Genomic DNA, 57,671 nt, shown 5'->3' on the forward strand with positions numbered 1-57,671 from the left:
TAATCCAAGAAAATCCTTGAATTTCTCTTCTACCCATAAATCAGAGTTCATAATTTTCTCCTTTCAAATCCAAACGTCGGGGTTGTCTAACTTCATTTTGTGGTTTTAAGTAATTGGCAAAATTAACTTTATATCCGTTGTCCAAATCAGACTCTACTCGGTCCTTTAAGATATAGTGCTTTGGTAAAAACTTTTCAGTAGAGGCTGCAAATTTCATTTCATTAAATGTCACTATATCAAATGATACCGGATTTAGAATTTGCAAAATAGTTGGCGCTAATTCGATCAAGTTCAAGCTCGATTCGAAGCTCACATAACTTGAGTGTGCTTGAGGGGTAACATGAATGGTTAAATAGTCATCATCTTTAATTGCATTTAAAGAATATCCAAAAGGTTCAAATGCAAAGTCATCAAGCTCGAATCCTTGTAACCACTTATCAAACTGAAAATATTCGCGGATTTCAGCGACATCTAATCCTTCCCGGGTTAAATGCTCTGACGCATCTTCACTGATCTGATACGCCAATAGCTCATAAGTAATATCGTCCTTAGCGGCTTGATAAGGATGCAGCGAGTGAAACAAATAATTATGGTGGGAATACATTTCGCCAAAACGATAAGCTTTGCCATCGGTGTAGCGTTTCAGTTGCTTAACGTCATCTATAAAATTAGTGGGTTGGGCATAAGCAAAGTATTCATTTTTCCTTTGATAGATCACCTGCAAAATAGCAGCCGCAGGAACCTGCTTTACAAAATATTCAACCGCATTGACTAACCGTGTATTGCCACAAGTCAGTATTACCAGCCTATCCTGCCAAACAAATAAGCTGGACTCGGATAGCAAAAAAGCGCGACACGATTGATTCACAACAGAAGACAATATTTTTGCCTGGCACTGCTCTACCATTTTTGACCAGAAGTCATCATTGAAATCTTGCAGCAGTGATAATTGCTGTGCATCTATGATAATTTCAGCTTTCTTTTCTGAGCCTTCAAAAAACAATAGGGTGTCCTCTTCGTTAAGCCCAAGTATCCTAATTTATAGTTACAATTAGATTGTATAAGTCGCGCTATTTTACTACCGAATAATAATGTCGCCAATTCATTTTTGCTGGCTTAGGACAACTTATTGAGCGATAATTATGCCACTTAATCTTGCTGTGTTGCTTAAATGAATAGTCAACTATCTCCACTTAAAACTATTGATATTAAGTTAGCTTCTCCGGAAGTGTCTTTTTATTGCTCACGCTCAACCAAGCAAATCCATGCTGGCGGGATATACCTTATTGGATTTGAGTTCGATGGCACTGCCTGCTTTAGAAAAGGCACCAGACTTGGTCCAAATGCACTACGTGCTGTTTCCGATGGTATTGAGTCTTACTCGCCCTATTTGAATGAGGATTTAGCGGACTTTAGATTCTACGATCTTGGCAATCTCAATATCACAGATTATCCCATTACCACTGAGGCTAATCCTACCGAGCAAAAGCTTATTGAAGCTCAATGGCAAAGTGCGACAAACGATTTTGAAACGCTTTTTCAAGATATTAATCTAGGCAGGGATCAGGTAAAAGTCATGACCTTAGGCGGCGAGCACTCCATCTCTTTTGCCCCTATTAGTAAATACCTATCGGACTTTGAAGATTTAGTGGTGATTCATCTGGATGCTCATGCGGATTTGCGTGATGGATACCTTGGCCACCATTACTCTCATGCTTCAATTATTAGACGAGTTCTTGAGCGGTTTTCTAGTCAACATGAATTAATTCAATACGGTATTCGCTCAGGAACAAAAGCCGAGTACGAGTGGATGAAAAATCATGATACGTTAGTGGCAAGTCGTCAGCAGTTTTTGCAAAAGATAGAAAGCATTGCAGCTGAACGTCCGATTTATCTGACTTTAGATTTAGACTTTTTTGATCCCAGCTTTTTCCCAGGCACTGGTACCCCTGAGCCTGGAGGTGAAGACTTTCACTCTTTTGTCAGTTTATGCAAAATTTTGATGAATAAAAATTTGGTCGGCTGTGATGTTGTTGAGTTATCGCCGGAGCTAGATAGCTCTGGTAACAGCAGTGTTTTTGCCGCCAAAGTTGTTAGAGAATTGTTGATGTGTCTTAAAGGTAAAATACATGAGTAACTGGACTACACAAGACTCAGAAAACCTATACAAGGTTCAACGTTGGGGAAATGGTTATTTTAAAATTGGAGATGATGGTAATTTAAAAGTCACGCCTAAATTAGATGAGCCCAATCTACAAATTGATCTCCCTGAAGTTCTGAAAGAAATGCACGCCGACGGAATCCAATTTCCAGCAGTTATCCGCTTTCATGACATACTTCGCTCACAAGTAAAAACCCTCAACGAAACTTTTCGACGCGTCATTACTGAAGCAGGCTATGAAAATAGCTACATGGGGGTTTATCCCATCAAAGTGAACCAAATGCGTGAGGTGATTGAAGAAATAGTGGATGCTGGCCGCCCTTACCATTATGGATTAGAAGCCGGTTCAAAAGCCGAATTAATGGCAGCATTGGCCTACAATACCAATAGGCGCTCATTAACCATTTTAAATGGCTACAAGGACGATGAATACCTGCGTTTAGCTTTGCTTGGACGCAAAATGAATCGCAAAATCGTCGTTGTCATTGAAAAGTTCAGCGAGTTAATTCGACTCATCAAGTTGTCAAAAGAGCTTGGGGTAGAACCCATCATTGGGCTTAGAGTTAAAATGATGGTTAAAGGCCGCGGTAAGTGGGAGCATTCTTCAGGAGAGCGAGCAAAATTTGGCTTAAGCATAGCAGAAATCTTAAAGGCGGTAGACCTATTACAACAAGAAGATATGTTGCATCTGACGGAGCTACTGCACTTCCATATCGGTAGTCAATTAACCGATATACGATCGGTAAAAGAAGCTGTGCAAGAAGCGTCTTTAATTTATAGCAAACTGTATCAAAATGGCGTTCCTTTACAATACATTGATGTTGGTGGTGGCCTTGCTATCGACTATGACGGCTCTCAATCTACCAATGACTCATCTCGTAATTATTCTTTAGATGAATATGTTTCTGACATTGTTTACGGCTTTAAACAAACCTGTGAATTACAAAATGTTCCTCATCCGATTATCGTCAGCGAATCAGGAAGAGCCATTACCGCTCACCACTCTTGCGTTTTAACCAAGGTCATAGGTGAAATTAAACGCACAGGGGTAGATTACAATACAGATCCTTTGCCTGATGAGCATATCCTTGTCACTAACTTACGGGATTTAAATAACCTTTTGGATGAAGACAGTGATAACTGCCAAGAAGTTTATAACGATGCTGGTCAGATAAAAGAACAAGCCATGAATGGTTTTAAACTCGGCGTTTTAACCTTAGACGAACTAGCAAAAACAGAAACCCTTTATTGGCAGCTACTCACTCGCATTGATGCAATTTCACACCAGCTAGAATTTATCCCCGAAGAGCTAAAAGAAATTTCCGAAAGCTTGTCCTCACAATATTTAAGCAACTTTTCAGTATTTCAATCGGCTGCCGACTCCTGGGCTATCGATCAAGTATTACCGATTGTTCCTATTACTCGGCTTGATGAAGAACCAACCAAGCAATGTTCATTAGTTGATATCACTTGTGATTCGGATGGTAAAATTGATAAGTTCATCGGCGACGAAAGTGAGCCTATTGCAAAGAATATAGCCTTACACTCTTTGAAAGCAGATGAGGATTATTTCTTGGGTATATTTTTAACGGGTGCCTATCAAGATGTGATGGGCGATATGCACAACTTATTTGGTCGCCTGAATGAAGTTCATATTTTTAGCTATGACGACGACCCTAAAGATTTCTACATCGAAGAAGTGGTTAAAGGCTCTTCTGCCAACCAAGTTCTTTCAACCATGCAATACAATCCAGAAATCATGGCGCAACTGGTTAAAAAACAAATCGATAAACAAATTCGTAAAGGTCGTATTGCTCCTCGTGAAGGTGTCAAACTTATCGATTTCTATGAAGAAAGCTTATCCTCATATACTTATTTAAAAAGTTAGGCTTAGATCTCGCTGTAAGTTTCGTTGGGAGAAGTATCTACGCTATTAGGTAGCAAATGCACTAAGTATAAATCTGACAATGGAGATTGTATTTATCTGACTAATAGCTCCCCAAATTAACTTAATTGCCCACTGATAAAGCCAGCTTAGCTCTAATACTTTATAAGTTCTTTACAAACTCTATCTCCATTGTGTTGTTTTCTCATTGATTAAATAAGAGCATTTCGGCCCAATTATCAACAAAAAATATAAAGTGATTACAAAAGAAGCATCATTATCATTTTTTTAAATATAACTATAATTCCAATCTCGATTGAATAGTAAATACAGGATTTGATTATGGAATACAGAGGTTATAAGACATTTAAAACTAGTAGTGACAACGGTGTACTAACGGTTACTTTTGATTTTGGCTCAGTTAACGTACAAGGCCAGGAAATGCTGGCTGATTTAAATAGCCTTGCAATGAGGTTGGAGCGAGATAGAGACACTAAGGTAGTTGTGTTCCAATCTGCCAATCCAGAAATTTGGGTGTGCCATTATGACACTGAATTACTCAAGCATATGTCAACAGAAGCTGTCTCTCGTGATGAAGCACAACTGTTAGATCTGCAATCGGTTTGTGAGCGGATCAGTAAAGTACCGCAAGCGACTATTGCTAAGTTAGAAGGTTTTGCTCGAGGCGGTGGCCATGAACTAGCCCTTGCTTTAGACATGAGATTTGCTGCTCGTGGTAAGTTTAAGTTTATGCAAATGGAAGTTGGCATGGGGATCTTGCCTTGTGGCGGCGGAGCTTCTCGCATGGCAAGACAAGCAGGTCTGGGACGCGCACTTGAAATCATTCTTAGCGCTCGTGACTTTGATGCAGACGAGGCAGAAGCTTACGGCACTATCAACAAAGCATTAGAGCCTGATGAAATCGGAGAGTATGTAGACACCTTAGCCAAACGTATTGCTCAATTCCCAGCTGAGTCTATCAATGCTTGTAAGCAAGCCGTATACGAGTCAATTGATAAACCAATTGATGAGGCTTTAAAAGCTGAAGCTTATTGGCTATATCAAGCTACTAGTAAGACTCCTGCCATAAAGCGCTTCACTATCGCCGATGAGCAAGGACTTGAACACGATATTGAGAATCAAAGAAACTGGAATGAACTAGTTATGAAGGTTCAAGAAATTAACTAAGATCTAGAATATCAATTAAACGCTGTGGGATTATTCTCACAGCGTTATTGCAGGAACTTTGAATGACAAACATGGCTATCACATCCAAGTTTCAATCTTTAAACAACGGCTATAACTCCGTGTTTAAAGCTAATGAATTGAGCGTTGGGTTAGTTGTACCAATAGAGCAATATGAATCTAACTCTGTTCCCAGCATGAAGCGTCACTTGGAAAGAGTTAAACTTGCCGAGGAGTTAGGTTTTTCTTCAGTATGGCTAAGGGATGTGCCTTTCAATGTGCCTAGTTTTGGTGATGCTGGTCAGCCTTATGATCCTTTTGTTTACCTAGGATACCTAGCCGGGCAAACCAGCAAAATAGCACTTGGGGTCGCCAGTATTGTACTACCTCTGAGACACCCAGCTCATGTCGCAAAATCAGCAGCAAGCGTGGATGAGTTATCTAGTGGTCGTTTGATCCTTGGCATAGCTTCTGGAGATCGCCCAAATGAGTACCCAGCAACCAATTTTAATTATCATAATCGTGGTGAGCGCTTTAGGGATAGCTTTGAATACATAAGGAATATGAAGGACAGCAATCCACGTTTTACGAACCAATATGGCTCCTTAAATGGCGATATCGATATGCTCCCTAAACCTGTTAGTGAACAACTCCCACTGCTTATTACAGGAGGCAGCCAGCAAAGTGTTGAGTGGATTGCCCAAAATGGGAATGGATGGATGCTTTATCCTAGACCCGCTGATTTACAGAAAAAAATCATCAGTAAATGGAGAGAGTTCATTGAAATAAAACAGGCTTATCAAAAACCAGTTATGGAACCACTCTATGTGGACATATCAAAAAATCCTGATGAAACGCCTACTCCTATTCATTTAGGCTTACGACTTGGAACCAAGCATCTAGCCAACTATTTAAGATCAAGAAGGGACATAGGTGTTAATCATGTCGCACTTAACTTAAGATTTAACAAGCAAGATTCTGAAGAAACAATGCAGCAGATAGCTTCAGAAGTTTTGCCTCAATTATCATAAAGGAAAAGCAATGAGTAAAACTATTTTAATCACTGGCGCTACAGATGGAATTGGCTTTGAAACTGCTAAGAAATTAGTAAAGCTTGGCCATACTATATTGTTACACGGTCGGAGCTCAGAAAAGTTAGCTACTGTAGAAGCAGAGTTATCCTCTTTGGGTAAAGTAGAAACTTACATAGCTGATCTTTCTGACTTAGCAGAGGTTACCAATTTGTCTGAAGCAATTAAAGCCAATCATAAGTCACTTGATGTAGTTTTAAATAATGCAGGGGTTTTAAATTCACCAAAAGCTACGGCCAAAAACGGGTTTGATATTCGTTTCGTGGTGAATACTCTGTCACCTTACCTATTAACAAAAAATTTAATGCCACTGCTAAATGCTGAGTCTCGTATTATTAATCTATCTTCTGCAGCTCAGTCTCCCGTTGATTTACCAGCACTGAAAGGAGAAAAAGGCGTTAACGATAACATGAGTGCTTATGCACAAAGCAAGCTAGCCATAACGATGTGGTCAAATGCTTTAGCCAATGTATTGGGCCCATTTGGGCCACAGGTTGTTTCGGTTAATCCAGGTTCATTACTTGCAAGTAAAATGGTTAAAGAGGGTTTTGGAATAGAAGGCAAAGACTTAAGTATCGGTGCTGATGTCTTAGTTCGCGCGGCTGTATCTTTAGAGTTTGAAAATGCTTCAGGAAAATACTTCGATAACGATTTAGGTAGATTTGGAGAGCCTCATCCGGACGCGTTAGATAGTGAGAAGTGCCTTAACTTAGTAAAACAATTAGATTCGATATTAGAGTTCAATTAACTTACCTGAGACTCCCAATAGGGAGTCTCACCAAAAAACTCAACCATATAATCGATAAAGCTTCTAACCTTAGGGGCCAATAGTCTTGAACTAGGATAAAGCATCCAAACATCCACTTCCGACACTAAAGGATAGTCTTTTAATAGCTGTACTAACTCACCCTTGTTCAACTGCTCATATGCACACCAAATAGAGCAAATGGTTATTCCAACGCCTTCGAGACAAGCATCCCTAATGGACTCACCATTATCAACCACTAAAGAAGGTTTGGTCTTAATTTTAATTTGCTCACCCATCGGATCTTCAAACGACCAAGTATCTATGGAAGTAAGGTTTATACAGTGATGCTCCAATAAATCTTCAGGCTTTTCTGGTGATCCATACTTTTCGATATACTCAGGGGAAGCACAGATCACTCGCTTATCATTGGCAATTTTACGAGCTATAAATGAAGAGTCATTTAACTTCGCATTTCTTATCGCGATATCAAAGCCACCCTCAACCATATCTACCACTCGATCACTTAAGCTTAAATCCACTTTTAAGTCGGGATATTTTTCTAGAAAGCCTTTTAGAGCTGGAATGATATGCATTCGACCAAAGGAAGCTGAGGCAGCTACTCTTAACGTTCCTCTTGGCAGAATACTTCCTGAGCCTACCGCCGCTTTAGCTGCATCAATGCTGGCGATAACTTCTTCAGCATGGGGCAACAAAGCTAAGCCCTCTTCCGTTAATGACACTTTTCGAGTTGTTCGGTGCAGTAACTTAACTCCAACCTCATTCTCGAGCTTATTGATATAGGAGCTGGATACCGCGGCCGACAAGCCTAATTCTTTACCTGCTTGGCTTATGTTATGAGTAGCAGCAATTCGAACAAACAATTTTAAATGCTCAATATTCATTATCAATAAAATCTATATTTTAAATATAGTTATCAGCATATTATCAATGATGACATTGGTAAATATAATTTAATACATTAATTCGAACCCATAAATACGCAAAGGGGTATTTAATATGAAAGCCATGGTCATTAATGCATTTGGAGATAGCTCTCAATTTACAGCAGCTGAAGTATCAAAGCCTAAAGTAGAATCGGGACACCTTGTTATCAAAGTAGCAGCAACCAGTGTTAACACGGTCGATACGATGATCAGACAAATGGGGACTAACTTACCTTTCGCTCCAGAACTACCAGCGATATTAGGAATGGATTTTGCAGGAACCGTAGTTGAAGTTGGTGAAGGTGTTAATGAGTTCAATATTGGTGATGAAGTTTATGGCTGTGCAGGTGGTTTAGCTGATCTTAAAGGCACTTTAGCTGAATACATGCTAGCTGATGCTAAGCTAGTCGCCCACAAGCCCAAGACGTTATCCATGAAAGAAGCAGCAGCACTACCCCTAGTTGGAATTACGGCTTACGAAGGTTTGATCCGCGCAGGAGTTGGTGAAGGTCAAAAAGTGCTTGTCCATGGTGGCTCTGGAGGCGTAGGGCACATAGCGCTGCAATTGGCGAATTACTTCGGCTCAGATGTGTATTCAACTGGTGGCGGTGCTGAACAAATTTCTGTAATTGAAAAGCTTGGTGCTACAGGAATTAATTATAGAGAAGAATCTGTTCCCGAATACGTTAACAAACATACCAATGGAAATGGCTTTGACTTAGTTTATGACTCAGTTGGCGGGCCAAATATCGCAAATTCTTTTGAAGCAGCTGCTTTGAATGGTCAAGTAGCTACAACAGTTTCTTTAGTTGAAATGGATTTGTCTGTAGCTCATTTCAAAGGCTTGTCGTTACATGTAGTATTTATGTTGATCCCTATGCTGCATAACTATAAAAGAGAAGAACATCAACGCATCCTAACTGAATTAGCCAGAATTGCTGATGAAGGCAAGTTAAAGCCTATAGTGGACAAGGCTGATTTTATGCTTGAAGATATTGGTAAAGCTCAGGATCACTTATCAAGTGGCAAAGCCATTGGTAAAGTGGTGGTATCGGTTATTTGACGTGAGATTATAATGTAGAACGCTATGTGCATTTGCTACCTAATAGCGAGTATCTAAAATAAAGCCCTCAATCGAGGGCTTAGTCTTTTATGAAAGATACTTATCCAGCTGGATAAATATAGCTAGCCTGAATACCTAAAGGAATTCCTAAGCCCCAATAGGCTAATAAGAACAAAGTCCAACCAACCAAAAATACAATTGAGAAAGGTAGCATTAATGAAATCAAGGTGCCAATACCGGTGCCTTTAACATACTTTTGGCAGTAGACCACAACCAATGGGAAGTAAGGCATTAACGGCGTAATAATGTTAGAGCTAGAATCGCCGATACGATAGGCTGCTTGTGTTAAATCTGGAGAGATACCTAATTGCATCAACATAGGAACGAAAATAGGTGCTAATAAAGCCCATTTGCCCGATGCCGAACCTACAAACAAGTTTACAAACGCTGTTAAGAATACAATCCCGACGATAGTCACGGCACTTGGCAATGCTAAAGCTTTCAATGCTTGCGCGCCTTCAATAGCCATTAATGCGCCCAGGTTTGATTTAGCAAAAGCGGCAACGAATAATGCACAGAAGAAAATCATAACCATATAATAAGCCATGCCACCCATAGCTTTACTCATGGCATCAATCATATCTTTAGTTTTCTTAAAGGTACCCACCGTAAAACCGTAAATCATGCCAGGTATCCAGAACAGTAAGAAAATCAGTGGCACAATCGATTGCATTATAGGCGCGCCAAAATCCGCTAATTTGCCATTAGCGCTATTTCTGAAGGGCGAGTCATCTGGATAGAGGACTAAAACCAACAGTGCCAAACCTAGTAGCATGACAAAAGAGGCTAGGTAGAAAGACTTTTTCTCTTTAGAAGTAATCTCATCAAACTTTGGTAAATCATCCGTATCGCCATCCACTGCTGTTTTCTGAAGCCGCGGCTCGATAATTTTATCAGTGATATACCAACCCACTAAAATAATGAAAATACTCGAAATTGAAGTAAAGAAGTAATTATTTAGCGGGTTAACTTCCATTGCCGGCTGAATAATTTGGGCTCCGGTCTGAGTGAAGCCTTGCAACAAAGGATCAATACCTGAGGGAATAAAGTTAGCACTAAAACCACCACTCACACCGGCAAACGCCGCAGCAATGCCTGCTAGTGGATGACGCCCCATGGTATAGAAAATCACACCCGCTAGCGGGATCACCAAAACATAACCCGCATCGGTTGCGGTATGACTGACAATACCCACCAAAATCACTACAGGTGTTAACAGCGCTTTTGGCGTACGTTTAAGCATTAGTTTAATGCCCGTATTGATATAACCCGAGTGCTCAGCTACCCCCACACCCAACATCGCCACTAAAACTACCCCAAGTGGCGCAAAGCCAGTAAAGGTTGTGACCATCGTTGAGAGAAAATTAGCTAAGGCATCGCCCGATAACATATTATTAATTTGGATGGCTTCACCTGTTCTAGGATCAATCGCACTAAAGCTCATGCCCGATAATGCCCAAGATAAAATCCAAATCGATACCAGCGCAAATAAGAAAATAATGGCTGGGTCCGGTAATTTATTGCCGACCCGTTCAATAAAATTTAGGAAGCGAGCGATAGCGCCCTGCTTTTCGGTTGTTGTTGTCATATTCTCTCCTATGAAAAGTCTCCAGCAAAGAGTCTTCTAAAAGCTACATTGTTTATACTGAATTAAGCTCTTTGATACAAGGACAAGAGTGCTAAGTTGTTGAAAAAGAATGAAAAGTATTAAATATTATCGGTTGCAGTCTGTTTTTTAACCATATCGGTAAAATTAACCAGCATCTTTATTAGCACTAATAAAATAATTACCGCTAATTCAAAACCAAATTTGACTACAAATATAGCACCAAGCAATAAAACTACATGTGCAATGATAATGCGTGAATAAGGCTCGACCATTTGTTTAGACGGCTGTTTATTACTCGACTCATGTAAGTAAAATTGAATAGTATCAAAAAGCCAATAAGCCACCATGGCTAACACTGCTAACCACAAGGTTCCATCGATAGATTGCAACCAACTCCATGTCCAATGCCAAATATCCCAAGGCTCTCCATCAAAACTTTTACTAAATATTTCTAGGATAATCATGGCATGGGCGCTAGTAAAAAATCCGTAATGAAAAACAAAAAATACTGCTAAACCTATATTAGAACGCCAGCTTTTTGGCGTAACGCTGAGTTGATCCCCCCCCTTTGACGCTAATATTTTTAGACAATTAAATGCCCCTATCACCGCATTCTCTAACCAAAATAACCAAATAACGATAAAAATATCCCATTGCCACAAGATTACTCCAATCAAAGGTATCAGGTTCAGTGCTAATAATAGTATCAATCGATGGTAATTCACTTTACTCTTCTCTCATTGGTTGCAAGCTTGTATTTCTTTTCTTGAAATATAAATCTTTAGCCCAATCATCTTTTATCATGATACCGATTTTATAACGATAATATGGTTTATTTCTCCGTCTTAGCTATTGCCGCCATCGCCATCTACTGGATTGCCTCCAGTGGTAAACGTAAAGCTAAAAAGCGTCAAACTATTGCTAGCATTCCATTTCCCACTGAATGGCGCAAAATTCTGCGTAAGAATTTACCTTTCTTTTATAAAATACCAGCGGATTTACAATTACAGTTAAAAGATAAGATGCAAATATTCTTATCGGAAAAACAGTTTGTTGGACGCAAAGGCCAAGACATCACTGATGAAGTGCGCGTTACTATAGCTGCCCAAGCTTGTTTATTATTGCTTAATCGAAATACCGATTTTTATCCTTTTTTAAAAACTATTGTGGTTTACCCGGCAGCTTTTATAACTCGCCATGCTCAATTTGACCATAATGGTGTTAAAACACAAGATGCCCGAGTTTTGCTTGGTGAGTCTTGGACCCGTGGGCAAGTCGTATTATCTTGGCGTGATTCAGCAGCAGGTGGTTCAGATTTTGAAGATGGGCATAACCTTGTTATTCACGAATTCGCCCATCAACTCGATGGTGAGTCAGGCGTCACCAATGGCGCACCTCCTCTCAATAAAGAGCAGAATTATCAAGAGTGGTCAAACATACTGTCTGAAGAATTTAAAACTTTACAGTCGCAAGCTCGTAAAAGACAAGACAGTTTTCTTGATAAGTATGGAGCAACTAATCCTGCTGAATTTTTTGCAGTATGCTCTGAAGTGTTTTTTGAAAAGCCTACAGAATTGAAAAAACTGCATCGAGAATTATTCGAGCAACTCAAAAGTTATTACCAAGTCGACCCCTCTCAATGGTAACGCAAACTGTAAGTCTATATTGATAACCTTAAATGCAGCTGAATATCTTTTATTAAAGCACTTGGTACATCATTTTCCCTTGCCAACGGTTGCCACTGAGATACGGCTTGAATCACTTCATCAATGATCTTGTTTATTTTCCGGCGCGTAAACAACGAGCTTATTTTTTCAAATTGATAAAAATCTTCTCGACTAAAATGATCTCTTTTACCATTCAATAACATCCAATGACTATTGACCCACTTGCTTCCAGGCTTATAACTGTAGGCGACATCATAAGCTGGCGCTAACTTCCATTTATGTTTTCCTGCGGTTTGATCTTGCAACATAAAAGAAAAGTTTTTGCTGTGATCGTCATGATTGCGCGCAACGATATTAAACACCATTCTTTTAAATAACTGCATAGCTTCGGTTGCTGATAAATTCAGTTCCCTGGCTACTGAAAATAACTCTTCATAAGAGTAAACACCGGCCTGTTTATAACTGACATGCGCAATACCATTCAAAGTTTGGGTATGTATTCTGTGGTTACCTACTCGATCAAAGCGTTGGGTAATAAAGTGACGACGCTTGCCCTCTTCCAATAACCGACTCGGCATCATCTCGATACCACAACTTTGTGCCATTAAATAATACACATATTCCATGGCACCATAACCTAGCGGATCGCCAAAAGTTTCCTTATTCGATTGGTATTGATTGACCCCATCAAACTTTAATAAGTAATGGGTAAAGCCCTCTGGCACATCGACTTGTCCTGAGCGAACGGTAGTGAAATCCTCATCAAAAGCTAATACTGCTTTAGGTCTTGCGCCACCAGCGCTCATACCCACGGACAATAAAGCGCGCATCGCTTCAGAGTCTTCTTGCCCTGCTTTTGCCAGTTCTACTTGAAACTGCTCACGCTCATCCAGCATCTCTTGCGCAACTTTGACTAATGACGCCAGTTGCAATTCCGTTGAGGCATTCAGCTTTTTTAATTTCGTTGCTGGCGAATAAGTTAAAGCGCCAATGCCACGCTTACCAGTATATTTCAATCTATCGAGTGGCGAAATATCCTTGACCGATCGTCCCTGCGCAATAATCCAACTGTTCAATACCGCATTACCAAAATCGTCTGGCAAAGAATCGGCGAGCAATCCTGGCAGTCCTTTAAAGGCTTCATAATCTAATGTTGGAAAGCTATAAATTTTATTACTCAAAGGCATGCGCAATGGGGCCAGCTCAATACCGATTTTTAAAAAACTCGAAGCATATTCAAAAGATCCAAAGCCGGTATTTTCATCGAAGCTTACCGCTCCTACTTCCTGCCCATGGTATTTAACCAATAAAACATCCATTACCATTTAGCCTTTTCATTAATCTCAGAAGAATCCGAAGAGGAAGCTCGCTTACGCTGCTTACCCTGCATTTTTAGTAACTGCATGGGTGACAAAGATTGCTCAGGAATAAATAGTGATAATTGCTCACTAAAACCTAACTGCATCACTATGATGATAAAAGTATCCAATTGCGACTTACCTTTCTCCGCATTTTTTATCGCATTAAGTGACAAGCCCGTCGCTTCGGATAGTTCTTTCTGTGTGACATTGGCATTTAAGCGAGCTCGCTTAATTCGCCTTCCCAGCTCTTCAGCCACCGCACTAGGCGACATATTTTCAAACATACTCATTCCTCACAAGAAGATCTCAATACAAGTCCTTCAAAACAACATCACAAAAAGCCTTAAGAAGGCTTTTAAATAACTTTAAAGCAATAAAAGCCTTAATTAGGATTTTTATTATACATCAAATCTAATTTTTTTAAACCCGCTAAAGCCCTATAAAGGGCTGTAGCACACCTTTGCAAAGGCTTTGGCCTTCATAAGGCCCCTTAAATGATAGCGTGATAATGTCGTTGCTTAAAATCAGAAGTGTCTATAGTCGCTAAACGTATTGTCCAGCGCAATGGCCTGAGGCCCAAGCCCATTGGAAATTAAAGCCGCCTAAATGTCCCGTGACGTCCAATACTTCGCCAATAAAATATAAGCCTTTAACTTTTGCAGTCTCGAACGTTTTGGAGGAAACTTCATCGGTATCAAGCCCGCCCATGGTCACTTCCGCTGTACGATAACCTTCTGTGCCAGTGGGTTTTAATTGCCATGCTTGCAACGCCGTTGCGACTTGTTGCAGATCGGCATGCGCAATATCAGCAATAGGTTTATGCGCCAATTCTGAAAACCATAGCTGGCTAAGGCGCTCGGCCAAGTTTTTGGTTAATTGATCAGACAATAAATTAACTAGATGGCTTTTAGGTTTATCACTTTGCCATTGCTTGAGCTGCTCAAATAAATCTGTGTCTGGAAATAAATTGATTTCGACCGTATCGCCCGGTTGCCAGAAGGATGAAATCTGTAAAACCGCTGGGCCAGATAAACCGCGGTGAGTGAATAAAATATTCTCTCGAAAAGACTGCCCATTGCAACTAACCAATGAGTCCGCAGAGACACCAGATAGGCCCGTGAACTCTTCTAACATTTTTGGATTAAGAGTAAAAGGCACCAGCGCCGCCCAAGTAGGATATAAACTTAAATCGAATTGTTTAGCTATATCATAACCAAAACCCGTCGCGCCCATGGTCGGGATCGATAAACCGCCAGTGGCAATGACTAATGACTCACAGTGCCACTTACCGTGACTGGTGGTAACTACAAACCCATCCTCGACTTTCTTAACCGACTCTACGGAACGTTTAATTCGAACTTTAGCGCCTTTTTCTTCACACTCAGCCAATAACATATTCACTATGTCTTTAGCTTTATTGTCACAAAACAACTGTCCAAGTTTTTTCTCATGAAAAGGAATCCCATGCTTTTCGACTAACGCAATAAAATCCCATTGAGTATAACGACTTAAAGCTGACTTACAGAAGTGCTCATTGTTGGAAAGGTAATTACTAGGCTCCGCATAATAATTGGTGAAATTACAACGACCACCACCCGACATTAGGATCTTTTTCCCTACCTTATTGGCATGATCAATCACCATTGTCTGACGGCCACGACTAGCAGCGCTAATCCCACACATTAAACCCGCCGCACCAGCGCCAATAATTAATACATCAATGGATTGCAAAAAAGAACCTTATAAATCGTAAAAGTATGAGAATTATAATGGTTAGGGTAACTAACACCAACTAATCATTCACTAACGATATCCCCATGTATGCTATTATTAATTTCGATTTGTACATACTCATCGGCGATACGCTAAGCAATAGATAGGGACTAAATGTTAGATTTTATTAAAGACCTGCTAAAAATAGGCCTTATTACCTTCTTTAAGTTAATAATTGCTTTCATTATTGGAACCGGTGCAGCCGCTATTGTTTGCTGGTATTACAGTATTCCTTTAGCCTTTTCAATCGTCGGAGGTTTCATTGTATTGGGCGTTTGGCTAGCATTAATGTCTGACTCCATTTTTGATTAAGCTATGCAAATTCATTATTTAGAAATTGTAACCTCCAAAGTTGATGAGCTTTGCGCATACTATTCTAAAGTTCACGCTACCTATTTCAATGAGCCAGAAGCAAAACTTGGTTATGCTCGCGTAGCTAGTTTAGAGAATGGCGGAATGATCGGGGTTAGAGCTCAAATGCATGAATCCGAGGAACCTATAGTTAGGCCTTATTTACTAGTAGATGATATTGAAGTGGCTATCGCACAAGCCATCGATGCTGGCGCCCAAATAGCACATCCACCGTTAGAGATTTCTGGCTATGGGCATTTTGCAATATACATTCTTGGTGGTGTTCAACATGGTTTGTGGCAACTCTAATCTATTGTAATAGCTTTAGATCCTTCCAAAGTCTCAACAAAATTAGCACCCATTATTTGAGATGGTGTTGTTGAGCCCGCGTCTACTGGATTTTGCATAAAGTGTTCGACGATGCCTACTGCGCCATAAACCGTTAAGTCATAACCGCTAGCAGTTTCGACTCTTGCCGTGACTTTTTTACCATCAGCATTTACCGCTTCACCCCAAACATAAGTTCTAAGCTGATCACGTTTTTCTTTATTAGGCCCGCGGACTTTTTTATCAATTTGTTTCTTAAGAAAATTTTGTACAAAACCTAAACCCAACAATGGCCTAACATAGTTTAATCGCTTCATTCGCTTTACTAATCGTGGTGAGGCAGGAATATAAGTTTCAATATTAGGGATGCCGGTGCTGTGATAGGCAGTTGAAACATCCCCCCAAGGTATGGTCATAGCCAACTTTTCACCATCGCCAAAATTTATCTTTTGCACGCCATGAGCAAAGCCCACTTTTGTAATAATGCCATCTTTGCGCACGCGACCGCCCTCTTTTAAACCTTCCACTGAAGTTTTTGCGGTTCCCGGACTCAAACCTGAGCGCGAATCAAAACCCAATTGCAGCGAAACAGCATCAGGCAATTCTTGTTTTAAGGTAGCAGCGATACAGTCTGTTGGAATAACATCAAAACCAACACCTGAACATAAAGTAACCCCAGAGTTTTTAGCGGCTTGATTTAATTCATGGCAATCTTCAAACACGCTAATCTCGCCGGTAATATCTAAATAGTGAGTTTGACCTTGCAGGCAAGCTTGCATCATAGGCTTAGCTGTTTGCGAAAATGGTCCTGCGCAGTGTAAAACCAGATCCACATTAGCGACTTCAGAGTTTGTAACTTTAGTATCATTTAAATCAAAAACACAGGACTCTAAATGATATTTATCTGCGATGGCAGTGACTTTTTTAATATCGCGACCTGCAACGATAGGCTTTAGACCTTTTTTTACAGCTTCTTCAACCATTAGCTGACCAGTATAGCCAGTCGCACCATATATCATCCACTTTTGAACCATCGAGAACCTCTATAATATTATGTGTTACTTATCGAAACTGTTAATCGACATTTCTAACCAACATTAGCTAGTCAACCAAGTATCGAGTCATCTTCTTTATTTTGTTGAAGAAAAATTCTGGAAACCAGCGTTTAATTCTATCATGCATTGTTGAGTCTTTATGCGGTATCACTTTAAATCGATTATCCATGACCGATTGGTAAATAATTTTGGCAATATCGTCAGCATTAAGTGGCGACTTGTCCATTAACTTACTAGCGACCTTTTTAACTTTATCTTCATTTGAGCGAAGGTCCTTAAGTAAGTTAGTCCTAAAAAATGAAGGACAAACGACTGAAACACCTACGGGGCTATAAGCCAGCTCTCCTCGAATGGTCTCACTAAAAGAAACCACTGCCGCTTTACTGGCATTATAGGCGCCGGAAGCTGGAGGATTAGCAATCGCGGCAAAAGAAGCAATATTGACCACGTGAGCCCGAGAACATTGCTTTAGATCTTGCGCAAAAGCCTGATAGCCATTAACCACACCAAAGAAGTTAATGTTGAACGCCCAATCTAGAGTAGCTCTATCAACGGTATCAAACTCACCGCCAGCACTAACCCCAGCATTATTTATTAACACGTCGATCCCTTTAAATGACTCAAAAGCTTGTTGACGAAGGGTTGCAAGCTCATCGGTATTAGTGACATCGGCTTTTGCAGCAATCGCTGTTGCCCCCTGTCCTTTAACCTCAGCTAAGGTTTCGTTAACCGACTCTAAGTTGCTATCGGATAACACTAATTGCCAGCCTTGCGTTGCGAACTGGTGAGCTAATGCTTTACCTAAGCCACTGCCAGCACCCGTTATCACCACAGTTTTAAACTCAAACGGCCTGCTTTCTAGTTTACTCAAATTAGCCATCCATCATTAATTTTAGATTTATCATACACAGTATTGGCAATAATGTGAACGATCGTTCATAATATAAATATTAGCCAATCCTATTGAGCGATAAATCAGCTTAAGCATGAAAAGAATTTTTTTGGTTCGACATGGACAAGCCTCTTTTGGTCATGATCATTACGATCAACTTTCAACTAATGGCGAACAACAAGCCAAGCTGCTGGCTCAATCATGGCAACAGATTAAACTACAACCCTGTGCTTGGCTTAGCGGAACTTTACAGCGTCAGAAACATACCTTGGATATTATCCAACGAGATATTGGTGCTAATTCGAACAGCATCCAAATGAACTGCTTCGATGAATTTCCAGCTGAAGCTATAACAGAGCATTACCTTCCGCTGGTTGTGGCTAAGAAAAATGATCCTAGTCTTACCCGCGAAAAAATATTTTCTGATAATTTAATTTTTCAAAAATTATTCGGCGAAGTATTGAAACTTTGGATAACCGAATCTACTCCAGAAAATTTTGATTTTGAATCCTTTGCAGGTTTTTCCGAACGGGTTAATCAAGCAATGACGCAACTAAAAAGCCATGAATTTAAAGATTCATTGGCAGTCTTTACCTCTGCTGGATGTATCGCAGCGATTTGCTATCAGATCATCAACAATAACCGCCAGCTCGATATGCAAATGTTCAAAATAGCTTGGAACATTATTAACAGCTCAGTCACCGAATTACGGCTCAATAAAGGGCAGCTGTATTTGCACAGCTTAAATCAATACGCCCACCTTAATTTAAACCCAAATCTGATTACCTATCGATAGGATCAATTATGGACTTTTCAGTATCACCCAAAATACACCAAGACTTGAAGTTAATGCGCTCTTTTGTCAAAGAGGAACTCTATCCAATTGAATCTAAACGGCTCCATGAGTCATGGCCAACACTAGAATCCACTTTGCAACCTTTGCGCGATACGGTTAAATCTAATGGTTGGTGGGCACCCTATTTCCATGGCAATAAACAGGGCAAGAGCTACTCCTTAGTTGAGTTGGGCTTGATCTCTGAGGTCATGGGGGCATCGCCACTTGGCCATTACGTATTCGGTAGCCAAGCACCCGATGCGGGCAATGCTGAATTGTTGGAAGCCTTTGGCAGCGAGGAACAAAAGGAACAATACCTCAAGCCGTTAGTAGATGGCAAAATTCGTAGCTGCTTTGCTATGACCGAACCTGCTGTAGCCGGCTCTAATCCGACTTTGCTCGAAGCCACAGCAGAAAAAGATGGCGATGATTATATTATTAATGCACATAAATGGTTCACCTCTTCTGCCGACGGTGCAAATTTTGCCATTATTATGGCGGTAACCAACCCCGAAGCTGATATCTATCAACGCTCTAGCATGTTGATTGTCGATTGTGATAATCCAGGATTCGAATTAGTTCGAAATATTTCCATTATGGGCGAACAAGGCGCCGGCTACTTCAGCCATGCCGAAACTAAATTTACCAATTGTCGTGTACCGAAAACGGCGTTAATTGGTGCAGAAGGCGAAGGCTTTAAACTGGCACAAACACGCCTAGGACCAGGCCGCATTCATCATTGCATGCGTTGGTTAGGGATTGCTGATCGCGCCCTAAAAATGCATTGCGATTATGCGAAAACGCGAATGATAGGTCACAAGCGTTCATTGGCAGATTCAGATATAACCAAACAGCGAATCGCTGAAAATGCTGCCAATATTGCAGCAGCAAAGGCGCTCGTTTTACAAACCGCATGGCAAATTGAGCATCAAGGCTTTAAAGCGGCTCGCTTTAATATCAGCATGATTAAATACTTTACCGCTAATGTGTTGCAAAAATCTTTAGACGACGCCATTCAAGCTATGGGCGGTTTAGGCATGACCGATGATACGATACTGGCCTACTTCTTTAGGCACGAGCGAGCGGCGAGAATTTATGATGGGCCAGATGAAGTACATCAAGTATCTGTTGCCAAGCAACTGCTTAAATAAGTATTAAATAGTTGATGAGCCACTTTTGAATATTCAATCACTCGATAACTTAACCGACTTTAAACGCGATCTTGAAGTGCTTGAAGAAAAACAATTTTTGCTATTGGTTGAAACTAATCAAGACATCATCAAGGTTTCTACCAAGACTGCACTGAAGAACTTACCGAAAATATTCGATGAAGCAATAAAGATTGGTAACACTAAAGGTTTTAATGCGACATCTCTTAGAGATCTAAGTCAAGCTACGGATATGAGCCTTGGCAAAATTTATACTTATATCAGCGCTAAAGATGACTTACTACTAATGCTGCATTCGCATTACATTAAAGTGATAGAAGATACCTTTAATCAAATCGGTTTGCCGCATAAGAACCCGATGGATAATTTATTATTGGCAGTTAAGGCGCATTTATACTTGAGCCAAGTATTTCGCCCATGGTTTTATTTTGCATTTACTGAATCGAAACATTTGAATAAAAAAATCATTGCCCTGGCCAAAGAGTCAGAGTTAAAAAGCGATTTATATTTTCGCAATATAATTCAATCTGGCATACAGGCAAAACGCTTTGCTGCTGTTGATAGGAACTTTACTTCTTCAATGATAAAAGCGTTATTACAAGACTGGTATTTAAAGCCTTGGAAGTATGCCGAAAGAAACATTGATGTCGATAGCTATTTTAAGGAAATAGCGAATTTATTAACCATTTACTTAACGCCTAAAGATTAGACTTTAAATACGATTATGAATGATATGGACTATACCGATAAACCAACCCAAGTTCGTGAAGATGAAACCTTAGATGAAGCATCGCTGTTAGCTTATCTAAATCAGCAATTAGACCTTAATGCTTCCAGTTTAGAAGTTCTGCAATTTCCCGGTGGAAACTCTAACCTGACTTATCAAATCACCATCAATCAGCAAAATTATATATTACGTCGCCCACCAATAGGCACTAAGGCTAAATCTGCGCACGATATGGGTCGAGAATTTACCGTACTCAATGAGCTAAAGCCTTATTTTGATAAAGCGCCTGAAGCTATTTTGTTTTGCGACGACCTGTCGGTTATTGGTTCAGAGTTTTATTTAATGAAGGCTCTGGAAGGTATTATCTTTAGAAAAAACCCACCCAAAGGCATGCGCATTTCAGCTAGCCAAGCCAAGCAGCTTTGTCATGATATGGTGAAAACGCTAGTGGATCTGCATTCGATAGAAATAGGCAAAACTCCTTTAGCAGAATTAGGCCGGATGGATGGTTATGTTGAGCGACAAGTAGAAGGTTGGGCCAAGCGTTATCGCAACGCTAAGACCGATGATGTACCTAATGGCGAAAATGTTATCGAATGGTTACAGGCTCATATGCCAGAGGACTATCATAAGCCGACGCTTATTCATAATGATTATAAATTTGATAATTTAGTTTTGGCTGAACATGACGATTCGCTCGATATTATTGGCGTTTTAGACTGGGAAATGACCACCTTAGGTCATCCTCTAATGGATCTAGGTTCTTCCTTAGCCTACTGGGTAGAAGCGACCGATGCACCACAAATGCATGCTTTAAGAACTATGCCGACGCAAATCGATGGCATGATGAAACGCGATGAAATCGTAAAGCTCTACTCTGAACTTTCTGGTGTAGATATTGAAGACTTTACTTATTACTATGTGTTCGGCCTGTTTCGTTTGGCGGGAATCGTGCAGCAAATTTATTATCGTTTTTATCATGGACAAACCAAGGACAAACGCTTTGCACAATTTGGCCAAGTCTGCGGGATCTTATTAGCCAAGGCACAAGAAGAAATTAATAACTATCAAAGAAAGCATCAAACTCAAGAATCAGGAGCAAACCCAATGTTAAATTTTAAAGACAAGGTCGCCTTAATTTCAGGCGCTAGCCGTGGCATTGGCGAAGCAACCGCAAAGCTCATTGCACAAAATGGCGCTCATGTGATTCTGACCAGCCGCAGTAAAGACTCGTTAGAAAAAGTGGCACAAGATATTAGTGATGCTGGCGGCAAAGTATCGGTAATGCCCTGTCATATTGGTGAACCAGCAGCGATTGATAAGCTTTTTAGTGATATTCAAGCACAGTTCGGTAAGTTAGATATACTAATTAACAATGCTGCCACCAACCCTTATTTTGGCCATGTCTTAGACATGCCCGTTGATGCGTTTGATAAGACCATTGACGTAAATATCAAAGGATATTTTTTAATGAGTCAGAAAGCAGGACAGCTCATGAAAAACAATGGTGGCGGCGCTATGGTGAATATTGCTTCCGTCAATGGTAAAACCCCTGCGCCCATGCAAGCGGTCTACTCCATGACTAAGTCTGCGGTCATCTCAATGACTCAAGCCTTTGCAAAAGAATGTGCTGCCTTTAATATTCGAGTGAATGCAGTCCTACCGGGTTTAACCGATACTAAGTTTGCCTCAGCACTGACACAAAATGAACAAATGCTTAAAATGATCTTGCCATTGATCCCAATGGGCCGAATGGCACAACCAGAAGAAATAGCGCCCAGCATTGCATTCTTAGTGTCAGATGCAGCAAGTTATGTTACCGGAACTTGCTTAAGTGTGGACGGCGGCTATTTGAGTTAAACCATCCATTAATAACTACTTATGATTTACGCACACTAACTCACTAAATTACAATTTATGAACGGTAGTAAAAACACAAAACACTGGAAAGCAGTAGAAGAACTCCTTAAAGTTTTAAATATGGCTAAAAATGATCAAGCTTTTTAACTCCACCCTGTTTCTCTACATCTTCACCGTACTAGTATGGGGTAGTACTTGGTTTACCATTGAGTACCAGCTTGGTGTAGTTCCGCATGAATATTCAAGTTTCTATCGCTTTATTTCTGCTAGCCTAATATTGTTTGCGTATTGTTTTTATAGAAAGCTTAATCTCAAGTTTTCTCTTAAGCATCACTTTTGGATGCTGTTGCTTGGGTTAACACTTTTTAGCTTTAACTATATTATGGTTTATGAAGCACAAGAGCATCTAACTTCAGCCATGGCCTCGGTAATTTTCTCGGCAATTCTAATCGTCAATATTTTCAATTCTTGGCTATTCTTTAGAACCCCTATCAGTAAAGAGGTCATTATTGGCGCTATCATTGGCCTTACTGGAATCGTGCTTATCTTTTGGAAAGACATTGGCGACTTTAGTTTTGAGAATAAAGCTCTGTATGGCCTAGTTATATCCTTACTTGGTGTGCTTGCTGCCTCCATTGGCAATATGGTCTCGGTGCAAACCCAGAAGTATCAGCTACCCGTAATGCAAATGAATGCCTACGCTATGGGCTATGGTGCTTTATTAAGTTTGTTAATTGGCTTAGTTCAAGGTAAAGCGCTAATTTACGACACAGCTACTTCTTACAGTATTAGCATGATCTATTTATCACTGTTTGGCTCTGTATTAGCCTTTGGGGCTTATTTGACGCTACTAAGACGAATAGGTATTCACAAGGCAACCTATGTTGTCGTCATGTTTCCAGCTGTGGCACTACTAATTTCAACTTTCTTTGAAGACTTTGTTTGGACTTGGCCAATCGCCATTGGCATCATCTTAATAGGCATTGGGAACTTATTTGTGGTGAATCGAAAAGATTTATCGAAAAAAGAGTCTTAGACAGATAGAACAAGAGCGGCTTGCCCACTCAGAAACTTTAAGTCTTGTTTCTTGTTTGCTCGCCGCCCTTTTCGCTTTTTTAGATTTTTCGTGGACTCCGCCTCGATTTTGATGGAGATTCCGCGCCACAGGATTTCTCCGCTTAATTTTTTTTGTTTGCATAATTACCTCTTTGCTTAATAAAAAGAGCTAGCTTACGCTAGCCCTTAATACAGACCACTTGCTTTAAAGTGTGCACGACTTCAACCAAGTCATGCTGGTTTTCCATAACCGTGTCAATATCCTTATAAGCCGCAGGGATTTCGTCAATGACTTGACTGTCTTTGCGGCACTCAACGCCTTTAGTTTGCATCTCTAAGTCAGAACGCTTAAACAACTTCTTAGCAGCGGTACGACTTAATGTTCGACCAGCGCCATGCGAACATGAGCAGAATGATTGCGGGTTACCTTTTCCTCGAACAATAAATGACTTAGCACCCATTGAGCCAGGAATAATCCCTAAATCACCTTCTCTTGCGCGGATAGCGCCTTTACGCGTTAAGTAAACGTTTTCTCCAAAGTGATTTTCCATCTCGACATAATTGTGATGACAGTTAATCGCTTCTTTAGTCACGCTAAATTCTGGCAACTGTTGTTTTAAAACATCCAACACTAAAGCCATCATTTTTTGACGATTTTTGTAGGCATAATCTTGCCCCCACTTAACCGCAAACCAGTAATCGTCAAAAGATTCAGTACCTTCGCTTAAATAAGCTAAATCTTTATCTGGCAAATTAATATGATGCGTTTGCATCTCTTTCTTCGCCAATTGAATAAAGTACTGGCCAATTTGATTACCTATACCGCGCGAACCTGAATGCAACATCACCCAAACATCGTTATTCTCATCTAGGCATAATTCAATAAAATGGTTTCCTCCACCTAAGGTTCCCATTTGAATGATCGGTGTTTTATGTGGCGCCTTCATTCGCTTAATAATCGCCGGATGCTTGGCGATAATTTTATCTAAACCATCCATTAATGGTCTTGAATACTTATCGTCAAACCCCGTCCATTTATGAGCCGCAAAGCCCACAGGAACTTTATCCTCAATTGCCATACGAATTGGCTTTAAGTTATCCGGTAATTGATAAGCTTTTAGCGATAAACGCACCGCATTCATCCCACAACCGATATCCACTCCAACTGCTGCCGGGATAATCGCTTTTTTAGTTGGGATCACTGATCCAACTGTTGCCCCTTTACCCAAATGCACATCTGGCATTGCTGCGATATGCGAATGAATAAAAGGTAAGTGCGACATATTTTCCAACTGCTGAATAGCTTCTGGTGCTATATCTTCGGTATATACTTTTACCGGCACTTTGCCTTTTTTAAATACTCTTTGAATAGGCATATTCTTTACCTTTCCTTTATTTTCATATTGTCAGTATCACTACTGTCTAAAACTAATTATAAAAATTAGCTGTCCTTTTTTATCCCATGCCATATGATCACCTAAACCTATAGCGCAACGAATAAACTATAAATACAGGCATAAAAAAACCCTTAGACTCTTTCGAGGCCAAGGGTTTTAGGATTCTTGGCTCGAGATAATAATTACCTCGAGCTTTCAATAAGGTGCCCGAGGTTTAGCTTTGTTCTAAACTCCAATCATAATTAAACTGTTTCATCGGGAACCTCCAAATCGATTCTTTAAAACGTTTGCACCATTGCAAACTTGGCTGAAGATTATAGTGATTAATTATTAAACTGCAAATTTTTTATCAAATGATTACTAAAACTATACTTAAGATATCTTTCAGCACAATACTTCAGTGTCATAATAAGTATAAAGATGATTGGGGTGAATTTATGAGTACTATTTTATTTGTTTGTTTAGGCAATATTTGCCGCTCACCACTAGCGGAAGGTATATTCAGAGAAAAGTTAAAACAGCATTCATTAGACGGTGACTTCCATCTGGATTCCGCTGCAATAAAAGGATATCACGTAGGCAAAAGTCCAGATAAAAGAGCCATGATGATGGCTAAAATCAATGAATATGACATAAGCAATTTGAGAGCCAGAGAAATCACTGTATCAGATTTCGAAAAATTTGATTTAATCATTGGCATGGATAAAAAAAACATCGAATCTCTAAAGGATATATCTCCTCTTATTTATCATTACAAAATAAAGCTTATGTTAGATGATTACGCACCTAGCTTAGGCTTATCCGAATTAGCGGATCCATACAAAGGTAATTTAAATGACTTTCAAACTACAATAGACCATCTAGAAATAGCGTGCGAAAATTTATTGAAGGAATTCCTAGAACTCTAGAAGCGATAATTAAACCCCATACTTACTTGCTTCAAATTTAGCTGTTTACTATTAGCCACAGAAGCATTCAATGACAGTCTATTAGTTATTCTCCTGCGATAATTGATAAAGTATGTTTGCTGTGTACCTATCACATCATTACGGCTGACACTCAACCCGGTATCTACAGAGTTATCCCCATACCTTTTATTAGCTGCAAATAAAAGCCCATGGGTTTTATTGTTGTTAAAATCTTTGCTAATGAATACCTTACCTCGCAAATTAAAATCATCGCTAATTTTACTTAAATAACTTACTCCAAGTAGCTTGGCACTGCTTGATTTCTGCTGACTGTACTGAATATCCACACCAATCTGATGTTCATTATTAAACTTAAAGTGCTTTTCTCCTCCGATTACCCAATTACTTCCTCTGCTTTTATCTTTGTTAATAGCGACTGATAGTGAATGAGAAGTATTATAATAAAACTGGTTCCAATTAACTGATAGTTTTTCGGATCCCGCTACCTCGATCGGAACACCCAGTTGATTAAATTCAAATTCATTGATAACAGAGCTTCTACTTTCAAGCCTTAAGTTCACAAATGTAATTGCTGAGTACTGATAACTCAGCCCCATGTTGTAGCTATTAATAGCCGATGAAACATTATTTGACTCTCTTACACTATTCACTGTGATGCTATATCGCTCATGATTTTTAATCTTATTTAACAAAATCAAATAATTTTCTTGCTTGGGTTTTATAGTCAATGCTTTTTTTATACTTTCAACTGCACTACTGAGATCCATTTTTAGAAAGTATATATCTGCCATCTGATAGTGGTATTCTGAAATTTCCAACTCTGGGGATACTTGATTCAAGTAATGAAAGGCCTGTTCCCATTCCCCCATCCACTTAGATACGCGGCTTAAACCTAACAATGAAGCTTTGTGATAAGGATTTAATTTCAAGGCATTTGCATGGCTATTCAAAGCTTCATCCAACTTGTTACTCCACTCTAATGCAATAGACTTCTCATGAATTAAATTTACATTCTCGGGCTGTAACTCCAGTCCTTTATTAAATGCTATAATAGCTTCCATTAAGCATTTATCAGTTCTCAAATTCACACCTAACTCTAAATAGTAGGATGCTTTTCTTTCCGTTTCCAATGTGTAAGGCTGCAGTATATCGCAGCTGGCAAAAGCTGCTTTTGAACATGATAACAATACGCATGCAATCAAGTATTTTTTTGTATTCATATTAAAACCTCTCTTATTACCACTAACGCAATAATTATTGCCATGATCCTTACTTCCTTCATAAACAATTTTTTTTCAAACTCTTTATCATCTGCTGCGAGCTTATGGTTAACACCTAGTAAGTTAATCTCATTCACCTAATATTTTTACGTTGCCTTTTTTTTCTGTTTTATCCCATTTCAGCTCTTTTTTTTGAAGCTCTGAAATATAAGAGTTAAGCGTAATCATGCACAAAAAAGGACCAAATCCAGCTAGCAACAATTGAAATTTAACAAGCAGTTCTGGCACGCCTTTTTTTTCTGTTATCATCGTTAGGTAGGCTGCCAACATCCCCAAGGACAGCCATGCGTACATAAATAAAATCACGCAAGCTTGCCATGAAAAGCCACTAGGCCTAGCAACTTTATCCACAAACAAAAGACCTTCTAACCAAATTGGATTGATAGAGAAGCACATAATCACCATTGAAATAATCCCAGGGAATAAAAAGCCTTCAAACCATGCCCGCTTTGCAGTTGACGGATCAATTTCAAAAGAAAAGAGCGTAATAAAAAGATATATGATTATGTTAATAATCCAAACTAGCTGAAACAACTTCCAAGATAGTGGAAAGTCCAAGAAATATAGAGAGATTAAGCCAACACTTCCAAATATTAAAAAGAACGGCATTAGCATTATCGGAAACCATAAAAATGCAAAAGACACGCTACCCAAGGCAGCACTTATGCTTCTATTAAACCAAAGGTGCTTAAAGGCTTTTGTTACTTGAATATTACCTCTAGCCCACCTTAATCTCTGCTTCCACACAGCATCTAAAGTATCTGGTTCCTCTGCCCAAACAATGGCATTTGGCTCAAAAACCGCTTTTCGTCCGGAAATTTGAGTCTTAAATGTTGTAAAGGTATCCTCTGCTAAGGAGCTGGTATCAATCGCTCCTCCAATAGCTTTTAAGTTCTCTGCAGTATGCAACTGAGCACCACCAGCTAAGCAAGCTAAATGCTGCAATAAATTTTGAGCCCTCCTAGAAGCAGCTTGAGCAGTAATGTACTCGAATGCTATAAATCGAGTAATAAGATTCCCGGGGAAACTACCTTCTTTTATATAAGCAGTCACCGAGCCTACTGACTTATCGTTTAAATGCCTTGTCATCCTTATTAAACTGTATTTTTCAAACAACACATCAGCATCAATAATCATTAATGCTTCAAACCACCCTTGTTTCAGTAGCTTCTTAATCCCGTAATTCAATGTATGCGCTTTTCCCTGACCTCCATTCTCTCTTCTCATATGGTAAACATTTTCTGGATATAAGTTATGTTTACGTTTTGCAATTTCCGGGGTATCATCCGTTGATGCATCATCAATGATATAAATTTTTAATTTACTCTTTGGATAGTGCAATTTCATTAAAGACTCAACCGTATTTCCAATGACTCCTTCTTCGTTCCAAGCAGGAATAATAATTGCAAGACGAGGGAAGTTATTTTTATGAGGAATCGGCTTTCGTCCATGAAAACCGATGAGGACAAATTGGAATAAAGAAGCTAACAATGGACTTACTCCGACTAAAACCATTGATGTCAAAATCCACTCGAACATATTAAGCTCTGACAAACTCATCCATAGTTACGAATTTTTCAGCCCAATATCTAACTACTGCAATTTCTTCATAGTCTATTTTTATATTTTCCAGTTTATTATTTAATTCTCTTAGACATAATTCTGGCATATTAACCCCAGCGCCTACTGTAAGAGGCATCGTCCCTGGGAAGCGAGGATTGATTTCTAGTAGCTTTGGAGAACCATTTAAATCTCTTTTAAATTGAATGTTAGATACGTATCTTAAATTTAAATTTCTTGCTATCTCGCTAGCGGCACTTTCCAATTCTTTATCTTTTATTGTGCAACTTGCTACAGCCACTCCTGAATCTGTCTTAAGTCTAGCTCTGATAACAGCCGAAACAACAAATCCTGACTGGTTCATATAGGTGTCAACAGAGTACTCTTCACCTGGCAGAAATTCTTGGATTAAATAACTACCGTCCGATGGGATTGAATCAAGTTCACTTTCGTGATTGATATACTTAATTCCTCTTCCACCGCTGCCCGTTCTTGGTTTTGCAATAACTGGATAAATCCAATCTTTTTTTAATGGCAGGCCTTTATATAATTCAAATTTTGCAAGAGGAGCTATTCCTGTTAAGCATTGCATCAGCGCGTATTTATCTAAACAAGTTGCAAGCGTATTTTCTGTCGAGATTGGAACTTTTATATTATTTGCTCTAAATTTGTGCATATTTTGAGCAATAGGTACTAATTCACAATCTACCGTGGGTATTAAGACATCAATTTTTTCTTTAACACATACTTCTAAAAGACAATTGACAAAGTTCAAATCAGAACCTTTCTTCACAATGTGCCTTTTGTGTTCAGGCACTAAATAAAGGCCAACTGCTAATGGATCTATGTCGGCCATATGAATATTCAAATCTAGATAAGATACTGATTTGAAAAAAGACACTGCAGCTGCACCGCCGGCACCAGATACTAAAACTCTCATGATATACTCCTTAACTTACTCTAATTACTTCAAGAGGCTCTACAAATTGGTAATTTGTATAACGGCCCCAATACTCGGCAGAAGACTTAATCAAGCTTTCCTTTAGGTAATTACACTTTTCTTTCTGACTACGATACAAGCCAATGACGCTCTTCTTTTCATCGATGAAGTTACTTATGTTGTTGAATTTAGTTGGCTCAAAGCTAATAGTAGAAGATGGACTTTGATAGCAAAAAACACTTCTAACTTGTCTGCAAGCAACGATAGAAGCTGAGTGAACACAACGATGATCCTGATGGTTATCGTGAATAGAATGGGTATAGACAATGTCTGGCTGCACTTCTGCAACCACTTTTTCAATTTCACTTATTAAATTAGAAGACTCATGAATTTTAGTATCTGCAAAATCCTTTAGAATTAATGTTGCAGATATTGCATCTGCTGCATCTAACGCCTCTTCTGTTCTGGTGCTTGCACTTCCTCCTGCTGCACCTTTGCTCAGTGTCAAAATATATACAAGATCACCATTTTTTGTATGCTTAATTAAGCTACCTCCGCAACCTATCTCAACATCATCAGGGTGAGCTCCAATTGCTAAAATAACCTTAGGTTCTACGCTTTTTCTGCTCTGTGAAAGCAACCTTACCACTTCATTTTCTAGAGCTTTGTTATCAAAAGGTTTTTGCAAAAAAGCATCCACATGCAGCTCCATTGCTTCTAGGGTAACATCTAGGCTTGCATGACCGGTCATTAACAGAATAGGAACATGTGGCTTAATACTACGGCAATGTTTAACTATATCTAAGCCATGGATGCAGGGTAACTTATAATCTGTGATAATTAGATCCCAATCTTGGCAATATATTTTCTCTAAAGCTGACTTTCCGTCTTGTGAATAATCAACTTCAGCCTTTAAACTCCTACTCAAAACTCTTTCAATAATGAAACAGAATTCATTGTCATCATCTATTACAAGTATTTTTGATTTTTTCATTAACTATTCCTCCGTTACAACTACCTTAGCCTTTTTGATAACAATTACTATTCACTAAAAGTCTAATCCTCAGGCTATTAAGATATTAAGAATATCTTTCGGAGGTTTTTTATATCTTTTGATACCTACACTTATTTTTTCAACTAGTTTAAGATAGCCCTTAAAATGGAGGCTTTATGAAAGGCATAGTATTTAACTCATTTGTTAGTTTTATAGAAGAAAATTACGGATTAGACTTTCTTAACTATTTAGAAGAAAAAACTGGGCCTGAATCAGAATTTGCTTACACCACTATTGGCAACTATTCGAGTTCAGAAATTGTTAATTGTCTTATTGTAATGTCGGAAGAATCAGGTCGCTCAGTCAATGACATAACTATCAATTTCGGACAATATTTATTTCAATCTCTAGCAAAAGCTCATAACAAATTTATTGAAAAATATGATAATGCGATCCCTTGCTTGTATGCCCTTGAAAATGAAATCCATAAACAAGTACGAAAAATGTATCAAAATACTTCATTACCTAGCTTTGACGTTCATTTAAATGATGAAGGTGATGAACTATCCATGTTATATTTGTCAAAAAGGCCTATGGCAGACCTTGCAGAAGGCTTAATCGCTGGATGTATTGAACATTACGGTAACAGTTGCAAAGTAGTTAGAGAAGATAAAGAGCCTTTTAATGGTACCCATGCTTTATTCACTATTACAAACATATAAATGAATGATATAGCTAGCTTAGAAAAAAAAATAGCGCGCGAAATAAAAGCAAGGCAAGAAGCTGAGAGTATACTCGAGTCTTTATCCGAAGAACTCTATGAATCATCTTTATTAATAGAAAAAACTGAAATCAAGTTGAAATATGCACTTGATAATATTCTTGATGGCATAGTGGTTATAGATAGTTATTTTACGGTATCTTTGATAAACAACCAATTCAACTCAATTTATTTTAATAGCACTCTGGATCTTGCTCAGGGCGATAATGTTGAAGAGCACCTAAAAGATATTGTTAATAATCCATCATTTCCCAAACAAAGCAATGTAAGCGAGCAAGCTACATTTGAAATTCAACTTGATGCCAGCAGATGGATACTGTGTAAAATTAATAAAACCCCTGATGATTTATGGATCATTCTAGTCAATGACATTACATGGAGAAAAAATGCTGAACTAGAGAAGTCGAAGCTTTCAAAGAAACTGTATCAATCACAAAAACAGGAAGCGATAGGTCGAATGGCCAGCGTGATCGCTCATGACTTTAACAATATTCTAGGCGCTATTAATGGTTTTGCAAATTTCCTAAAAGAAGATTTAGAGACTAACTCCGAACTTCAATCATTTTCTCTAAAAATTCTAAGCGCAGTGGACAGAGGAAAAAAAATCATACAAAACCTCTCCGAATTTAATTATCAAAAGATTTCTGAGCAATCTTCAATTTTAATTTTAGAGGTCATAGAAGAGTCTATTGAGATCGTACAAAATACTATTAATCAAAAAATACAATTTAATAGTCCTGATTACTTAGGGAAAATCCTTATCGATGGAAATAAAACACAATTGATTAGACTTTTCACTAACCTATTAACTAACTCTAGAGATGCTTGTCACGATAAAAATGCTCAAATAATCATAAACCTTGATGCCCATAAGGAATATACTCCCGATGTAAACTTGCTCTCAAAAAAAGTATTCAAAAACGCTAAGAATATTAGTGCTACTAGTGCTGGGGTTTCAAAGCTGCCGGCTGGTTGCATTACTATTTCGATACAGGACAATGGTTGCGGAATGTCTCAAGAAACTTTAGATAAAGCATTCGAGCCTTATTTTACTACTAAAGATAAAGGCAGTGGCACAGGGCTTGGTATGTACAGTGTATTTGAAACTGTTTCACAGCATGAAAGTAATATTACTATACTATCGACACCCAACCTGGGAACCTACTGCGAGGTTTCATTTCCTATTATAGCGTCTGAGGTCAAGTACCTGCCTACAGAGAAGACTAGTAACACTCCACCTCACTCCAATGAAATATTATTAGTTGATGATGATCAGAATCATTTGGAGTACTTATCAACACTAGTTATGAGAATGGGGTTTAAACCTATTGCTCACTCCTCTTCGTATGAGGGCTTAAAAGCTCTTATGAAGAGCCCTAATACATGGAAATGCATTATCAGTGACTATATGATGCCAGGAATTAAAGGAACTGACATACTAGATTACCTGAGAAAGGGAAATACAACTATTCCTTTTATCCTTTGCACAGGATATATTACAAGTGAAAAAGTTAAAGCTCTTGCTGATGTAGAAAATGTTCACCTACTAGAAAAGCCTATTGACACAAATAGACTGCGAGAATTATTAGAATCCATAAACTAAATATAAAATGAATATCTTACTTGCTGACGATCATGATTTATTCAGAGATGCCATAGAGCTTTTACTGAAAAGAGATTTAAAAGCTTCTAACATAGACCATGCAGATTCTTATGCATCAGTGCGCGATAATTTAGAACAAAACAAGCAAGATCTAGTGCTTTTAGATTATCAAATGCCTGGAATGAAAGGTATTGACTCTATTCGCGATCTAATCCAAATTCAAGAAACTCCGTTTATTATTCTTTCAGGCTTTGTTGATAAGCCGTTAATTCAAAAATTATTCGAAAGCGATGTTAATGGTGTAATACCCAAAACAATTGCAGGAGAAACACTGGGAAGTGCTATAGAGTTAGTGCTAAAAGGTGGCAAGTATATTCCTGATATACTTCTGAATGAGGATCAACATGACGATTTTAAACGTAACAACTCACCTAAACTAACTCAAAGGGAGTCTGATGTTCTGCATATGCTTGTAGAGGGGATGTCAAATAAAGAAATTGCACGCGGCTTAAATCTAGAAGAGTCGACTGTGAAACTCCATATTAGAGCTTTATGCTCTAAACTCGATTCAAAAAATCGCACCGGAGTTGTTGTTTCAGCGTTCAAATTGGGCTTGATAAGTATTAACTCCTAATAGTGGGGAGGCAATTCGTCAGCCGGGTTGAAACCTTTACTTGGCATTTGACTTTCCATATCTTGGATTTTCTCACCGATCAATAAAAAACGCTCTTCCATCTTACGGATAATCGAGTCTTGCTTTGTAATAATTTTGTTTAATTGCTCAATCCCATCATCTTGAAAAGAAACCTTCATTTCTAACTCTTCAACTCTCTTTATAAGAGTATTTATATCGCTCATATTGTAGAATCTTTGGTTACATTTGTAGTTAGCCATTATAAAACTAATCTGGCAATATATGCATGCTTAATATTTTTAGACATATTTAATGACTATCCTTAAAACTTCAGATCTTATTATTGATACCAAGCAACGGACTGTTTCTTACGGGAAGCAAGCCTTAGAGCTTCCGAGTTTGAGCTTTGACCTTTTGCTGTTTTTAGTAAAAAACTCTTCTCGTATTAACTCAATTGATAACATTATTAACTCTGTATGGAAAAATAATGTTAGTGATGAGACGGTGACTCAAAGAGTTGCTTTAATACGCAAAGAGCTCAAGCAAGCCGGAATAGAGAGCAAGCTTATCGAATCAGTTAGAGGTCAAGGTTATCGCTGGCTTCCAAGCGTTAAGCAAACAGAACTAACATTAGAAAAGCCCTCATCGAGTATCAAAATCTTAGCCTTATTCTTCATCCCGATTACTTCAATAGCATTAGCGTACTTCTCTTTAAAACCAAAAGAGCTTGTAAAGGTCGCCACAATAAATGAGCAATCCAGGGAATACATTAAACAAGGGCAGTTTTACCTTGGTAAATTTGATGCTGATAGTAACGACATTGCCATTGACTTATTTGATAAAGCCTTACAGGAAGAACCAAGAGCCATTGAAGCTCTGATAGGACAAAGCGTAGCCTATTCACATGAACTAACCAAATATAATGGTCCTGAGTCGCTCGGGGTAAAAGCCATCCAATTAGCAAGTTTAGCTTCCCAGTTAGCACCAAGAAATGCCGCATCCTGGTCTAGCTTAGGCTATGCCTATGATGCAGCTGGCGACATCAACTCAGCCATTGCTTATTATCAAAAAAGTTTGTCTTTAGATGCTAACAATACTGGAATTCAAGCCTCACTGGCCTACTTACTGATGATTAAAGGGCACTTGTTTGAATCTTTAAAGCTTAATATGAAAGCCATAGATGGCAAACACCATTATCGATTTTTACAAGTCGCGCAAACCCTAGAACTTTTGGGCTTTCACCAAGCTTCAGATTCCTGGTATCAAAAGTCCTTACAATACGCTCCTGACAATGTTGTTTCTATTTCGACCTATGCAAAATACTTATTTTCCCACCAAAGAACAGATGAAGCCTTGTCGATTATTAACGAGTCTATAAATAAAAATTATCATTCAGCAGATATTTACGTCATTAAAAGCCTAATTCATTTTGAAAAACAACAGAATCAACAAGCTGTGATAGCTATTCAAAAAGCAGTATCTATTAATGACAAATTTCAGAATCTAACATGGCAGGCATTGATAAGTTCTAGCATAAAAAACCAATCAATAAGTAACCTATCTTTTTTGAGCGCCTCGATTGATAAACATCAAAACAGTGTTAGTTGGCCTGAAACATTTATCTTATTTTCCATTGTTAAGAGTTTAATGGGCGAAATGGAGTTAGCTATGATTACGATAAATAGAGCTATCGAACTTGGCTATCGCAACAAAGCTTTCCTTTCTAAAGTCGGGACACTTCTCAACTGGCATGCTGATAGCCAGTTCAAAGAGCATCTTGATAGAATTGAAACGCTTGTTGAACAAGAAAAAAATAACATTGTTCAACAAGCATGGCTGCCCAAAGACTTAATCAAGTAAGCTCTTTAACACAACTTTCTCAAAAATTTCCTGCGTCTGCTGGTGCATATAAGAAGTGTTGTAAGCTGTGCTCGTAACCAAAGATACCAACTCTAATTCAGGAACAACCCACAAATAATTACCTCCATTTCCTGCCGCTGCATACGCTCTAATCTGTTTGCCCTGATGTTCAAAAGGAAATATCCACCAAAGATATCCGTATTCAATTCCTCTATCAGGCATAGCAAGCGAGCGCGCTTTTAACATCTTATTTATCCAGCTAGCATTTATGATTGATTGGCCTTTGTAGACTCCCTTGTCTAATATGAGTTGTCCTAATTTTAAATAATCTCTACTGCTTAGTCTTAGACCTCCGCCACCCTGAGCAATGCCCATTGGGGAATATGGCCATACAGATTTATTAATTTCCATTGGAGAAAATAAATATTTCTCGGCAAAGTCATCCAAGCCCATTTTTGCTTTACGTGATATAGCCGAGCCAGTTAAAAACACCCCGCCAGTACAATAACTGTAAGCCACGCCGTAAGGTCTGTCTTCAACAGACGGCTCCCATGGTGGCGTACCTCTATTCGGTAAATCTAAAACAAATCGCTCCCAATCTTCCAATAAATACATGCGTTCTTCATTACCTTGAGACATATTATTCCAATCGTTGCACTCCATCGGAGGATTCATCATTAAGAGGTCTTGGAAGGTCATATTTGCCTTCTTAGGTGTTAAGTTAGCTATGGGCTGCTTATCTGCAAATACTGGAATAACTTTATCTTGTTCGGAATTGAAAAGTCCATTTTCAATCGCTTGACCAAATAGTAATGCCGTAATGGACTTACTTGCTGAGCGAACGTCGTTTAAATGGCTTTTACTTCCTTCATTGAAATATTTTTCATACACCAAACTTCCTTTTTTGTTAACTAAAACACTCGTGATTTTTTTATAGTCTTTATTAACAATTTTATTTTCCATTTCATCAAATGGATCCAAATTTATAGCTGTTTCACTCGCTTGTGTAGATAGGGAGCATAAGCTAATAGCAATGGCGATTAAAATTTTTGAACTGCTCTTCATGATTTTTCCTCATTAATAAATATGAGGTTTCATGGTAGATATTCTGGAATGAATAAGTCTGAAGTATGGCTAAAGAAATCTAAAGAAAAATAAAGTTACTTATATAACAACAGCTTATATCAATAAGTGACATTTCTTGGCTTTTAAGCCACTTTGACAAGGACATTGATCATTTCGCGCGATCTTTTCAACAGTCTTGGGTTGATACTCGCCATCAGTATAAAACCATTGATTAGCTTCTAATACAAAGTTGGAAATTTCATGCATACAATGAAGCTTATCTTTTTCAAAAAAATAAGCTTTGAAATTTACTTTATCATTACTCTCTAACTGCTCAGATTCTAAAACTTCTAGACGGCACCAGTTAGTGGATTGAGCGCTAGCAGTATAATCTTCGACCGTTCCATTTCTAAAGTCCGCATGGTGGGTATCAAAAATGTATTTCCCTAAGCCTAAGAAAAAAGCACTATAGCGGCTACGCATTAACTCTTCTGCCGATTGGGCTTTTGTTAAGCCCTTATGCTTTGATTCGCAACAATCTTCATACAGTCTTGCATTTGTAGCGCTTTTATCTTGGCAGGGACATATCATGACTTATTTAAAAAGGTTAATCTGAAGGTAATTCAGGCAGTTCGCAATAACCAAACATACACTTATCTTTAATTTCGTCGCGAATAGCTTCCGGCAACTGCTTCTCCCAGTCACCTTGTCCTAAAGGAATTTCTTTAGCGATATTATGCGCCGAAATATGTAGATTTTCATCATTCCAAGTTTCTGTTGCTACTAATAGCTTATTGTCTTTCAAGTGCTGTAACAAATAATGAGTGTTTTCAGAAACCTTTACATTATCTAAGGTAATCAAGCCGCCATTCACGCGAGTAGGATAAACATAAACGTTGGTGTTGCCAGAGAAGAGTTTTCCCATGGCTTCTAAAATACCGCCTTCTAAACCTTCGTAATACTCTTCATTAAACAGCTGATCGAAATCTAAGATACTGAGTACAATACCAATTCGATTCTGAGTATAGCGGCGCATCCAAGAGCGCAAGCGGAAGAAACGCAAATAATCTGAAATTAATACGTTATAGCCCAGCTTATTCAGCAAATCTACACGCGCTAAGAAACTAGCATCGGTTTCATCATCGTCTGAAGCCAGCTCAGCCATGGTGATTTCAGCAACGGTACAAACCTTTTCAGGGTTAATACCATCTTCTTTTAAAAACTGCTGCATGGCAGCTTCGGTCATATCCAAATGCACTTTTGTCGGCGGCTTGAACGAACCACGAATGACCATCACATCCTTTTTGCGTAGCAAACTTCCAGGAACCTCTGACTGACCTTCTGCATCGAACATAACTGCGCGGCAGCACCAAGAACGAACCAAATGCAAATTCATCAAACGGTTTTCAATAGTTTTAAATTGACTGCCCGAGAAGTGAATAAGATCGACTTCTATTCGCTTCTGACCAAAGCCATCCACCAAATTATCTAATAAAGATTCAATAAAGACTTTTGGCTGATCTTTATAGTGAAAAGCACCATAAACCACATTTACACCAAAAATGCCTAGCGCTTCAGATTGCTCACGATTAGTATCGTCCAGCATGCGAACATGCATAATGATTTCGCTAGCTTCTGCATCAGCTTCTGGCTGAAATTTAATCCCGATCCAGCCATGACATTCATTTTTCTGGGAATAACTTTTTGCGGTTACCGTTGCGGCATAACTGAAATATTGAGTTTCTTGTGGGCGAACTTCACCTAATCGTTTATGCAATAATTCATACTCATGACTGAGCATTTGCTCCAGTCGCTCACGACTTACATAGCGTCCAGCTTTACCGTAGATATCATCACTGACCTGCATATCATAAGCAGACATGGTTTTTGCGACTGTACCGGCGGCTGCACCAGCAGAGAAGAACTGGCGAGCGACCTCTTGACCTGCACCAATTTCAACAAAAGTACCATACTGATTATTATCAAGATTAATGGATAATGCTTTTTGCTCGGTGCTTAAAGTCTTATCATGTTTTTGGTCATATTTCTTGTCGTGATTTGTTTCGTTCACAATAATTCCTAGTGATTTTCCGTTTTAATGTTCTACTTTAACTTTAAACAGCCGCTTCAACTCAGCAATAAATCCAGCCAATGTTTGCGTCATTAAAACAAAGTCAGCATCGAATTGCGCATACTGCTCCGATTTATCTATATTATCATTTTCTGCAACTAACTCATCGCTGTATTTAATGCTCTTTATTAGCAAGTCACTTTGAATCACTGCTTTAAATGTATCTTGATAGTTTATGCCTAACTTTTGTAACCAATAACCATCTTCTATCAATTCATGGATCAAGCTATTATTCGCTTCATTATCTTTGAATTTAGCCACTCGCTCATCTTTTGGATCTTTAAGTTCATATTGGCCAGTCAAAGACCAAGCATCTGGCATATTATCCAATAGCCACTGATTCATAATTTGACTTGGGTTTTCTTCACCGATCAGTTTAACAGCACCTAAAGTTCCCAGCGAATCAATCAGAAGCTGAACAAAGGTATCGGCAACTCCATTAGAACCTGCATTCACAACTAGTAGTTGATTCCTAAAATCAAAATAACCAAACGTATGACTCGATTTCGTCAAAGCCTTAGGCTTCAGCAAACTTAGAATATCGTCTTTTAAAGCGCTCTTTTCTTTGCCATAGACTTTGCGCCCTTCATTATTTTCAATAGCCTGCACTCGGTCTTCTAAGCGTTCTTTGAGCATACTCGCAGGGATCACTTTTTGTTCTTTGCGTAAACATACCAAATGGCAGCCATTAGCAGAGTGTACTAATGTCTCCAGATTTCGATTTAAAGGGGAAATCCAGCCCACCCTTTCAGCTTCTTGTCTGCCTACTTCAGAAAATCGATGTGATTCAAGTTTTTCTGTTAATGACTCTGCCGAAAGCTCGGTTTCTTTGCTAAGTAAATAGATGTAGCAGTTTTTAAACCACATATTGATATTCGTATTATTAAGGATTAGCCGCATTATCGCTAAATTCTTCACGGAACACACTAGCGATGGCAGATTTTTAACAGTATTTTTCCGTTTGAGCCAAAAATCGAGTTTGCCCCTTTAATAATCTTAAGATGCCCCAAGATACTAGCCTATCAATCCTTTTATTCACTCTTTATTTAAAGAATTCATAACCAAGAGATTACTATGTCTGATTTTAAAACTACTGAAGCTAGAGCTTCTTATGGCATTGGCATGCAAATGGGCCAACAAGCACATGGCGCATTCAAAGGCGTCGAATTAACCGCGCTAGTCGCAGGCTTACAAGATGCTTTCAATGGTCAAGCTCCACAAGTTGATCCTAATGATATCAATGCTGCTTTCCAAGAAATCCAACAGCAACTTCAAGTGCAACAAGCAGAAGATGCGGAAAAATTTGCCGCTGAAGGTGAAGCTTTCTTGGCGGAAAACGCTAAGCGCGAAGAAGTGACTGTTTTAGAATCTGGCTTACAATATGAAGTTATAGAAACTGGTACTGGTGAAACCCCAACCGCAGCTTCAACAGTAAAAACTCACTACGCAGGCACCTTAATCGATGGTAAAGAATTCGATAGTTCATACCGTCGTGGGCAACCAGCTGAATTCCCAGTGGGTGGCGTTATTAAAGGTTGGACAGAAGCACTTCAGCTAATGCCAGTGGGTTCTAAGTGGAAACTTTATATTCCTTATGACTTAGCCTATGGCGCGCAAGGTGCTGGTGGCGACATTGGTCCATATCAAGCATTAGTCTTCGATATTGAACTATTAGATATCGTTGCTTAGTTTCTAAGCTACAAGAAATTAAAAAGCCCAGCATCAGCTGGGCTTTTTTCTTATTTACAAACTATTGATTATCTATAATAGTTTCTTCGATCTCATCCTCAACTGACTCAATAACTTCACTTTCAATTTCGATCACATCGATATCTTCCAGCTCTTCTAGAGCTTCGATGGCATTTTGTTGCGTCTCATATTGACGATAAGCTTGTAACTCAGCTCGCTTTACATAATCTTGGTAGGCCGGAATAGCTACCGCAGCTAAAATACCGGTAACTGCCACAGCCTGCATAGTGCCCGCTGCATGAAAAATATCCAAAGGACCTTGCTCAAAGGTAATTTCTACAGCGAACTGGTTTTCTGTAGAATCCACTTGCATCCCCATGGTGCCTTGCTCTGCAAATGCTAGCTTTTCTGCACTAGGAATAGCCATAACATCAATATCTGCATTAACTAATTCAGAAGCAAACAAAAGCAACTCCACATAGGTATGATAAGCACTTCTCGATAAGCCATCAAAAGTACCGCTAGCTGCAAATAAGGCATTCTCGATATTTTGACCTTGATTTATCGCAACCCAAGTCGCTAAATCGATATCAGCTCCCTTTTCGATACGCTCCATTAAAGGCTGCGGTATTGAAGCAAGCAATAAATGTCCATCTTCTTCGATCCAAAACATATGACTGCTAAGCTGACTTAACATCCCTAAAACTTCACCAGCAGATGGACTGCTTAAAGCCGATAAACCTGTAGCGCCAGCTACTTGAAAGGTTAGATGGTGAATATCAGTTCCTTTAAAAGAGCGAGTCTTATAATCACCATGACCAGACTGCTTTAATTTTTCAATCAGCAGATTCAATCCAGCTTTATCATTCAACCGAACTGCAAAGAAGCTACCCACTGTATCTTTAAAAATAGTCATTTCAGGACCAAGAACAGATGCTAATTGTTTGAAATCGATACCTAAAGCTTCTTGAGTCTCTTTATTAATGTCTTCCAAAGCTTTTTCAGCTTCATTTGGCTCTATACGACGAATAATTTGCTCTAACTGCTCATACGTTGGCAATGACAACAAAGCAAATGCTGAGGGTTCACCTACAGTTTTTAGTTGAAGCTTATTTTCAACTTTTGGCAAAAACTGTCTTACGCCAACATGCGGCATATCTACAGCAAAACGCATTCTTGCTTTGCTGTTAGCTGTACCGTAACCAAGCGCCACAGCGTTTACTTCACCCAAGCCTAACTCTTGCAGTTGAGCCATTTCATAAGGAGGCATCATCATTTCTGCCATTGGCATCACGTCTTTACCATTGACCCAAGCAAATAAGCCTTGACCACTTGTATCAACTTGATTTTGAAGTTCTTGCATTGCCTTAGGCTGGCCTGGTTTAAGCTGATCAGCAACCGCCTTTAAAGTTGTCATATCAAACATGCCAAACATCAATCTAAACTGACCATTAGCCTGATTAAATTGATAATGAGCACTACCGCCCTGAATAGACAGCTCGCCTTCACCTTGCTGATTAATTGGCGCAAGCTCCTGAATCATTGGCAAGCCCTGCAATACTTGCTGGAATTGTTTAGCAAAAGCATCCGTTGATTCAAAGTCAAACTTAGAAGCTATCATTAATACTGGCATCACTTGACCGGGCCTTTCTTGTAAAACAGCGATCTCTAACGGCGAGGTCTGGTGCTTTAAAAATAACTCTAATGCCGCTTTATTTGGAATTTGTGCTGAGTCGATAAAAGTGCGAAACAAGCCATTTCTAACAGCAGCAACCTGTAGGTTGTGGCCTTTGTTGGACTGAGCATATTCAAAACCATTTGCTTGTCCTGAAAAGAAAAACCATGGATTTGGAATGCGAATATAACCTAAAGCATTTTCTGGTAAGTTATTTTGCAACCAACCGGCAGTAACTAATGTCTCTTTACTAACCTTTGCTGAAGGCTTAGCATCGTCTTTTGAGCAAGATATAAGAATCAAACTCAGCAAGCATGTGAAGGTGATTTTTTTGAACATAGATATTCTTGAATTGGGATTTGTGAAAGGATTGTAACCAAGATTGACGTTAAATTGAACTTCATTGCATAAGATGTAACTAACTTAATAATAAAGTTCACAGAAAATACATATGAAACCTATTCGAATTGCTTTTTTACTAGTCAGCATTATGTTGCTTCAATCTTGCGGCCTGAAATTTTGGTACAACAGACTGGATTGGGTGGTCAGCTGGCAAGCTGATGATTATGTTGAATTAAGCAGTGAACAAGAGGATCGACTCGAAGCCTTAGTAAGAGAAAAGTTGCAATGGCACCGGACTACCCAGCTGCCGAGATATGTCACTTTAATCAAGCAGCTAGAATCAGAAATCGGTACAGAAAAAATAGCCGAAAACTATGACTATTATCAATCCACTTTAATAGACTTCTATCGAACCGCCGCCAAAGAGTTAGTTCCTGAAGTAGTCGCTCAAATGTCTGACTTAGATGATGAGCAAGTTCAAGAGCTCATGCAAAATATCAATGATACCGCAAATAAGCGCCTACAAAAATATAAAAAAACAAAGCCAGCAAAACGTACAAAGAACAGCCGAGAGAGCGTTACCGACGGCGTTGAAGAATGGACAGGTCGTTTATCCAAAAACCAAAAAGCACTAATTAAGCAGTGGATCACTGAAATGCAGTCCACCAGTGAATTACGTTTTAATTACGGTAACCAATGGCGGGTCGCTATGGATTATGCTTTAGCTGAGCGTAAGACTTCGGAAGGCCAAAAAAAAATGATACAGCTAATGTTAAACCCAGGTGAGTTGCAAAGCCCAGAATTGCAAAGTCGATATGCATACAACAAAGAATTAGAGAAAAGCTATATTTTACAACTGCATCAAAGCATGACCAAAAAGCAAAAAAAGAAGCTATTAAGAAAATTAAAAAGCTATCGTGAAGATTTTCAGGATTTAATCGAAGATGATTAATAGAGCTTTAGCAGCCTTGTGCTAAGCATTCTTATATTAAGCGACCTTTATAGGAATTCTAGAGTCACTAAACCGCTCTATGTATTGACAGCGTTGGCATAGCTTCTCAACCAACTCCTTATTCTTAAAGCCCCTTAATATTGCCTGCGCTCGACTGGAAGCCAATATCTCTTTTATGGGCTGCTGAGTAGCATTACCAATTGGAATGGCGGCCTCTTTATCAAGGCAACATGGAACGACCGTACCATCTGCCAATATGCCAAAATGGGAAGAGAGACCATAACAAGTACCTTTAGTTCCTAACATAGGCAAATCCAAACTAGGCCAAATAAACTCCGTGTCAAAATGAAGATAAAGCCTGTCTTGAATCTTAATACTTTTTTTCTTACGAACGTCTATTTCTGATGGTGGTTCAAAATTAAATTGCTCGCAAATTTGAGCTAGCATTTGAGTATTCTGAGTTTGACTACCCATAGGATCATTAAGGTTCCATAGACGATAGTTCAAATATAGTTCAGGGCGTTTTTCTAACGCCAATCTTGTGAAGTTAAAAATCCGAGTCAAATACTTCTCTGGATTCTTATCGGGAAAGTTGTCAAAAAAACTGTGCAATGAAAAATTTATTTGATAAAAACGCGGATGTAACAAAAGCTCAAACTTTTCAGGTTTAAGTAATACACCATTAGTCACTAAGAAGATGTTTAAATCATATTCGTCACAAATATCAATCATTTCCTTGAGTTTAGGGTGCACCAGAGGATCGCCCATTAAGTGCAGGCAAACCAGCTCGGTCATTGGTGCAATTTGCTTCACTAGATCTCGAAACAAATCGAGCGACATCATTTTATTATCACGTTCAACAGGCGGACAGAAACTGCATTGCAGGTTGCAAATGTTGCTTATTTCAATATGAATTTTATGGAAACGCTTTCGCTGCTTTCTAGTCAAAAGATTGTCTCTAGCAGTTTTGCTAAATTATGATAATTAGATGGCATTAATAACACATTTTAACTCGCCATAACTGTATTGCCCATTAAATTCCTCAAATAATGGTTTTAATGAGGAATCTGAGCCGATATCTAAGAAATTTGCGGTTTGAATAATTTCCTCAATATCCTCCGAGCTTATAGTCAAAACTTGCTCATACTCTAATAATCCAGCGGCGATAGCTTGTGCAAAGTGGCTATATATTGAAGACTTGGTTAAGCCTCGCTTTTCTGCGATTTCATCAGCATTTAATTCTTGAAGCAACAACTCTAAAGTATCATTAACGGTATCCGATAATTGGTTATTTAAAATACCTGGCCTAGGATGTTCATTGATTACCGATAGAAAGACTCCTCCATAGCGCTTAAGCTTGCTCTCACCTACTCCAGAAATAAATTGAAACTCCTTTGTAGTTGAAGGTCTATCAGCAATCATTTGCTCTAACGTTGAATCATGAAAAATCATATAAGGGGGTATTTCTTGCTCCTCTGCTAACTGCTTACGTAATAGCTTCAATGCTTCAAATAATGGTTCGTCACTGCTTCTGATTTTTTTATTTATTTTATTTTTACTGGCTGCTTTAGTAGGAGCAATATACTTTCGCGCAAAAAACACTTCCAAGCCTTTTAGTAACGGTCGAGATTTTTCTGTCAATTCCAAAGCTCCGAAGCGCTCAACATTGGTGTAGAGATAATTTTGAGCAATTAGCTGCCGATAAATGCTACGCCACTCTGCGCTGGTTAAGTTAGCACCAATTCCCCAGGTACTAACTTTGTCATGCTGGTTTTTCTCTATTCGGTCGTCAATTTTACCAAGCAACACCTTGCTTAAATAGTCCACACCAAAACTTTGGCCTGTTCTATACACTGTGGATAGTGCTTTTTGTGCATCAACCGTAGCATCCCAAGTTTCAGGTGGATTGAGACAATTGTCACAATGACCGCAAGGTTCCGCTAATTCTTCAGCAAAATATTTCAACAAAGTTTGACGACGGCAAGTCACCAACTCACATAGACCTAACATGGCGTTCAATTTGTGTTGTGTGATGCGCTTATAATCTTCATTACCACTACTTTGTTGCATCATTTGACTCAAGGTAATGACGTCTTGCAGTCCATAATTCATCCAGGCGTTTGAGGGCCGACCATCTCTTCCTGCACGGCCTGTTTCTTGATAATAAGATTCTATATTTTTGGGTAAATTCAAATGCGCAACAAACCGAACATCAGGTTTATCAATCCCCATACCAAAAGCAATGGTCGCCACTATAATAACTCCACTTTCTTGTAAAAATCGCTTTTGATTATGCTGCCGAAGCTGATGACTTAAACCTGCATGATAGGGCAATGCCTTAAACCCTTGATCAGACAAGTGCTCCGCCACCGACTCTACTTTCTTACGCGATAGGCAATAGACTATTCCTGAATCTTTAGCATGATTGGCTTTTATAAAATTGACTAACCGGGCACGATCATTGGTGGCTTCCTCGATGGTATAGTGGATATTCTTTCGATCAAAACTATCAATATATACTTTTGAATCTTCTAACCCTAATAACGAAACCATTTCGTCGCGTGTACGTTGATCGGCTGTTGCCGTTAATGCAATCCTAGGTACAGTATCAAAGCGCTCCGATAAGATTGAAAGTTTTTGATACTCTGGTCTGAAATCATGCCCCCATTGCGAAACGCAGTGAGCTTCATCAATCGCAAATAAAGATATATTGGCTTGAGATAATAGCTGAAGCGTGCTTTCGTTCAACAATCGTTCCGGTGCGATGTATAAAAGCTCAATATCATTATTGAGTAACTGCTGTTCAACTAGTCTCTGCTCATCATGGTTCATGCTAGAGTTTAAAAAAGCAGCTTTGATTCCTAGCTGCTCCAAAGCATCCACTTGATCTTGCATTAAAGCAATTAATGGCGATACCACTACCCCGGTGCCAAATCTTAAAATCGCAGGTATTTGATAGCATAAAGACTTACCACCGCCAGTAGGCATCAGCACTAAAGCATTTTTCCCAGACAGCAAGTCATCAATAATAGCTAGTTGATTATGCCTAAACTCGGCATAACCAAAAGTATCTTGTAGTAGCTCTATTGCTGGTTGCATAGTTCCTGTTGTTTTGAATCTATTGTTGAGTAAATCGATTTGATGGTGAGACTTTATGCTATAACCAGCTTAATGTCATCTTGATTACAGCGAATAACGAAATAACTGAGGCCCACATAAGAACAAGCACATTATTCCTAGCATCAATTAAAAGCTATGATAAAATTGCATAAAATGTCATTTACAACGAAGACCTATGGCTGGCTCACTTCAAGATCAATTGCTTAAAAAAGGCCTTGTTAATAAAAACAAAGCAAAAAAAATACAACGCGAGCAACAACACCAGAAACGCATCAGTAATAAACATAAAACTGAACTAGTCGATGAAGCAAAAGTTGCAGCTCAGCAAGCCATAAAAGAAAAGGCCAAATTAGATAAAAAGCTCAACCAACAGCAGAAAGAAAAAGCTGAAGCCATTGCTATAGCTGCTCAAATAAAGCAGCTAATCAACAATAACAGTATCGAGATAGACTCCAAGGATATTGCTTTTGTATTCAACCACCATGCTAAGTCACGGACCTTGGTGGTTTCAAAACTACAAGAACAACAAATCAAGCAAGGTCGATTAGTTATCGTTCAATCAATAGATACTAAAAACCCTGATAATTATCATTTAGTTGCAAGCCCAGTAGCGGATAAGATTGCTACTCGCGATGCCAAATACATTGCATACCAAGCTGACTTGCAAGCATTAGAACAAGATGAAGAAGACCCTTACGCCGACTATCAGATCCCTGACGATTTAATGTGGTAAAGCTGTACTAATACCTACTCTACTAGTTATTAAATCTTTTGCTTTTGCAGCGTTTTATGGATTGCATTTACTTTCATTAAAGCGGCTGAGCCATAATACCGAGTTAGCTCATAGGTGAATATTCCAGCCATAACCGTGGGGTCGGTTTTAACTAATTCTTCGGCCTCTTCAATAGTTTTTACATTAAAGATGAATAAACCTCGCTTTGGTTTATTGCCAGCTAGAGGTCCTGCCAAAACCAGTTTACCTTGCTCTGCTAACCTTCCCATATTGTCAAAGTGGCCTTTAAATAATTTTGCTCTTCGCTCTTTATCAGTGATTTTCGAGTCTTCAGGCCCGGTATTTAAAACGACCATAACATAAGACTTCATACCGTAATCATCGGCACCTAACTCTTTTGCCAATTCAGCATTGTAGCTAACATTAATAGCTTGAGCTTTTTGGGAAGGCTGACCAGCCTGACAGGCGATAGCGCTAAAAAGGAAAGTCGATAAAAAAATAAGTTTAAATAGTTTCATAAGAATTACCCCTAGTTTTTCATTAGTTTAGTTCTAGCGGAGATGATAGGCAATGAATTCGATAAAGATATGACAGAAACTTAATAGGATTGCAGGCATAATAAAAGGCAGCCGTAGCTGCCTTTATACTATAAAAAAACTTTATTTAGCTTCTAGTAAAGCCATTTGTTTTTGATCTCGCAGTTGAATATTTCTTATCGCAAACGGAGCTTTAAGTCCCGTCGCAGAAAGAATTTTTTGATCGAACTGCATGTTAATAACCCCCATACCAGGAGTTAAATCGCTAGCAGCATGAGTAACCATGACAGGAACTAACTTGCCATAGGAATTAGTGCCATATAAAACGCCTCTAACTTCATAACGACCCAGACGCTTAACGTTCACCGGAATAGCCGTCGAAAGGTTATCTCCTCTAACAGTAACCAATGGCTGCATCTTTGACAGGTTTGCCGTTTTATCAGCGAAAGAAAATGCTACCTTTGCAATACGCTTTACCATTTGACCATCAACCATTGCCTCAGCTTCAGTCTCTAATGTCCATAAGGCACCCGGTACGCGACTAGCATTCATGTTGAGTGGCAATTGCATCTGACCAGATTTATTCGCCAATACCTTAAACTTCTCGCCAGTCGGAGAAATCAAACGTGATTGCAAAGCATTAAAAGGAAGTTTCTTTCCATCAAACCATAACGCTGATTTGATATTCATCGAATGACCTTTTAAATAATTACTTTTATTAGCGGTTAAATGCAGTTCTAAATCACTGTTTTTTTCGAACACATTCACCAGATAACGATCGCCATCGGCGACCTGCTGCTGAGTTTGTAATTTAAAGGCACCCTTACCAACTTGCTCAGAAATTTTAAAACCCGTAGTTCCACGCTGAAAACCGACGCCCGTTTTAGTCATCATTCGACTATCAACTAAAGTATCGAAGGCTGTACCCTTAGCAAACTTTTGATCAGAAACTACTAGGCTCAAATTTTGCGGCTCAATCGCATTGTTGTTATTAAAACCAGAAATACGCACTAAAGCGCCTGGAGCTGTGGTATTCAACTTTATACCTTGACGAAGTTGCTTACCGGTAACTTCCATTCGGTATTGACGACTTTGACTGTGAGCTTGCTTTTCAGAAAAATCCATAGCCATTTTATTAGCGACAGGAAAACTGAAACTAACCGATTTATTTTGAAACGGTTTTTGCCTGAAGGTATCAATATCTTCAGGTTCAAAATCACGAATGCCCGGCTCAAATCTTGGTAAAGCAACAGCTCGTTCTACTGCACCAATTTTATTGAAAACCATTCTTTCTTCTAACTCTAATGATTGACGCTCAGTTGCAACTGCTGAGATAGCGAAGCTCGACGCTAGAGCCATACTTAACATTGAAAATTTAATATTCATGAATAGCTCCTTATATGCGATCGCGTAAGAAAACGTCTAAGTTAAAACACTTTCGACGGCTTTGTTGATGACTTAATGGTTCTCTGCCTCGAGTGCGCGACTTATCTCTGAACCAAAGCGAACCTGCTGCCTCTTGCGAACTACAATTTAAGAAACCATCAGAACAATTGTCTAGCCAGTTTTGGGTAAACTCCAAACCAACTTGCTGAGCATAACCCCCACAATAGCTGTCTCCATCCCATATAGCTGACTCAACATCTGTTCCTACTACATTGACCATATTTTTTGGCAACGCAGGACGTCCAGTGGTACCAAACAACCAATTCTGATTGTAATAAGCCATCCAAGAAACTTGCTGCATTCTGACAGCGTTATTTTTAAATCCTAATAACCAACCTAAAGCAGATTCAAAAACATTGCCTTCTATCACTGCATCCGCTAACGGCGTACCAGCACTTGAAGGTGCTAAAGCAATAACTTCTTTAGTCTTGTTAATGATATTGGGGTAACGACTATCCCAAGTCGGGTTCGACATGATCCAACGAACGACATTGGCCCCATTTGAGTGAGTAATCAACGTCATTTGCGTAATGCCCTTGGCATTTATAAAACTAGTTAATTGCTCGGCAAGACAACCGGATGCTCTTGAGTCCCACATGTACTGCTCAAAATCACAATTGATAACCGTGTAATTACTTGAGTTAGGTAAACCTGAGACAATAGAGTTGACGTTTTGACTGGTCCAATAATCATTTAATGCGTCAGTTGCGTTTCCTGTGCCATGAACAAATGCGACTCCTTCATTGGCTTGTGCAGAAAATGCAATAGTAGCAAAAACGATTGCGATGAGTTTCTTAAACATAACTACCCCCATAGTTAATTGAAAAGATTGACTGCAATGTTTGCATTAGATTTTTTTTGCAAGACAGGTTATACCACTAGCCCATACGCTTGTAAAAAACATCCGTTTTAAACAAGCAAAGCAGCATAAATTTAAGTTTAACTCATTGAAAATAGTTATTTTTTAATTCGGATAAACAAAAATCAAACAAGGAGGCAGAAAAACTCAATGATAAGAATAATTAATCCGGTGTATTTCACCTCAAAGTGTGACGCAGTTTGCATTTTGTTTTTAGAGATTAAAAGAAAGCGAAAAAAAAGCCCTGAAATATCAGGGCTTTAATAAAGATGGTACCAGAGGCCGGACTCGAACCGGCACGCTTTTAAGGGCGGGGGATTTTGAATCCCCTGTGTATACCAATTTCACCACTCTGGCTAAACTTAGAAATGGCTGAATGAACTCAGTCATTTAAGTGGCGGGCATTATATCTCACTATTGATTCATTGCAATAGTGGTCTTTTGATTTTCGTTGCTATCTATACAAGAGCTTATTAATTGATAGTTTTTTGACGCATTTAGTAGGCACTCATTGGGGTTTGGTCGCGCAGTAGCTATCTTCAAATTACCGGTTACCTTTGTCGACAATTCATCAACCAAAGAAGTACAGTTTGGCGAACCCGATGCCTGACTGTAAAGCACCTCTTTTAATAAGATCGAAGCGCTAATGATTAATAAGGCTCCAATTAATAATAAATATTTAAGATTCATATTAGCAACTTTTAACTATTCGTCGTTTGAAGAAGTTAATGAAAACACTTCCTCCAGTGGTACTTTGAAATATTGTGCTATTTTCAGAGCAATAATAGTCGAAGGTACGAACCGTCCTACTTCAATAGTACTGATCGTTTTGCGAGAGACGCCTATGGCTTCTGCTAAATCGGCTTGGCTCATGCGATGCTCAGCTCGGAATACCCGAATACGATTATTTAATTCACTATTCATTGTTACTCCTCCAAATCTTCAACGTCATCATTACGAGTAAGATAAAAGAAACTCAAGCTTGCCGTTAACGTCATAAATCCAAATAAAACAATTAAGTAAAATGATGTCTCAATATTCCAATCGTCAATGTATTTTTGAAATGCCAGAGCCACTGTCGTAGTGATCATTGTCACCATCCAAGAGTTTTTAAAACTGGTATGCATAGCGTCGGTCATAAAGCTTTCCGGTTCAGACTTACTTAAAAGCTTACCTCCTGCCTTTAGCTTCATTACGGGGAAAATACCCCAAAGCGTCACACCCATAGTTAAGACAACACCCACGCCTGATGCAATGTCCAAAGCACTATTCAAAGCGCCAGGTTCTAACAGCTTTTCGGCCGCCTGCATAAAATAAGTTATCCCAACAAATAACAAACCCCAAGCCACTTTACGGTTCATATTATCGATAGCTTCGGCACAATTTACTGATTTACTCATATTTACTCATCCTCTTTTTTAGGTGCCACAAAGAAACCTATGAACACCTTTTTGATACCTTAAGGTTCCATTATGGGTTAAAAAGGTGGCTATGTCAAGTTGTAGATATCCAAGGGGGTTTAAAAAGCCTCATCAGGAGCGATGAAGCTTCTTCGTTCAAACTAAAACCAAAATATGAATTTACTTTTTGATTTCTTCTTTTTGAGCTTTGATAAAATCATCAATCTGCTCTTCCAGAACTGACAAAGGTACAGATCCCTGCCCCAGATGTAGGCACCAGCTCCTTTTGACCGCCAGACCAGAATAACCTGACCACCGAATCCAAAAAGACCTGACCAGCCTGCTAGTATAAATTGACCATTGAAAAGCAAAAAAGCCAGCAAAATGCTGGCTTAAATTGTTTTACACGTTTATGGTGCTATAGGTTTTAATGACTCAACCCATTTATTAGGTGTGTTATTGAAGTAATCTCGAAGTCTATCTTCTACATGTTCAGCCTCCCAAACAGCAGCACACTCTAAATATTTACACTCTTCATAGGTTGAAGAAGTAATGTCTCCGGTATTTGGATTGTATAATTCGAAATCTCCGCTGATGCTATCTTGGATAAACTTCATAGGAAGCTCTAAAAAATCATCTCTAATATCAAGCTTTCCAACTTTGAGCCAATGCCCTTTTGTTATAACATCGTCATACACCGTCGTAAAAAAAGCTAGCTCTGAATCATTCAACTTTAATAAGTCATTCTTTTTAAGCGGTTTTTCTGACTTTAGAGCAAAGAATGCCATAGAATCTTCTAATACCTGCGCATACGAATAAGCATTATCTTCTAAGATAATTTCTACAATCATTCCCGGTATCTTTCTTTGTCTTTTCATTTTTAGTCTGAAACCTCTCTATTTTTTAAACTCTTCATCAGCAGCTTTCATATACTGTTCTTTCTTAGGGTTTTTATCTGAAATACCGTTAATGGCATTTCCAGAAGAGCCCCCTTGTGATTTAGCCCCACCATTATTTTCAATTTGTTGCTGCTCCCTGCCTCTAATAGCATCTTTGTTTTTAGAGGACTTATCAAGCTTTGCAGGCCCAAACCCCTTTTTATTCATATGGTGGTTAGAATCCCTTTTTGCAACATTCTTTTCAGGTTTATCTGTGCCACTCGTTCGGCCAGTATATGTCTCTCCTGTTTCTTCATTCTTCTTTGTATAAGTTTGGTAGGTCTTTTCTGTTTTTTTACTATTATCACCTATTTTAGATGGATCTGATGCTTGATTATTAGCTTTTGGTCCTTGAGAATCATTTTTTCCATTTTCAACTTTCGGTGTATTAGGTTTGTCGAGCTTCTTAGCTACCGCCTTAACGGCATCTACAGCAACATCAGCTTTTCTTAACACAACTTCTTGAGCTGCTGTTTTTGCTAGATCTATAGCTGCATCTGAAGCATCAATTTCTCCTAATTCTACTTTTGCAACTGTCTCACCAGCTGCCTTTGCGGTTTCGACTGCTCCATATGCTGTCAAACCAGCAGCAATTCCTTTTACTATATAAGGCACAGCAAACCAAAATACATAGCCTGATGGATCTGTCCCAGCCATTGGGTTATTCATTCCATAACTGTACGGATTCATGCTTTGACTGTTGCCAGGCGCTTGTATAAACGGGTCAACGGATAAGAACCTACCCAAATTGTAATCATACGCGCGTCCATTCATATGAATGGGTGCACTTGCTAAGAATCAAACTTTAAAAGAACAATGCAATAACAGGCTGTTTTTTACAGCTAGAAGACCCAAAAAGCAAAAAAAAAAACACCGAATCTGAACAAATTTCAACCAAATCATGCTGTTTTTTTACGTTTTGGATACCCAGTTAATAAGTCTGAGACTCATATTGAAGGTATGCACGGCAAAAAAGTGAAAGTTTTGCATGTATGTATTTTAAAAATCAAATAACCTTATGAGTAAATCTCAGGAGAACAACAATGCTAATAACATATTGGACAACCATTGTCGCACCACTAATAGTTGGAGTTATCTTAATAGTCATAACCAAGCTATTTAGTAAGAATGGAAGTGAATCCGGCGGAAGTAATAATACCAACATCACGATGAACCAGATCAAAATTTACAATATCAATAACTCTAGAAACTATAACTCCAGGCCTCGGCGAAGAAATACTAAATCAGAGACTGACTTGATTATGGGGTTAGTTTTATTTGGAGGGTTGTTTTTTGATAAAGCTGTTCCTTACATGGTCGCTGGAATTTTATCTATTACATTTCTGATATTGGGGATTTTTGTTTACACGACGCTTTATAGCTACAGAAGGAGTATTATACATGGTGATAACTGGCTTTACTTTTTACTGACAACTGTCGGCATTACACTAGTTACTGGACTTTTAGCTTTAAACTTACTAGAACCAATTCATAAAATAGACTTTGCCGCTAAAGATCCTATGTTCGGAGCAATAACAAAAATATTCGCACCCTCTTATAGAACAATTGGCGTTTTATTTGTAGGGCTAGGTATGTACCTGATCGTCATGACACAGATACATTATTTATCTGGGTTGAGGTTACTAACATCAAATAGACAGAGTGGGATTGCGCACACTATATTTAATAGAACTCAACGATTTAGAAAACCATGGCTATTAGTTGCATTCGCTACGCTATCATTTTTAATTGCATTTTTCTTTATAAATAATTATGCATACCAATGGATTAGCTAGTAAATTCTGGCCTTCGTATTTGAAGGCCAGAATAATTAATCCATAGTTTTTCCTGTAGCAATTTTTTTCCCTTCCAAGTCATACTTACACCAACCTTCATCTACTTTTTGAGGGGGATAGATACTCATGTGATGCCAAACATGATATTTAGCTACCACTTCTCCGTCCGGCGAGACCTCATCATAATATGAGTCATCATTATCCATCCCCTTCTTTTGACTGCTCTTAAAGTCTGTACGAATTAGATGGTTTCCATCACTAACTGGTAAATATGGAAAATTACTCGCGTCAATCATTTTCACTCCTTTTTTTATACATGAAAAATCACTAACTTAAGTGCTTTCACACTTTTGGGTTACAACTATGACACCTATAAAGTGGTAATCTTCATCCCCATTCAATCCAAATTGCTGAATATAGGGATCATCTTGTTCCGGAAGGCTCCCACGACGAATAGTAGTGACATCAATTTTATGGCATAGCTTTTTTAATTCATCGTCTTCCGCTATGTAACCTTCATATTTGCGCTCCACTTTCTCAATATTCTTGGCTTCTTTGCTATCCGACCATACCTTCTGATAACTATGTAAAGCAACAAAAAATGCAAAAGGCAACTCCGACTTCCCTGTTGGGGAAGACAAATTAAAATAGTCCGCATTTCGCTGTAAATCTTTAACAATCTCACGTTTATTCGCGTTAAAACCTTTAACCTCAATTGGACAGAATGCCTGATCAAATCCATTAGAATCAATATAAATTGCAATATCAATCTTTCCTGGTCGTCTAGTATCATTTTGACACCGTGCCACACTTTTGAACCCCATAAAGTTATCAGCAGGCTTCTTTCCCAGGATTGGGGTGCAAGCTGTAGCAAATCTTTTAGTATTATCCTCAAGTCTTATTTTATATGGGACACCAAAACCTTGGTTTAACTCTTGAATAGCTTTTGCAGAGTTAACTGTCAATAAGTACTCAGCATCAATTAAGTTTGTTTCATCGTCCGAGAAGTAAAGCGCATCATCGCATGATGTTTCCATTGCTTTTTTAAGCTTATTTGAAATATCAAGCTCTGCTTGAATTATATTTATCATATTCACTACAGAAAGTTTTAGCTAGATTAGTAGGCATACCAATATAATCGTTTTAACTCTCTCTAAACCCATTATTTTTAAAATAATACTTTCCTCTTAAATCCAGAGAAAACCCGCCACCTCGAATAACACCGAAGTAGAAACAAAGTACAATTAGTGCATAGAAGCAAAATGCCAATAGTTGCGTAACAAAAGGCTCTATTGAATCTTTAAAGAAAGGCATTAGGTTAGATATCAGAGCTTGTTTACTGTCATTATAGGCGTAATAATTTAGAAGAATAGAAATCAAAAAAGCCAAACAGAAGTGCTCAAGCTGACTATCTCTATAGGAGTCCTCAACTAATTCATTATGGTAATTATAAGCTATAGAGTTATTATTCTTAATAGCGAACTCTTTCAGTTCACTAGTATAAAACGTATCTTCATGGCTTATATCTTTCCATTTATCGTTATGAAAAAAGTACAATATTTTAAAAGGAATCAAGTAGGCAATAACACGTAGCAACCACTGGACTAAAGGCACGCAGAAAGATAAATAAAATGCAAATAAGCATAAAAATATTAATATATGTCCAAAGTTTAATCCTGTTGTCAAAAAATCAAATGTAACTTGAGTAAGTGCCTTCTCATAAAATATTATTAAACTAAAATCTAAAAAGAAAAGGAATGAAGCTAACATAGCAAAATAACGGAAATCTTTCGCTTTATCTAATTGTGAGTTTGTAGTTTTGACAATCTTATCCCAAGACATATACTTTCCTCATAAAGTCATAATTATTAATAAGAAACTAATTATTTTCGATCCACAACTCGGCTTCTTTTACATAAGTACTATAAAACTCAAGCCCTAGCTCAGCTATTGATACGGGATGCAAATCTTTAATCCTCTTTTTAAGATGGCTCCAAGGTGGGTTATACCACTTTCCCCTGTTTTTTATTTTTACTAATGTTGGATCTGTAGGGACAATATTTACGTCAACGTCAGGTATAAGATCAGGTGTATCAATATCTATTATTAATGTTCCACATTCTAGCTTTGATGAAATCGAATTAATCAAAAGCCCTCTTCCCGTTTTATCCTTTAGAACCATATGCAGCGGCTTGTTTACAGTAGGGCTGATACTGTGCATTTCAGAGTTTCTGGCTTGTTTTAAGAAAACAAGCAGAGGGTCTTTTTTCCTAAAGTGAGTATAGGGCTTATGCCACTGCTCAATTCCTTTTCGCTTTTTTAGCTGCCTCTCTGTTAACTCCCAAGCTCGCTCAATGCGAAAAAGAAAATTTTCCCAGCTTTCACGGAACTCATCAAAACTTGTTGTTTGTCTCATATTTTTAATCTGTGAAGCAGCTATATCTAAATCCCTTTTAGGGCCAACTAAAGCCATATCATTTGAGTTTATGTGTATTGATGCTGGATTGTAACATCTTAAACTTGATGGTTCTTTAAAGAGCTGAGCTCTAATTTATGTGTATAGCCAAACGGATGCGTCTTTTTATACACTTTCTTTAGCATTCGAGGACTAACATGGGTATAAATTTGAGTAGTGGATATATCAGCATGTCCTAGCATTTCTTGAATAAAGCGAATATCCGCACCATTTTCCAACATTAATATAGCTGTTGAACGCCTCAAAAGGTTACAAGCGCCACGACGATTTATCCCTGTTTTCTTCATATACTTATTAACTAAATACGTTAATTGATGCTTACGGTATCGCTTGCCATCATTGGGTAAAAATAGAGCATTACCAGACTCAGGGATAGCCAATTTAGGCCGTATCAATTCAAAATAACGATTGATTTGATAGCAAGTTCTATACGAAATAGGAACCACTCGATCTTTATTACCCTTGGCATTTCTTATGACTAAAACCCTTTTCTCAAAGTCCACATCCTTTATGTCCAGATTAGCTAACTCCATGCAGCGCAAAGCGCCTCCCAAGTATACTTCTAATACTCCGATATCTCGAACACCTCTCCATCCACACAAAGATGCTTGAAATATCATTCGGTTGAACTCATCGAGTGTAAAGCTATCCGCAGGGATCACTCTGGATGTTTTAGGCAAAGGCAATCTTTCAGCAAAGTTAGCAGGAATAACTTC

The 57,671-nt window shown here is 38.7% G+C and carries 59 protein-coding genes, 1 tRNA gene and 1 pseudogene (2 of these 61 only partly in view); 23 read left to right on the top strand and 38 right to left on the bottom strand.

Going from position 1 to position 57,671, the window contains the following annotated elements:
* Together speE and GJS41_RS03620 are read right to left on the bottom strand one after the other, a co-directional pair.
* Nucleotides 1-51, bottom strand: partial view of a polyamine aminopropyltransferase gene (gene speE, locus GJS41_RS03615; RefSeq protein WP_154245948.1) — the beginning only. 807 nt of this gene lie to the left of the window's left edge; only the first 51 of its 858 coding nucleotides appear in the window; the start codon lies at nt 49-51; its stop codon lies off the left edge, out of view.
* Nucleotides 41-1,003 (bottom strand): adenosylmethionine decarboxylase, encoded by a 963-nt coding sequence (locus tag GJS41_RS03620; RefSeq protein WP_154245949.1) that lies wholly within the window; start codon nt 1,001-1,003, stop codon nt 41-43. Before GJS41_RS03620 ends, speE begins: the two co-directional genes overlap by 11 nt.
* 168 nt (nt 1,004-1,171) lie before the next feature.
* Between GJS41_RS03620 and speB the strand changes: the two genes are divergently transcribed.
* From speB to GJS41_RS03645, 5 genes are all read left to right on the top strand, one after another.
* On the top strand, nt 1,172-2,137 hold the full coding sequence (speB, locus tag GJS41_RS03625; protein ID WP_154245950.1) for an agmatinase: 966 nt from the start codon (nt 1,172-1,174) through the stop codon (nt 2,135-2,137).
* Nucleotides 2,130-4,049 carry a biosynthetic arginine decarboxylase gene (gene speA / locus GJS41_RS03630; protein WP_154245951.1) on the top strand — a complete coding sequence of 640 codons (1,920 nt, stop codon included), beginning with the start codon at nt 2,130-2,132 and terminating at the stop codon, nt 4,047-4,049. The genes speB and speA overlap by 8 nt, the downstream gene beginning before the upstream one ends.
* Nucleotides 4,050-4,388: 339 nt before the next feature.
* Nucleotides 4,389-5,234 (top strand): enoyl-CoA hydratase/isomerase family protein, encoded by an 846-nt coding sequence (locus tag GJS41_RS03635; RefSeq protein WP_154245952.1) that lies wholly within the window; start codon nt 4,389-4,391, stop codon nt 5,232-5,234.
* 62 nt (nt 5,235-5,296) lie between these two features.
* Nucleotides 5,297-6,262, top strand: a complete 966-nt coding sequence (locus tag GJS41_RS03640; RefSeq protein WP_154245953.1) for an LLM class oxidoreductase — start codon at nt 5,297-5,299, stop codon at nt 6,260-6,262.
* 10 nt (nt 6,263-6,272) lie between these two features.
* On the top strand, nt 6,273-7,070 hold the full coding sequence (locus GJS41_RS03645; RefSeq protein ID WP_154245954.1) for an SDR family NAD(P)-dependent oxidoreductase: 798 nt from the start codon (nt 6,273-6,275) through the stop codon (nt 7,068-7,070).
* Here GJS41_RS03645 and GJS41_RS03650 read toward each other — a convergent pair.
* Nucleotides 7,067-7,972, bottom strand: a complete 906-nt coding sequence (locus tag GJS41_RS03650) for a LysR family transcriptional regulator (RefSeq protein ID WP_154245955.1) — start codon at nt 7,970-7,972, stop codon at nt 7,067-7,069. The two genes, GJS41_RS03645 and GJS41_RS03650, sit on opposite strands and share 4 nt — an antisense overlap.
* Before the next feature lie 115 nt (nt 7,973-8,087).
* Between GJS41_RS03650 and GJS41_RS03655 the strand changes: the two genes are divergently transcribed.
* Complete coding sequence (locus tag GJS41_RS03655; protein ID WP_154245956.1) at nt 8,088-9,077, top strand: zinc-dependent alcohol dehydrogenase family protein; 990 nt, start codon at nt 8,088-8,090, stop codon at nt 9,075-9,077.
* A 100-nt stretch (nt 9,078-9,177) separates the two neighbouring features.
* Here GJS41_RS03655 and GJS41_RS03660 read toward each other — a convergent pair whose 3' ends face one another.
* On the bottom strand, nt 9,178-10,725 hold the full coding sequence (locus tag GJS41_RS03660) for an AbgT family transporter (RefSeq protein ID WP_154245957.1): 1,548 nt from the start codon (nt 10,723-10,725) through the stop codon (nt 9,178-9,180).
* A gap of 119 nt (nt 10,726-10,844) precedes the next feature.
* Nucleotides 10,845-11,471, bottom strand: a complete 627-nt coding sequence (locus GJS41_RS03665; RefSeq protein WP_154245958.1) for a DUF6498-containing protein — start codon at nt 11,469-11,471, stop codon at nt 10,845-10,847.
* Between the two features lie 102 nt (nt 11,472-11,573).
* On the opposite strand from GJS41_RS03665, the gene GJS41_RS03670 reads away from it, so the two are divergent.
* On the top strand, nt 11,574-12,392 hold the full coding sequence (locus GJS41_RS03670) for a zinc-dependent peptidase (RefSeq protein WP_154245959.1): 819 nt from the start codon (nt 11,574-11,576) through the stop codon (nt 12,390-12,392).
* 14 nt (nt 12,393-12,406) lie between these two features.
* On the opposite strand, the gene GJS41_RS03675 is transcribed toward GJS41_RS03670, so the two are convergent.
* From GJS41_RS03675 to GJS41_RS03685, 3 genes are all read right to left on the bottom strand, one after another.
* A complete protein-coding gene (locus GJS41_RS03675) occupies nt 12,407-13,738 on the bottom strand; it encodes a type II toxin-antitoxin system HipA family toxin (RefSeq protein ID WP_154245960.1) in 1,332 nt (443 codons plus the stop codon).
* A complete protein-coding gene (locus tag GJS41_RS03680; protein WP_154245961.1) occupies nt 13,732-14,058 on the bottom strand; it encodes a helix-turn-helix domain-containing protein in 327 nt (108 codons plus the stop codon). Before GJS41_RS03680 ends, GJS41_RS03675 begins: the two co-directional genes overlap by 7 nt.
* A 259-nt stretch (nt 14,059-14,317) precedes the next feature.
* The gene (locus GJS41_RS03685) at nt 14,318-15,505 is read right to left on the bottom strand and encodes an NAD(P)/FAD-dependent oxidoreductase (RefSeq protein WP_154245962.1); all 1,188 of its coding nucleotides are present in this window, start codon (nt 15,503-15,505) and stop codon (nt 14,318-14,320) included.
* 156 nt (nt 15,506-15,661) lie between these two features.
* Here GJS41_RS03685 and GJS41_RS03690 point away from each other — a divergent pair, with 156 nt between their 5' ends.
* Together GJS41_RS03690 and GJS41_RS03695 are read left to right on the top strand one after the other, a co-directional pair.
* Nucleotides 15,662-15,859 carry a hypothetical protein gene (locus tag GJS41_RS03690; protein ID WP_154245963.1) on the top strand — a complete coding sequence of 66 codons (198 nt, stop codon included), beginning with the start codon at nt 15,662-15,664 and terminating at the stop codon, nt 15,857-15,859.
* A 3-nt stretch (nt 15,860-15,862) separates the two neighbouring features.
* Entirely contained in the window at nt 15,863-16,207 is a 345-nt protein-coding gene (locus GJS41_RS03695) for a VOC family protein (RefSeq protein ID WP_154245964.1), read from the top strand.
* Here GJS41_RS03695 and GJS41_RS03700 read toward each other — a convergent pair.
* Nucleotides 16,204-17,259, bottom strand: coding sequence for a trans-acting enoyl reductase family protein (locus tag GJS41_RS03700; protein ID WP_154245965.1), 1,056 nt, complete (start codon nt 17,257-17,259; stop codon nt 16,204-16,206). The two genes, GJS41_RS03695 and GJS41_RS03700, sit on opposite strands and share 4 nt — an antisense overlap.
* 67 nt (nt 17,260-17,326) lie before the next feature.
* Nucleotides 17,327-18,151: an SDR family NAD(P)-dependent oxidoreductase gene (locus tag GJS41_RS03705; RefSeq protein ID WP_195758333.1), complete on the bottom strand. Its 825-nt coding sequence runs from the start codon at nt 18,149-18,151 to the stop codon at nt 17,327-17,329.
* A 115-nt stretch (nt 18,152-18,266) separates the two neighbouring features.
* On the opposite strand from GJS41_RS03705, the gene GJS41_RS03710 reads away from it, so the two are divergent.
* The 5 genes from GJS41_RS03710 to GJS41_RS03730 all read left to right on the top strand — a co-directional run bounded on the left by GJS41_RS03710 (nt 18,267) and on the right by GJS41_RS03730 (nt 23,799).
* Complete coding sequence (locus GJS41_RS03710) at nt 18,267-18,968, top strand: histidine phosphatase family protein (RefSeq protein WP_154245967.1); 702 nt, start codon at nt 18,267-18,269, stop codon at nt 18,966-18,968.
* A gap of 8 nt (nt 18,969-18,976) precedes the next feature.
* Nucleotides 18,977-20,158, top strand: coding sequence for an acyl-CoA dehydrogenase family protein (locus GJS41_RS03715; RefSeq protein ID WP_154245968.1), 1,182 nt, complete (start codon nt 18,977-18,979; stop codon nt 20,156-20,158).
* A 25-nt stretch (nt 20,159-20,183) separates the two neighbouring features.
* On the top strand, nt 20,184-20,885 hold the full coding sequence (locus GJS41_RS03720) for a TetR/AcrR family transcriptional regulator (protein WP_154245969.1): 702 nt from the start codon (nt 20,184-20,186) through the stop codon (nt 20,883-20,885).
* Between the two features lie 15 nt (nt 20,886-20,900).
* A complete protein-coding gene (locus GJS41_RS03725) occupies nt 20,901-22,763 on the top strand; it encodes an SDR family oxidoreductase (protein ID WP_154245970.1) in 1,863 nt (620 codons plus the stop codon).
* Between the two features lie 130 nt (nt 22,764-22,893).
* A complete protein-coding gene (locus tag GJS41_RS03730) occupies nt 22,894-23,799 on the top strand; it encodes a DMT family transporter (protein ID WP_154245971.1) in 906 nt (301 codons plus the stop codon).
* Between the two features lie 199 nt (nt 23,800-23,998).
* Here GJS41_RS03730 and GJS41_RS03735 read toward each other — a convergent pair whose 3' ends face one another.
* Nucleotides 23,999-25,195: an RtcB family protein gene (locus GJS41_RS03735; RefSeq protein ID WP_154245972.1), complete on the bottom strand. Its 1,197-nt coding sequence runs from the start codon at nt 25,193-25,195 to the stop codon at nt 23,999-24,001.
* 458 nt (nt 25,196-25,653) lie between these two features.
* Here GJS41_RS03735 and GJS41_RS03740 point away from each other — a divergent pair, with 458 nt between their 5' ends.
* Nucleotides 25,654-26,124, top strand: coding sequence for a low molecular weight protein-tyrosine-phosphatase (locus GJS41_RS03740; RefSeq protein ID WP_195758334.1), 471 nt, complete (start codon nt 25,654-25,656; stop codon nt 26,122-26,124).
* Here GJS41_RS03740 and GJS41_RS03745 read toward each other — a convergent pair.
* From GJS41_RS03745 to GJS41_RS03760, 4 genes are all read right to left on the bottom strand, one after another.
* A complete protein-coding gene (locus tag GJS41_RS03745; RefSeq protein WP_154245974.1) occupies nt 26,121-27,365 on the bottom strand; it encodes a lipopolysaccharide assembly protein LapB in 1,245 nt (414 codons plus the stop codon). The two genes, GJS41_RS03740 and GJS41_RS03745, sit on opposite strands and share 4 nt — an antisense overlap.
* Before the next feature lie 129 nt (nt 27,366-27,494).
* Nucleotides 27,495-28,964 carry a glycosyltransferase family 2 protein gene (locus tag GJS41_RS03750; RefSeq protein WP_154245975.1) on the bottom strand — a complete coding sequence of 490 codons (1,470 nt, stop codon included), beginning with the start codon at nt 28,962-28,964 and terminating at the stop codon, nt 27,495-27,497.
* 1 nt (nt 28,965) lies between these two features.
* On the bottom strand, nt 28,966-29,925 hold the full coding sequence (locus tag GJS41_RS03755) for an ATP-grasp domain-containing protein (protein ID WP_154245976.1): 960 nt from the start codon (nt 29,923-29,925) through the stop codon (nt 28,966-28,968).
* Between the two features lie 10 nt (nt 29,926-29,935).
* Nucleotides 29,936-30,919, bottom strand: a complete 984-nt coding sequence (locus tag GJS41_RS03760) for a PIG-L family deacetylase (protein WP_154245977.1) — start codon at nt 30,917-30,919, stop codon at nt 29,936-29,938.
* A 176-nt stretch (nt 30,920-31,095) separates the two neighbouring features.
* On the opposite strand from GJS41_RS03760, the gene GJS41_RS03765 reads away from it, so the two are divergent.
* The 3 genes from GJS41_RS03765 to GJS41_RS03775 are packed head-to-tail and all read left to right on the top strand — an operon-like array spanning nt 31,096 to nt 33,937.
* Complete coding sequence (locus tag GJS41_RS03765) at nt 31,096-31,641, top strand: heme NO-binding domain-containing protein (protein WP_154245978.1); 546 nt, start codon at nt 31,096-31,098, stop codon at nt 31,639-31,641.
* On the top strand, nt 31,642-33,303 hold the full coding sequence (locus GJS41_RS03770) for an ATP-binding protein (RefSeq protein WP_154245979.1): 1,662 nt from the start codon (nt 31,642-31,644) through the stop codon (nt 33,301-33,303).
* 7 nt (nt 33,304-33,310) lie between these two features.
* Nucleotides 33,311-33,937, top strand: a complete 627-nt coding sequence (locus tag GJS41_RS03775; protein ID WP_154245980.1) for a response regulator transcription factor — start codon at nt 33,311-33,313, stop codon at nt 33,935-33,937.
* Here GJS41_RS03775 and GJS41_RS03780 read toward each other — a convergent pair.
* Entirely contained in the window at nt 33,934-34,161 is a 228-nt protein-coding gene (locus GJS41_RS03780; RefSeq protein WP_154245981.1) for a SlyX family protein, read from the bottom strand. The genes GJS41_RS03775 and GJS41_RS03780 overlap by 4 nt on opposite strands.
* A gap of 88 nt (nt 34,162-34,249) precedes the next feature.
* On the opposite strand from GJS41_RS03780, the gene GJS41_RS03785 reads away from it, so the two are divergent.
* A complete protein-coding gene (locus tag GJS41_RS03785) occupies nt 34,250-35,797 on the top strand; it encodes a winged helix-turn-helix domain-containing protein (RefSeq protein ID WP_154245982.1) in 1,548 nt (515 codons plus the stop codon).
* Here GJS41_RS03785 and GJS41_RS03790 read toward each other — a convergent pair.
* The 4 genes from GJS41_RS03790 to GJS41_RS03805 form a co-directional block, all read right to left on the bottom strand.
* Entirely contained in the window at nt 35,786-36,862 is a 1,077-nt protein-coding gene (locus tag GJS41_RS03790) for a serine hydrolase (RefSeq protein WP_154245983.1), read from the bottom strand. The genes GJS41_RS03785 and GJS41_RS03790 overlap by 12 nt on opposite strands.
* A gap of 114 nt (nt 36,863-36,976) precedes the next feature.
* Nucleotides 36,977-37,453 carry a YchJ family protein gene (locus tag GJS41_RS03795; protein ID WP_154245984.1) on the bottom strand — a complete coding sequence of 159 codons (477 nt, stop codon included), beginning with the start codon at nt 37,451-37,453 and terminating at the stop codon, nt 36,977-36,979.
* Between the two features lie 16 nt (nt 37,454-37,469).
* Entirely contained in the window at nt 37,470-38,933 is a 1,464-nt protein-coding gene (locus GJS41_RS03800; RefSeq protein ID WP_255473400.1) for a TonB-dependent receptor, read from the bottom strand.
* A gap of 24 nt (nt 38,934-38,957) precedes the next feature.
* On the bottom strand, nt 38,958-39,860 hold the full coding sequence (locus GJS41_RS03805) for a recombination-associated protein RdgC (RefSeq protein WP_154245985.1): 903 nt from the start codon (nt 39,858-39,860) through the stop codon (nt 38,958-38,960).
* A gap of 207 nt (nt 39,861-40,067) precedes the next feature.
* Between GJS41_RS03805 and GJS41_RS03810 the strand changes: the two genes are divergently transcribed.
* The gene (locus GJS41_RS03810; protein WP_154245986.1) at nt 40,068-40,682 is read left to right on the top strand and encodes an FKBP-type peptidyl-prolyl cis-trans isomerase; all 615 of its coding nucleotides are present in this window, start codon (nt 40,068-40,070) and stop codon (nt 40,680-40,682) included.
* 61 nt (nt 40,683-40,743) lie between these two features.
* On the opposite strand, the gene GJS41_RS03815 is transcribed toward GJS41_RS03810, so the two are convergent.
* Nucleotides 40,744-42,696 (bottom strand): hypothetical protein, encoded by a 1,953-nt coding sequence (locus tag GJS41_RS03815; protein WP_154245987.1) that lies wholly within the window; start codon nt 42,694-42,696, stop codon nt 40,744-40,746.
* Nucleotides 42,697-42,808: 112 nt separating this feature from the next.
* Between GJS41_RS03815 and GJS41_RS03820 the strand changes: the two genes are divergently transcribed.
* The gene (locus GJS41_RS03820) at nt 42,809-43,651 is read left to right on the top strand and encodes a DUF6279 family lipoprotein (RefSeq protein WP_154245988.1); all 843 of its coding nucleotides are present in this window, start codon (nt 42,809-42,811) and stop codon (nt 43,649-43,651) included.
* Nucleotides 43,652-43,687: 36 nt separating this feature from the next.
* Here GJS41_RS03820 and GJS41_RS03825 read toward each other — a convergent pair whose 3' ends face one another.
* Nucleotides 43,688-44,599 carry a radical SAM/SPASM domain-containing protein gene (locus GJS41_RS03825; protein WP_227551239.1) on the bottom strand — a complete coding sequence of 304 codons (912 nt, stop codon included), beginning with the start codon at nt 44,597-44,599 and terminating at the stop codon, nt 43,688-43,690.
* A 36-nt stretch (nt 44,600-44,635) separates the two neighbouring features.
* Complete coding sequence (recQ, locus tag GJS41_RS03830; RefSeq protein WP_154245989.1) at nt 44,636-46,750, bottom strand: DNA helicase RecQ; 2,115 nt, start codon at nt 46,748-46,750, stop codon at nt 44,636-44,638.
* A gap of 196 nt (nt 46,751-46,946) precedes the next feature.
* On the opposite strand from recQ, the gene GJS41_RS03835 reads away from it, so the two are divergent.
* A complete protein-coding gene (locus GJS41_RS03835; protein ID WP_154245990.1) occupies nt 46,947-47,504 on the top strand; it encodes a DUF2058 domain-containing protein in 558 nt (185 codons plus the stop codon).
* A 29-nt stretch (nt 47,505-47,533) separates the two neighbouring features.
* Here the strand turns inward: GJS41_RS03835 and GJS41_RS03840 are convergent, their stop codons facing one another.
* From GJS41_RS03840 to GJS41_RS11645, 10 genes and pseudogenes are all read right to left on the bottom strand, one after another.
* A complete protein-coding gene (locus GJS41_RS03840) occupies nt 47,534-48,022 on the bottom strand; it encodes a YciI family protein (RefSeq protein WP_154245991.1) in 489 nt (162 codons plus the stop codon).
* Between the two features lie 141 nt (nt 48,023-48,163).
* Nucleotides 48,164-49,426: a DUF4785 domain-containing protein gene (locus GJS41_RS03845; protein WP_154245992.1), complete on the bottom strand. Its 1,263-nt coding sequence runs from the start codon at nt 49,424-49,426 to the stop codon at nt 48,164-48,166.
* Between the two features lie 10 nt (nt 49,427-49,436).
* Complete coding sequence (locus GJS41_RS03850) at nt 49,437-50,288, bottom strand: hypothetical protein (RefSeq protein ID WP_195758335.1); 852 nt, start codon at nt 50,286-50,288, stop codon at nt 49,437-49,439.
* 327 nt (nt 50,289-50,615) lie between these two features.
* Nucleotides 50,616-50,702: transfer RNA gene (locus GJS41_RS03855), tRNA-Leu, on the bottom strand.
* Nucleotides 50,703-50,759: 57 nt separating this feature from the next.
* Nucleotides 50,760-51,035, bottom strand: coding sequence for a hypothetical protein (locus GJS41_RS03860; protein ID WP_154245994.1), 276 nt, complete (start codon nt 51,033-51,035; stop codon nt 50,760-50,762).
* A gap of 15 nt (nt 51,036-51,050) precedes the next feature.
* The gene (locus GJS41_RS03865) at nt 51,051-51,269 is read right to left on the bottom strand and encodes a helix-turn-helix transcriptional regulator (RefSeq protein ID WP_154245995.1); all 219 of its coding nucleotides are present in this window, start codon (nt 51,267-51,269) and stop codon (nt 51,051-51,053) included.
* A 2-nt stretch (nt 51,270-51,271) separates the two neighbouring features.
* The gene (locus tag GJS41_RS03870) at nt 51,272-51,745 is read right to left on the bottom strand and encodes a hypothetical protein (protein ID WP_154245996.1); all 474 of its coding nucleotides are present in this window, start codon (nt 51,743-51,745) and stop codon (nt 51,272-51,274) included.
* A gap of 410 nt (nt 51,746-52,155) precedes the next feature.
* On the bottom strand, nt 52,156-52,623 hold the full coding sequence (locus GJS41_RS03875) for an Imm26 family immunity protein (RefSeq protein ID WP_154245997.1): 468 nt from the start codon (nt 52,621-52,623) through the stop codon (nt 52,156-52,158).
* Nucleotides 52,624-52,641: 18 nt separating this feature from the next.
* Nucleotides 52,642-53,340, bottom strand: a complete 699-nt coding sequence (locus tag GJS41_RS11415) for a hypothetical protein (RefSeq protein ID WP_195758375.1) — start codon at nt 53,338-53,340, stop codon at nt 52,642-52,644.
* A 36-nt stretch (nt 53,341-53,376) separates the two neighbouring features.
* Nucleotides 53,377-53,457 (bottom strand): annotated as a pseudogene (locus GJS41_RS11645) (hypothetical protein); the annotation flags it as partial.
* A gap of 269 nt (nt 53,458-53,726) precedes the next feature.
* Between GJS41_RS11645 and GJS41_RS03885 the strand changes: the two are divergent.
* The gene (locus GJS41_RS03885; RefSeq protein WP_154245998.1) at nt 53,727-54,479 is read left to right on the top strand and encodes a hypothetical protein; all 753 of its coding nucleotides are present in this window, start codon (nt 53,727-53,729) and stop codon (nt 54,477-54,479) included.
* Between the two features lie 35 nt (nt 54,480-54,514).
* Here the strand turns inward: GJS41_RS03885 and GJS41_RS03890 are convergent, their stop codons facing one another.
* The 5 genes in view from GJS41_RS03890 to GJS41_RS03910 are tightly spaced (at most 52 nt apart) and all read right to left on the bottom strand, a layout consistent with a single transcriptional unit that may run on beyond the window.
* Nucleotides 54,515-54,775: a hypothetical protein gene (locus tag GJS41_RS03890; RefSeq protein ID WP_154245999.1), complete on the bottom strand. Its 261-nt coding sequence runs from the start codon at nt 54,773-54,775 to the stop codon at nt 54,515-54,517.
* Nucleotides 54,776-54,811: 36 nt separating this feature from the next.
* A complete protein-coding gene (locus GJS41_RS03895; protein ID WP_154246000.1) occupies nt 54,812-55,570 on the bottom strand; it encodes a hypothetical protein in 759 nt (252 codons plus the stop codon).
* A 52-nt stretch (nt 55,571-55,622) separates the two neighbouring features.
* Nucleotides 55,623-56,321 carry a hypothetical protein gene (locus GJS41_RS03900; RefSeq protein WP_154246001.1) on the bottom strand — a complete coding sequence of 233 codons (699 nt, stop codon included), beginning with the start codon at nt 56,319-56,321 and terminating at the stop codon, nt 55,623-55,625.
* 37 nt (nt 56,322-56,358) lie between these two features.
* The gene (locus GJS41_RS03905) at nt 56,359-56,952 is read right to left on the bottom strand and encodes a hypothetical protein (protein ID WP_154246002.1); all 594 of its coding nucleotides are present in this window, start codon (nt 56,950-56,952) and stop codon (nt 56,359-56,361) included.
* A gap of 41 nt (nt 56,953-56,993) precedes the next feature.
* A protein-coding gene (locus GJS41_RS03910; RefSeq protein WP_154246003.1) for a tyrosine-type recombinase/integrase crosses the window boundary here: on the bottom strand, nt 56,994-57,671 show its 3' portion. Its footprint extends 303 nt past the window's final position; only the last 678 of its 981 coding nucleotides appear in the window; its start codon lies off the right edge, out of view; its stop codon occupies nt 56,994-56,996.

Source organism: Kangiella sp. HZ709 (assembly GCF_009674675.1).
In the GTDB taxonomy this organism is placed as follows: Bacteria; Pseudomonadota; Gammaproteobacteria; order Enterobacterales; family Kangiellaceae; genus Kangiella.

What these genes read in the sequence shown, in the direction of transcription:
- GJS41_RS03885 (WP_154245998.1), top strand. Translation starts at nt 53,727, where the DNA reads ATGCTAATAACATATTGGACAACCATTGTCGCACCACTAATAGTTGGA.
- GJS41_RS03725 (WP_154245970.1), top strand. Translation starts at nt 20,901, where the DNA reads ATGAATGATATGGACTATACCGATAAACCAACCCAAGTTCGTGAAGAT.
- GJS41_RS03740 (WP_195758334.1), top strand. Translation starts at nt 25,654, where the DNA reads ATGAGTACTATTTTATTTGTTTGTTTAGGCAATATTTGCCGCTCACCA.
- GJS41_RS03870 (WP_154245996.1), bottom strand. Translation starts at nt 51,745, where the DNA reads ATGAGTAAATCAGTAAATTGTGCCGAAGCTATCGATAATATGAACCGT.
- GJS41_RS03750 (WP_154245975.1), bottom strand. Translation starts at nt 28,964, where the DNA reads ATGTTCGAGTGGATTTTGACATCAATGGTTTTAGTCGGAGTAAGTCCA.
- GJS41_RS03865 (WP_154245995.1), bottom strand. Translation starts at nt 51,269, where the DNA reads ATGAATAGTGAATTAAATAATCGTATTCGGGTATTCCGAGCTGAGCAT.
- GJS41_RS03895 (WP_154246000.1), bottom strand. Translation starts at nt 55,570, where the DNA reads ATGATAAATATAATTCAAGCAGAGCTTGATATTTCAAATAAGCTTAAA.
- GJS41_RS03655 (WP_154245956.1), top strand. Translation starts at nt 8,088, where the DNA reads ATGAAAGCCATGGTCATTAATGCATTTGGAGATAGCTCTCAATTTACA.
- GJS41_RS03795 (WP_154245984.1), bottom strand. Translation starts at nt 37,453, where the DNA reads ATGATATGTCCCTGCCAAGATAAAAGCGCTACAAATGCAAGACTGTAT.
- GJS41_RS03810 (WP_154245986.1), top strand. Translation starts at nt 40,068, where the DNA reads ATGTCTGATTTTAAAACTACTGAAGCTAGAGCTTCTTATGGCATTGGC.
- GJS41_RS03640 (WP_154245953.1), top strand. Translation starts at nt 5,297, where the DNA reads ATGACAAACATGGCTATCACATCCAAGTTTCAATCTTTAAACAACGGC.
- GJS41_RS03835 (WP_154245990.1), top strand. Translation starts at nt 46,947, where the DNA reads ATGGCTGGCTCACTTCAAGATCAATTGCTTAAAAAAGGCCTTGTTAAT.
- GJS41_RS11415 (WP_195758375.1), bottom strand. Translation starts at nt 53,340, where the DNA reads ATGGCTGGGACAGATCCATCAGGCTATGTATTTTGGTTTGCTGTGCCT.
- GJS41_RS03765 (WP_154245978.1), top strand. Translation starts at nt 31,096, where the DNA reads ATGAAAGGCATAGTATTTAACTCATTTGTTAGTTTTATAGAAGAAAAT.
- GJS41_RS03760 (WP_154245977.1), bottom strand. Translation starts at nt 30,919, where the DNA reads ATGAAAAAATCAAAAATACTTGTAATAGATGATGACAATGAATTCTGT.
- GJS41_RS03635 (WP_154245952.1), top strand. Translation starts at nt 4,389, where the DNA reads ATGGAATACAGAGGTTATAAGACATTTAAAACTAGTAGTGACAACGGT.
- GJS41_RS03790 (WP_154245983.1), bottom strand. Translation starts at nt 36,862, where the DNA reads ATGAAGAGCAGTTCAAAAATTTTAATCGCCATTGCTATTAGCTTATGC.
- GJS41_RS03875 (WP_154245997.1), bottom strand. Translation starts at nt 52,623, where the DNA reads ATGAAAAGACAAAGAAAGATACCGGGAATGATTGTAGAAATTATCTTA.
- GJS41_RS03820 (WP_154245988.1), top strand. Translation starts at nt 42,809, where the DNA reads ATGAAACCTATTCGAATTGCTTTTTTACTAGTCAGCATTATGTTGCTT.
- recQ (WP_154245989.1), bottom strand. Translation starts at nt 46,750, where the DNA reads ATGCAACCAGCAATAGAGCTACTACAAGATACTTTTGGTTATGCCGAG.
- GJS41_RS03860 (WP_154245994.1), bottom strand. Translation starts at nt 51,035, where the DNA reads ATGAATCTTAAATATTTATTATTAATTGGAGCCTTATTAATCATTAGC.
- GJS41_RS03890 (WP_154245999.1), bottom strand. Translation starts at nt 54,775, where the DNA reads ATGATTGACGCGAGTAATTTTCCATATTTACCAGTTAGTGATGGAAAC.
- GJS41_RS03770 (WP_154245979.1), top strand. Translation starts at nt 31,642, where the DNA reads ATGAATGATATAGCTAGCTTAGAAAAAAAAATAGCGCGCGAAATAAAA.
- GJS41_RS03850 (WP_195758335.1), bottom strand. Translation starts at nt 50,288, where the DNA reads ATGTTTAAGAAACTCATCGCAATCGTTTTTGCTACTATTGCATTTTCT.
- GJS41_RS03805 (WP_154245985.1), bottom strand. Translation starts at nt 39,860, where the DNA reads ATGTGGTTTAAAAACTGCTACATCTATTTACTTAGCAAAGAAACCGAG.
- GJS41_RS03730 (WP_154245971.1), top strand. Translation starts at nt 22,894, where the DNA reads ATGATCAAGCTTTTTAACTCCACCCTGTTTCTCTACATCTTCACCGTA.
- GJS41_RS03845 (WP_154245992.1), bottom strand. Translation starts at nt 49,426, where the DNA reads ATGAATATTAAATTTTCAATGTTAAGTATGGCTCTAGCGTCGAGCTTC.
- speA (WP_154245951.1), top strand. Translation starts at nt 2,130, where the DNA reads ATGAGTAACTGGACTACACAAGACTCAGAAAACCTATACAAGGTTCAA.
- speB (WP_154245950.1), top strand. Translation starts at nt 1,172, where the DNA reads ATGAATAGTCAACTATCTCCACTTAAAACTATTGATATTAAGTTAGCT.
- GJS41_RS03745 (WP_154245974.1), bottom strand. Translation starts at nt 27,365, where the DNA reads ATGAATACAAAAAAATACTTGATTGCATGCGTATTGTTATCATGTTCA.
- GJS41_RS03700 (WP_154245965.1), bottom strand. Translation starts at nt 17,259, where the DNA reads ATGGTTCAAAAGTGGATGATATATGGTGCGACTGGCTATACTGGTCAG.
- GJS41_RS03780 (WP_154245981.1), bottom strand. Translation starts at nt 34,161, where the DNA reads ATGAGCGATATAAATACTCTTATAAAGAGAGTTGAAGAGTTAGAAATG.
- GJS41_RS03840 (WP_154245991.1), bottom strand. Translation starts at nt 48,022, where the DNA reads ATGAAACTATTTAAACTTATTTTTTTATCGACTTTCCTTTTTAGCGCT.
- GJS41_RS03675 (WP_154245960.1), bottom strand. Translation starts at nt 13,738, where the DNA reads ATGGTAATGGATGTTTTATTGGTTAAATACCATGGGCAGGAAGTAGGA.
- GJS41_RS03690 (WP_154245963.1), top strand. Translation starts at nt 15,662, where the DNA reads ATGTTAGATTTTATTAAAGACCTGCTAAAAATAGGCCTTATTACCTTC.
- GJS41_RS03680 (WP_154245961.1), bottom strand. Translation starts at nt 14,058, where the DNA reads ATGTTTGAAAATATGTCGCCTAGTGCGGTGGCTGAAGAGCTGGGAAGG.
- GJS41_RS03660 (WP_154245957.1), bottom strand. Translation starts at nt 10,725, where the DNA reads ATGACAACAACAACCGAAAAGCAGGGCGCTATCGCTCGCTTCCTAAAT.
- GJS41_RS03645 (WP_154245954.1), top strand. Translation starts at nt 6,273, where the DNA reads ATGAGTAAAACTATTTTAATCACTGGCGCTACAGATGGAATTGGCTTT.
- GJS41_RS03815 (WP_154245987.1), bottom strand. Translation starts at nt 42,696, where the DNA reads ATGTTCAAAAAAATCACCTTCACATGCTTGCTGAGTTTGATTCTTATA.
- GJS41_RS03735 (WP_154245972.1), bottom strand. Translation starts at nt 25,195, where the DNA reads ATGCCTATTCAAAGAGTATTTAAAAAAGGCAAAGTGCCGGTAAAAGTA.
- GJS41_RS03710 (WP_154245967.1), top strand. Translation starts at nt 18,267, where the DNA reads ATGAAAAGAATTTTTTTGGTTCGACATGGACAAGCCTCTTTTGGTCAT.
- GJS41_RS03695 (WP_154245964.1), top strand. Translation starts at nt 15,863, where the DNA reads ATGCAAATTCATTATTTAGAAATTGTAACCTCCAAAGTTGATGAGCTT.
- GJS41_RS03905 (WP_154246002.1), bottom strand. Translation starts at nt 56,952, where the DNA reads ATGGCTTTAGTTGGCCCTAAAAGGGATTTAGATATAGCTGCTTCACAG.
- GJS41_RS03715 (WP_154245968.1), top strand. Translation starts at nt 18,977, where the DNA reads ATGGACTTTTCAGTATCACCCAAAATACACCAAGACTTGAAGTTAATG.
- GJS41_RS03755 (WP_154245976.1), bottom strand. Translation starts at nt 29,925, where the DNA reads ATGAGAGTTTTAGTATCTGGTGCCGGCGGTGCAGCTGCAGTGTCTTTT.
- GJS41_RS03785 (WP_154245982.1), top strand. Translation starts at nt 34,250, where the DNA reads ATGACTATCCTTAAAACTTCAGATCTTATTATTGATACCAAGCAACGG.
- GJS41_RS03775 (WP_154245980.1), top strand. Translation starts at nt 33,311, where the DNA reads ATGAATATCTTACTTGCTGACGATCATGATTTATTCAGAGATGCCATA.
- GJS41_RS03670 (WP_154245959.1), top strand. Translation starts at nt 11,574, where the DNA reads ATGGTTTATTTCTCCGTCTTAGCTATTGCCGCCATCGCCATCTACTGG.
- GJS41_RS03900 (WP_154246001.1), bottom strand. Translation starts at nt 56,321, where the DNA reads ATGTCTTGGGATAAGATTGTCAAAACTACAAACTCACAATTAGATAAA.
- GJS41_RS03650 (WP_154245955.1), bottom strand. Translation starts at nt 7,972, where the DNA reads ATGAATATTGAGCATTTAAAATTGTTTGTTCGAATTGCTGCTACTCAT.